At 34.7% G+C, this 57,671-nt stretch carries 58 protein-coding genes and 1 pseudogene (2 of these 59 cut by a window edge); 29 read left to right on the forward strand and 30 right to left on the reverse strand.

Features of this window, described 5'->3' with window-relative positions:
• Positions 1-2,829: the 5' portion of an N-6 DNA methylase gene (locus tag EG242_RS00545; RefSeq protein ID WP_124897977.1), read on the reverse strand. It extends 2,580 nt beyond the left edge of the window; 2,829 of the gene's 5,409 nt are visible here — the first part of the coding sequence; it begins with the start codon at positions 2,827-2,829; its stop codon lies beyond the left edge, outside the window.
• Positions 2,816-3,253 (reverse strand): DUF1896 domain-containing protein, encoded by a 438-nt coding sequence (locus EG242_RS00550; RefSeq protein WP_002978435.1) that lies wholly within the window; start codon positions 3,251-3,253, stop codon positions 2,816-2,818. Before EG242_RS00550 ends, EG242_RS00545 begins: the two co-directional genes overlap by 14 nt.
• Before the next feature lie 162 nt (positions 3,254-3,415).
• Here EG242_RS00550 and EG242_RS00555 point away from each other — a divergent pair, with 162 nt between their 5' ends.
• The 9 genes from EG242_RS00555 (at position 3,416) to EG242_RS00595 (ending at position 12,313) form a co-directional block, all read left to right on the forward strand.
• Positions 3,416-3,979, forward strand: coding sequence for a helix-turn-helix domain-containing protein (locus tag EG242_RS00555; protein ID WP_002978432.1), 564 nt, complete (start codon positions 3,416-3,418; stop codon positions 3,977-3,979).
• Positions 3,980-4,063: 84 nt separating this feature from the next.
• The gene (locus EG242_RS00560) at positions 4,064-6,478 is read left to right on the forward strand and encodes a heavy metal translocating P-type ATPase (protein WP_124897978.1); all 2,415 of its coding nucleotides are present in this window, start codon (positions 4,064-4,066) and stop codon (positions 6,476-6,478) included.
• A gap of 99 nt (positions 6,479-6,577) precedes the next feature.
• A complete protein-coding gene (locus EG242_RS00565; RefSeq protein ID WP_002978428.1) occupies positions 6,578-6,799 on the forward strand; it encodes a heavy-metal-associated domain-containing protein in 222 nt (73 codons plus the stop codon).
• A gap of 175 nt (positions 6,800-6,974) precedes the next feature.
• Positions 6,975-7,355 carry a hypothetical protein gene (locus tag EG242_RS14805; protein ID WP_158608836.1) on the forward strand — a complete coding sequence of 127 codons (381 nt, stop codon included), beginning with the start codon at positions 6,975-6,977 and terminating at the stop codon, positions 7,353-7,355.
• A gap of 95 nt (positions 7,356-7,450) precedes the next feature.
• On the forward strand, positions 7,451-8,335 hold the full coding sequence (locus tag EG242_RS00575; RefSeq protein ID WP_124897979.1) for a DUF3347 domain-containing protein: 885 nt from the start codon (positions 7,451-7,453) through the stop codon (positions 8,333-8,335).
• An 11-nt stretch (positions 8,336-8,346) separates the two neighbouring features.
• Entirely contained in the window at positions 8,347-8,868 is a 522-nt protein-coding gene (locus EG242_RS00580; RefSeq protein ID WP_124897980.1) for a DUF305 domain-containing protein, read from the forward strand.
• A gap of 39 nt (positions 8,869-8,907) precedes the next feature.
• Positions 8,908-9,570 carry a DUF3347 domain-containing protein gene (locus tag EG242_RS00585; protein WP_124897981.1) on the forward strand — a complete coding sequence of 221 codons (663 nt, stop codon included), beginning with the start codon at positions 8,908-8,910 and terminating at the stop codon, positions 9,568-9,570.
• A 1-nt stretch (position 9,571) separates the two neighbouring features.
• The gene (locus tag EG242_RS00590) at positions 9,572-10,021 is read left to right on the forward strand and encodes a heme-binding domain-containing protein (protein ID WP_013632651.1); all 450 of its coding nucleotides are present in this window, start codon (positions 9,572-9,574) and stop codon (positions 10,019-10,021) included.
• 21 nt (positions 10,022-10,042) lie between these two features.
• A complete protein-coding gene (locus tag EG242_RS00595; RefSeq protein WP_124897982.1) occupies positions 10,043-12,313 on the forward strand; it encodes a multicopper oxidase family protein in 2,271 nt (756 codons plus the stop codon).
• 43 nt (positions 12,314-12,356) lie between these two features.
• Here EG242_RS00595 and EG242_RS00600 read toward each other — a convergent pair whose 3' ends face one another.
• The 11 genes and pseudogenes from EG242_RS00600 to EG242_RS00650 form a co-directional block, all read right to left on the reverse strand.
• Positions 12,357-13,235 (reverse strand): ORF6N domain-containing protein, encoded by an 879-nt coding sequence (locus EG242_RS00600; protein ID WP_124897983.1) that lies wholly within the window; start codon positions 13,233-13,235, stop codon positions 12,357-12,359.
• A pseudogene (locus EG242_RS00605) lies at positions 13,225-15,318 on the reverse strand (DNA topoisomerase 3). Before EG242_RS00605 ends, EG242_RS00600 begins: the two are co-directional and overlap by 11 nt.
• A gap of 6 nt (positions 15,319-15,324) precedes the next feature.
• On the reverse strand, positions 15,325-16,776 hold the full coding sequence (locus EG242_RS00610) for a DUF3945 domain-containing protein (protein ID WP_124897984.1): 1,452 nt from the start codon (positions 16,774-16,776) through the stop codon (positions 15,325-15,327).
• Between the two features lie 85 nt (positions 16,777-16,861).
• A complete protein-coding gene (locus EG242_RS00615; protein ID WP_002978404.1) occupies positions 16,862-17,170 on the reverse strand; it encodes a helix-turn-helix domain-containing protein in 309 nt (102 codons plus the stop codon).
• A gap of 12 nt (positions 17,171-17,182) precedes the next feature.
• Complete coding sequence (locus EG242_RS00620) at positions 17,183-17,536, reverse strand: helix-turn-helix domain-containing protein (RefSeq protein ID WP_124897985.1); 354 nt, start codon at positions 17,534-17,536, stop codon at positions 17,183-17,185.
• A gap of 250 nt (positions 17,537-17,786) precedes the next feature.
• A complete protein-coding gene (locus tag EG242_RS00625; protein ID WP_124897986.1) occupies positions 17,787-18,632 on the reverse strand; it encodes an RteC domain-containing protein in 846 nt (281 codons plus the stop codon).
• Positions 18,633-19,240: 608 nt separating this feature from the next.
• Positions 19,241-20,434 carry an ADP-forming succinate--CoA ligase subunit beta gene (sucC, locus tag EG242_RS00630; protein WP_124897987.1) on the reverse strand — a complete coding sequence of 398 codons (1,194 nt, stop codon included), beginning with the start codon at positions 20,432-20,434 and terminating at the stop codon, positions 19,241-19,243.
• Positions 20,435-20,541: 107 nt separating this feature from the next.
• Positions 20,542-21,933, reverse strand: a complete 1,392-nt coding sequence (locus EG242_RS00635) for an AAA family ATPase (RefSeq protein ID WP_124897988.1) — start codon at positions 21,931-21,933, stop codon at positions 20,542-20,544.
• Between the two features lie 261 nt (positions 21,934-22,194).
• Entirely contained in the window at positions 22,195-23,253 is a 1,059-nt protein-coding gene (locus EG242_RS00640) for a glycosyltransferase family 9 protein (RefSeq protein ID WP_124897989.1), read from the reverse strand.
• 20 nt (positions 23,254-23,273) lie between these two features.
• Positions 23,274-23,663: a hypothetical protein gene (locus EG242_RS00645; protein ID WP_124897990.1), complete on the reverse strand. Its 390-nt coding sequence runs from the start codon at positions 23,661-23,663 to the stop codon at positions 23,274-23,276.
• A 5-nt stretch (positions 23,664-23,668) separates the two neighbouring features.
• Positions 23,669-24,094 carry an NUDIX domain-containing protein gene (locus EG242_RS00650; RefSeq protein ID WP_124897991.1) on the reverse strand — a complete coding sequence of 142 codons (426 nt, stop codon included), beginning with the start codon at positions 24,092-24,094 and terminating at the stop codon, positions 23,669-23,671.
• Between the two features lie 439 nt (positions 24,095-24,533).
• Between EG242_RS00650 and EG242_RS00655 the strand changes: the two genes are divergently transcribed.
• Genes EG242_RS00655 through EG242_RS00665 form a run of 3 tightly spaced genes read left to right on the forward strand, consistent with a single transcriptional unit; the run spans position 24,534 to position 26,210 of the window.
• A complete protein-coding gene (locus EG242_RS00655; protein WP_124897992.1) occupies positions 24,534-25,148 on the forward strand; it encodes a helix-turn-helix domain-containing protein in 615 nt (204 codons plus the stop codon).
• Positions 25,129-25,857 carry a DUF3307 domain-containing protein gene (locus EG242_RS00660; protein ID WP_124897993.1) on the forward strand — a complete coding sequence of 243 codons (729 nt, stop codon included), beginning with the start codon at positions 25,129-25,131 and terminating at the stop codon, positions 25,855-25,857. Before EG242_RS00655 ends, EG242_RS00660 begins: the two co-directional genes overlap by 20 nt.
• On the forward strand, positions 25,854-26,210 hold the full coding sequence (locus EG242_RS00665; RefSeq protein WP_124897994.1) for an MmcQ/YjbR family DNA-binding protein: 357 nt from the start codon (positions 25,854-25,856) through the stop codon (positions 26,208-26,210). The genes EG242_RS00660 and EG242_RS00665 overlap by 4 nt, the downstream gene beginning before the upstream one ends.
• A gap of 50 nt (positions 26,211-26,260) precedes the next feature.
• Here the strand turns inward: EG242_RS00665 and EG242_RS00670 are convergent, their stop codons facing one another.
• The 7 genes from EG242_RS00670 to EG242_RS00700 form a co-directional block, all read right to left on the reverse strand.
• Positions 26,261-27,124 (reverse strand): AbiJ-NTD4 domain-containing protein, encoded by an 864-nt coding sequence (locus tag EG242_RS00670; protein ID WP_124897995.1) that lies wholly within the window; start codon positions 27,122-27,124, stop codon positions 26,261-26,263.
• Positions 27,125-27,151: 27 nt separating this feature from the next.
• The gene (locus tag EG242_RS00675; RefSeq protein WP_124897996.1) at positions 27,152-27,829 is read right to left on the reverse strand and encodes a porin family protein; all 678 of its coding nucleotides are present in this window, start codon (positions 27,827-27,829) and stop codon (positions 27,152-27,154) included.
• 11 nt (positions 27,830-27,840) lie between these two features.
• Positions 27,841-28,524, reverse strand: coding sequence for a porin family protein (locus EG242_RS00680; protein WP_124897997.1), 684 nt, complete (start codon positions 28,522-28,524; stop codon positions 27,841-27,843).
• A 119-nt stretch (positions 28,525-28,643) separates the two neighbouring features.
• Positions 28,644-29,417: a hypothetical protein gene (locus EG242_RS00685; protein WP_124897998.1), complete on the reverse strand. Its 774-nt coding sequence runs from the start codon at positions 29,415-29,417 to the stop codon at positions 28,644-28,646.
• 55 nt (positions 29,418-29,472) lie between these two features.
• The gene (locus EG242_RS00690) at positions 29,473-30,279 is read right to left on the reverse strand and encodes an NAD(P)H-binding protein (protein WP_124897999.1); all 807 of its coding nucleotides are present in this window, start codon (positions 30,277-30,279) and stop codon (positions 29,473-29,475) included.
• Between the two features lie 6 nt (positions 30,280-30,285).
• Positions 30,286-31,104, reverse strand: coding sequence for a 3-deoxy-8-phosphooctulonate synthase (gene kdsA / locus EG242_RS00695; protein WP_124898000.1), 819 nt, complete (start codon positions 31,102-31,104; stop codon positions 30,286-30,288).
• A gap of 1 nt (position 31,105) precedes the next feature.
• On the reverse strand, positions 31,106-31,627 hold the full coding sequence (locus tag EG242_RS00700) for a DUF4199 domain-containing protein (protein ID WP_124898001.1): 522 nt from the start codon (positions 31,625-31,627) through the stop codon (positions 31,106-31,108).
• 126 nt (positions 31,628-31,753) lie between these two features.
• Between EG242_RS00700 and EG242_RS00705 the strand changes: the two genes are divergently transcribed.
• The 4 genes from EG242_RS00705 to EG242_RS00720 are packed head-to-tail and all read left to right on the forward strand — an operon-like array spanning position 31,754 to position 36,061.
• The gene (locus EG242_RS00705; RefSeq protein WP_124898002.1) at positions 31,754-32,248 is read left to right on the forward strand and encodes a SixA phosphatase family protein; all 495 of its coding nucleotides are present in this window, start codon (positions 31,754-31,756) and stop codon (positions 32,246-32,248) included.
• Positions 32,238-34,325, forward strand: coding sequence for a polyphosphate kinase 1 (gene ppk1 / locus EG242_RS00710; RefSeq protein ID WP_124898003.1), 2,088 nt, complete (start codon positions 32,238-32,240; stop codon positions 34,323-34,325). The genes EG242_RS00705 and ppk1 overlap by 11 nt, the downstream gene beginning before the upstream one ends.
• A gap of 2 nt (positions 34,326-34,327) precedes the next feature.
• Positions 34,328-35,242: a Ppx/GppA phosphatase family protein gene (locus tag EG242_RS00715; RefSeq protein ID WP_124898004.1), complete on the forward strand. Its 915-nt coding sequence runs from the start codon at positions 34,328-34,330 to the stop codon at positions 35,240-35,242.
• 54 nt (positions 35,243-35,296) lie between these two features.
• Positions 35,297-36,061: a TIGR02757 family protein gene (locus tag EG242_RS00720; RefSeq protein WP_124898005.1), complete on the forward strand. Its 765-nt coding sequence runs from the start codon at positions 35,297-35,299 to the stop codon at positions 36,059-36,061.
• A gap of 2 nt (positions 36,062-36,063) precedes the next feature.
• Here EG242_RS00720 and EG242_RS00725 read toward each other — a convergent pair whose 3' ends face one another.
• The 3 genes from EG242_RS00725 to EG242_RS00735 are packed head-to-tail and all read right to left on the reverse strand — an operon-like array spanning position 36,064 to position 38,408.
• Positions 36,064-37,056, reverse strand: a complete 993-nt coding sequence (locus EG242_RS00725) for a glycosyltransferase family 2 protein (protein ID WP_124898006.1) — start codon at positions 37,054-37,056, stop codon at positions 36,064-36,066.
• Positions 37,056-37,964, reverse strand: coding sequence for a hypothetical protein (locus EG242_RS00730; RefSeq protein WP_124898007.1), 909 nt, complete (start codon positions 37,962-37,964; stop codon positions 37,056-37,058). The genes EG242_RS00725 and EG242_RS00730 overlap by 1 nt, the downstream gene beginning before the upstream one ends.
• A 9-nt stretch (positions 37,965-37,973) precedes the next feature.
• A complete protein-coding gene (locus tag EG242_RS00735; RefSeq protein ID WP_124898008.1) occupies positions 37,974-38,408 on the reverse strand; it encodes a type I restriction enzyme HsdR N-terminal domain-containing protein in 435 nt (144 codons plus the stop codon).
• 53 nt (positions 38,409-38,461) lie between these two features.
• On the opposite strand from EG242_RS00735, the gene holA reads away from it, so the two are divergent.
• Genes holA through serC form a run of 3 tightly spaced genes read left to right on the forward strand, consistent with a single transcriptional unit; the run spans position 38,462 to position 40,807 of the window.
• The gene (holA, locus tag EG242_RS00740; protein ID WP_124898009.1) at positions 38,462-39,481 is read left to right on the forward strand and encodes a DNA polymerase III subunit delta; all 1,020 of its coding nucleotides are present in this window, start codon (positions 38,462-38,464) and stop codon (positions 39,479-39,481) included.
• A 16-nt stretch (positions 39,482-39,497) separates the two neighbouring features.
• Positions 39,498-39,680 (forward strand): CAL67264 family membrane protein, encoded by a 183-nt coding sequence (locus EG242_RS00745; protein ID WP_124898010.1) that lies wholly within the window; start codon positions 39,498-39,500, stop codon positions 39,678-39,680.
• Between the two features lie 56 nt (positions 39,681-39,736).
• On the forward strand, positions 39,737-40,807 hold the full coding sequence (gene serC, locus EG242_RS00750; RefSeq protein WP_124898011.1) for a 3-phosphoserine/phosphohydroxythreonine transaminase: 1,071 nt from the start codon (positions 39,737-39,739) through the stop codon (positions 40,805-40,807).
• A 34-nt stretch (positions 40,808-40,841) separates the two neighbouring features.
• Here serC and EG242_RS00755 read toward each other — a convergent pair whose 3' ends face one another.
• Both EG242_RS00755 and gyrA read right to left on the reverse strand, forming a co-directional pair.
• Entirely contained in the window at positions 40,842-42,083 is a 1,242-nt protein-coding gene (locus EG242_RS00755; RefSeq protein ID WP_124898012.1) for a tetratricopeptide repeat protein, read from the reverse strand.
• Positions 42,073-44,655, reverse strand: a complete 2,583-nt coding sequence (gyrA, locus tag EG242_RS00760; protein ID WP_124898066.1) for a DNA gyrase subunit A — start codon at positions 44,653-44,655, stop codon at positions 42,073-42,075. Before gyrA ends, EG242_RS00755 begins: the two co-directional genes overlap by 11 nt.
• 246 nt (positions 44,656-44,901) lie before the next feature.
• On the opposite strand from gyrA, the gene EG242_RS00765 reads away from it, so the two are divergent.
• The 3 genes from EG242_RS00765 to EG242_RS00775 are packed head-to-tail and all read left to right on the forward strand — an operon-like array spanning position 44,902 to position 47,143.
• Entirely contained in the window at positions 44,902-46,152 is a 1,251-nt protein-coding gene (locus EG242_RS00765; RefSeq protein ID WP_124898013.1) for a dihydroorotase, read from the forward strand.
• Entirely contained in the window at positions 46,152-46,493 is a 342-nt protein-coding gene (locus EG242_RS00770; protein ID WP_124898014.1) for a hypothetical protein, read from the forward strand. The genes EG242_RS00765 and EG242_RS00770 overlap by 1 nt, the downstream gene beginning before the upstream one ends.
• A gap of 2 nt (positions 46,494-46,495) precedes the next feature.
• Positions 46,496-47,143 (forward strand): alpha/beta hydrolase, encoded by a 648-nt coding sequence (locus tag EG242_RS00775; protein ID WP_124898015.1) that lies wholly within the window; start codon positions 46,496-46,498, stop codon positions 47,141-47,143.
• 25 nt (positions 47,144-47,168) lie between these two features.
• Here the strand turns inward: EG242_RS00775 and EG242_RS00780 are convergent, their stop codons facing one another.
• The 3 genes from EG242_RS00780 to EG242_RS00790 are packed head-to-tail and all read right to left on the reverse strand — an operon-like array spanning position 47,169 to position 48,571.
• Complete coding sequence (locus EG242_RS00780; protein WP_124898016.1) at positions 47,169-47,615, reverse strand: hydrolase; 447 nt, start codon at positions 47,613-47,615, stop codon at positions 47,169-47,171.
• A gap of 4 nt (positions 47,616-47,619) precedes the next feature.
• On the reverse strand, positions 47,620-47,802 hold the full coding sequence (locus EG242_RS00785) for a hypothetical protein (protein WP_124898017.1): 183 nt from the start codon (positions 47,800-47,802) through the stop codon (positions 47,620-47,622).
• A gap of 1 nt (position 47,803) precedes the next feature.
• Positions 47,804-48,571 (reverse strand): MBL fold metallo-hydrolase, encoded by a 768-nt coding sequence (locus EG242_RS00790; RefSeq protein WP_124898018.1) that lies wholly within the window; start codon positions 48,569-48,571, stop codon positions 47,804-47,806.
• Between the two features lie 73 nt (positions 48,572-48,644).
• Here EG242_RS00790 and EG242_RS00795 point away from each other — a divergent pair, with 73 nt between their 5' ends.
• On the forward strand, positions 48,645-50,102 hold the full coding sequence (locus EG242_RS00795) for a TonB-dependent receptor (protein WP_124898019.1): 1,458 nt from the start codon (positions 48,645-48,647) through the stop codon (positions 50,100-50,102).
• Between the two features lie 86 nt (positions 50,103-50,188).
• Complete coding sequence (locus EG242_RS00800) at positions 50,189-51,316, forward strand: hypothetical protein (protein ID WP_124898020.1); 1,128 nt, start codon at positions 50,189-50,191, stop codon at positions 51,314-51,316.
• 11 nt (positions 51,317-51,327) lie between these two features.
• Here the strand turns inward: EG242_RS00800 and EG242_RS00805 are convergent, their stop codons facing one another.
• The gene (locus EG242_RS00805) at positions 51,328-52,497 is read right to left on the reverse strand and encodes a carboxypeptidase-like regulatory domain-containing protein (RefSeq protein WP_124898021.1); all 1,170 of its coding nucleotides are present in this window, start codon (positions 52,495-52,497) and stop codon (positions 51,328-51,330) included.
• Positions 52,498-52,601: 104 nt separating this feature from the next.
• Complete coding sequence (glyA, locus tag EG242_RS00810) at positions 52,602-53,876, reverse strand: serine hydroxymethyltransferase (RefSeq protein WP_124898022.1); 1,275 nt, start codon at positions 53,874-53,876, stop codon at positions 52,602-52,604.
• Positions 53,877-53,968: 92 nt separating this feature from the next.
• Between glyA and fahA the strand changes: the two genes are divergently transcribed.
• From fahA to tgt, 5 genes are all read left to right on the forward strand, one after another.
• Positions 53,969-55,258, forward strand: coding sequence for a fumarylacetoacetase (fahA, locus tag EG242_RS00815; protein WP_124898023.1), 1,290 nt, complete (start codon positions 53,969-53,971; stop codon positions 55,256-55,258).
• 174 nt (positions 55,259-55,432) lie between these two features.
• Positions 55,433-55,990, forward strand: coding sequence for a DUF6646 family protein (locus tag EG242_RS00820; RefSeq protein ID WP_124898024.1), 558 nt, complete (start codon positions 55,433-55,435; stop codon positions 55,988-55,990).
• Positions 55,991-56,066: 76 nt separating this feature from the next.
• The gene (locus EG242_RS00825) at positions 56,067-56,789 is read left to right on the forward strand and encodes a hypothetical protein (RefSeq protein WP_124898025.1); all 723 of its coding nucleotides are present in this window, start codon (positions 56,067-56,069) and stop codon (positions 56,787-56,789) included.
• Positions 56,790-56,807: 18 nt separating this feature from the next.
• Positions 56,808-57,539 (forward strand): hypothetical protein, encoded by a 732-nt coding sequence (locus EG242_RS00830; protein ID WP_124898026.1) that lies wholly within the window; start codon positions 56,808-56,810, stop codon positions 57,537-57,539.
• A gap of 114 nt (positions 57,540-57,653) precedes the next feature.
• Positions 57,654-57,671, forward strand: partial view of a tRNA guanosine(34) transglycosylase Tgt gene (gene tgt / locus EG242_RS00835; protein ID WP_124898027.1) — the beginning only. 1,113 nt of this gene lie beyond the right edge of the window; the window shows 18 of its 1,131 coding nt (coding positions 1-18); its start codon is at positions 57,654-57,656; its stop codon lies beyond the right edge, outside the window.

Consider the following 57,671-nt stretch of genomic DNA (forward strand, 5'->3'; position numbering starts at 1 on the left):
CAGGTCTTCAATGCCTGCTCCCTTGCGGTCTAATCCCGGAAATTCCTGATGGCTTCCGTCATAGTTCGGGCGAACGAAACAGTTAAAGGTATCGTTGTACTGGTCTGTTAGGCGATTTTTAAACTCAACGTTCTGTGCGTGTAGCCAGTCGGTAAAGGCGGTACGGATTTCATCAATCTTGGTGTTCGCCATTTGTATGGCTTCCATATCCCGTACTTTGACCTCTTGGTCGCCAACCATTACCTTTTTGGTAATATCAGGCGTGGTATTGACAAGGGCGTGTTTGAGCAGGGCAATACCGTCGAACGTGCGGCTTTCCGCTTTGACGGCATGTTTTTCCCAAATGTGCATATTGCCCTGATGACACTTTACGGAAAAGTCGTCGGAGCTTTCCGAATAGTGAACCAGTACATCCGCATCAAACAGGTGCGAGGCGAAACGGGCATAAATTCCGGTAGGTATCCACCGTTCGCCGAGGTTAAAATCCAGTTCCTCAAACTCAATACGTTTTGGTCGGGCTTCCTCTAAAGCGGTAAGGCTTTCTTTGGCTTCGGTATCATCAGGATTGTTTTCGAGATAGGCTCTTACTTCATCGGCTTTATCAACCACGTTGCCTGCAATCCAACGTTCGGCTATTTCGTATTCCTGTTGTAATGGATTATAGAACAACCGCCCGTGCAGGGCTTCTTTCAGGGTATCGGCAGGCAGGCTGCTGATTTCGGACATAAAGTCCAAATCCACATTTCCGTATTTGTTCAGTGAGGCGGCTAAAGCCTCTTCGGGATTATCGGTTGCTAACGTGGTGGTAGAAAAACTAACAGGACGGCTGAAAATATCCGCTTTGTGAATTATGCCGCCAATGATACGCTCCAGATAAGGAATTTCTTTACCTGCGCTGTCCGTCTTTATCAGTTTGGCATTGTCGGCAGCATTGAGATTGCCATATTTTTTGACAAAGCCATCGTACAGGAGGTTCAGTGTTTCCCGTTCTTGCTTGTGTTCGGTCTGCCTTTCGGCTTCTTTTTGGTACAGGTTAATATAACTGTCCCTTACAGCTATGTAGGCTTCGGCTCTTGCTTTCTGTGCCGATGGTAATTGCAATGGATGAAAGATTGCTTTTGCATCTTCCTTTTCTACCTCTTGGAGATAACCCACCCAACCATTATCCACCACAAGACAATCGTTACGGTGGAATGATTGCAGTTCGCCACTATACGGGGCAGGTTCAGGAATAGCATTAATATTGATAGCGGTAATGGCTGTCTTATCAGACTGGCCATTTCCGTTTATTTGTGAAAACAGGTCGCTGATAGCTTCCTGTTTTTTGCCGTTAACCTGGTCGGTTCCGTTAATATCACCATTGGATTTTAGCGGTGTATAGGGCTGCTGCCTTGCACTGCTGAACAGGTCGGGCTGACGACCTATTGTACCTCTTCTTTTTTTAGTGCTTTGCCTTTTGGCTTGGGTAGTTCTTTTAGGTGGAGCAAGAACCATTACAGGTTCACCCGCACTTTCAAACAAGTCAAAAATGCTTAGTTGCTTTAATTCCTGCGGGCTTTCCTGACGGACTACCGGAGTAGGTACAGGTTGCGGCTTTTGCTGAATGATTACAGGGTCTATGACCGGAGGTGTAACTTTTGGTTCAATAGGAATTTGTATAACAGGCTCGTCGTTCTGTTCGCCCTTGTATAAACTCAAATTCAGGTGCTTTCCAAAATCTTCAGAAAGCATTTGCTTCAAATCTTTGGCAATGCCCTCAACACCGTCTTTATGCGTATAGATTAAGGCAGGTTGCCCGTATGGGTCGGTATCTAATTTTTGGTTGGTATGGACAATTCTTGTACTATCCTGAAAGAGCGCATTGCCCGGAGTATTGTATTCGGATGGCTTGCTTTGGCAAAACAGATCTTCCCTGTCGGTCAGATTTTGTTTTGCTGTATTTTTTTGCAGGATAATCAGGTCGCTGCCCACTTCCGTACCTGCATATTCGGCAAACAGGTTGTTGGGCAATCTTACAACCGAAACCAAATTATTATCCTGCATTAACGCCCTGCGTATCGGTTCGTTCTTAGGACTATTCAAAATGCCCTGTGAAGTAATGTAAGCCAGCAAACCACCATCACGAAGCATATCAGCACCTTTCAGGAAAAAGTAATTGTGTATGCTTCGGGCTGCCTGTACTTTTGCACTGTCCTTACTTCGGGAATAGGATAAATCAAAGACGGAAGTATCGCCGAACGGAATATTACTGGCAACTACATCATAGCTGTTTTGTTCCCTTTCGGGGATTTCCTCAAAGCCGTTTATACGGATATTGCTTTCGGGGTAAAGCTGCTTTAAAATCTTGCCTGTAAGCAAGTCCTTTTCATAAGCGGTAACACTGGCTTTCTGATTTTCCGAAAAGGATTGGATGAATGAACCGATACCTGCGGAGGGTTCGAGGAATTTATCAATGTGCAGACCATTATCCCGCAAGGCAGATGAAATGGCATCTATAACTTTTGGTGGGGTATAAAAAGCCGTCAGTACGGAACTTTTCATACTGTCCACATACCTCCGGTATTGCTTATCGTCTTCGGAATTTTCTTTGAGTAGTTGGTGGAGTTCCTGCGTGAGTGGAAAAAGGTCGTGTTCTGTTTTTCTCCAATGATTGATGTCTATTTCGTTTTCTACGGGGTTCAGAACGAATTTAAGACCGCCAAATCCGCTGTATCGCATCATTAGCAGTCTTTCGCCTACGGTGGCTTGCCGTTTCTCCTTTTCCAGTTTAAAAACAATTCGTAGGGCATCAATATTCTGTTGGAGATGGAACCGCTTACTGAAGCCCATTTTCCTCAATCCATATTGAGATGGTTCCGGTCAGTTCGGTATAGAGTACATCAAACTCATTTCCGTTGGCGAAATCATCGGTTAATTCATATCCTGCGAAAACAGGCTCACAAACGGGGAACATTTTAAGGGCGAACGGTCGCAGCTCCTCGTCTGCCATTATGGCATCAAACTCATTGCATACCACTTTGAAAACCGTGTTGAACTTGGAGAAGTGCAAGCCCTCAAAAAGTATGTAGTTGGCTATTTCGTCGCATTGCTCAATGGCGTTTCCCGAACGGAAAGCACCCTCATAAGCATTGGCAGCCCACGAAGACCGTTGGTCAATAAATTTTTGGTCGTGCGCCTTTTCAGGAAAGCTGCTGTTTAATAATTCTTGCAGTCGTAATCTGAAATACGACAGGTCTTTTTGCTGTACATCCATACTTATTTTGTTTAGAATTTTACTTAAATCCTAAAATTATAGCAGTACATAAGCCCCTTTGCAGAAGTGGCAGGGTTTGGCTTTGAAAGGCGGGATTTGGCGTAGAATGGTATGATGCCAAAGATTAATTTGTACCTTTGTTAAGGTCGTAAAAAGGTATATATGAGTACACTCTTTATTAAAAATATGGTTTGCAACCGCTGTATTATGGTGGTGCAAAATGAATTGGATAAGTTAGGTCTTAACGTAAAAAAAATCAAACTTGGAGAGGTAGTATTGGATAAAGAGATTACATCCGAAGAAAAAAATAATGTAGATAAGGTTTTAATTCCATTAGGCTTTGAACTTATTGACGATAAAAAAAGCCGCATAATTGAAAAGATAAAAAATATAATTATTGACCTTGTGCATCATCAGGACAACCACGCCAAAACCAATCTTTCGGATGTGCTAAGTAGTCAACTGCACCACGATTATAATTATTTATCCAATCTCTTTTCGGAGGTAGAGGGTACTACCATTGAAAAATACTTTATTGCCCAAAAAGTAGAAAAGGTAAAAGAGCTATTGGTATATGATGAGCTTTCTTTGAGTGAAATTGCCTTTCGTTTAAACTATTCGAGTGTGTCCTACCTAAGCAACCAGTTCAAAAAAGTTACAGGGCTGACACCGAGCTATTTCAAACAGATAAAAGAAGATAAAAGGAAGCCATTGGATAGTTTGTAAATCTTACACATAAATTCCAAAATTTCACAATAGCACCCACCCATATAATAGCCAATTTTGTACTGTTAATTAAATCAGGCAAATATGGCAACGAATAATAAAGAAACTATTTATCTTCCCTTAGAAGATGTAGAAAGCGAACATTGTGCGTTAATCGTTGAAAAAGGATTGGCACAGGTCAAAGGCATCGAAACCCACAAAGTAGAGCTAAACAACCGCAGGGCAGCTATCACGGTAGATAACAGCGCAGCGATAGGCGCAGCGGTAAAAGCAATCAAAGATTTAGGTTACGGCGTTTCTACTGTAAAACATACATTCCCTGTATTGGGAATGACCTGCGCATCCTGTGCAGGCAGTGTAGAAAGTATTGTAAAGCATCAGGAGGGCGTTATAGAAGCATCCGTAAACTTTGCTACGGGAAGTCTTACCGTGGAATACCTACTCAATATGACCGATGCCACCAAACTGCAAAAGGCGATACAGTCCATAGGTTACGATTTACTGGTAGAAGAAGAAAATAAGCAGCAGGAAACATTAGAAATTATCCACGCTGAAAAGTTCCAAAAGCTAAAGACTAAAACCGTATGGGCTATTGCGCTGTCATTGCCTGTTGTATTGATAGCAATGTTCTTTATGGATATGCCCTATGCAACTCCTATAATGTGGCTGTTCTCTACTCCTGTTGTATTGTGGTTAGGCAGGGATTTTTTCATCAATGCCTGGAAGCAGACAAAACATCGTTCAGCCAATATGGATACACTGGTAGCATTGAGTACAGGTATCGCTTATCTGTTCAGCGTATTCAATATGTTGTTTGCAGATTTTTGGCATCAGAGAGGACTACACGCCCACGTATATTTTGAAGCAGCAGCCGTAATTGTCGCATTTATCCTGTTAGGGAAACTATTGGAAGAAAAAGCCAAAGGCAATACCTCTTCAGCCATTAAAAAACTGATGGGCTTACAACCCAAGACCGTTATTGTTATACAAGCGAATGGAACCGAAAAACAAACCGCTATTGAAGAGGTAAACGCAGGCGATGTTATTCTTGTAAAGCCGGGCGAAAAGATTGCGGTGGACGGTATGGTTACTTCGGGCAGTTCCTACGTTGATGAAAGTATGTTGAGTGGCGAGCCTGTACCTGTACAGAAAAAAGAAAACGAAAAAGTATTTGCGGGAACGATTAACCAAAAAGGAAGTTTCCAATTCAAAGCGGTTAAAGTCGGAAAGGAAACAATGCTTGCCCATATCATCAAAATGGTTCAGGATGCGCAAGGCAGTAAAGCACCAGTACAAAAGTTGGTAGATAAGATTGCAGGAATTTTTGTTCCCGTTGTTATAGGGATTGCTATTCTCACATTTATCCTATGGTTTATTTTAGGCGGCAACAATGGCATAGTGCAGGGATTGTTAGCGGCTGTTACGGTATTGGTTATTGCCTGCCCTTGTGCTTTGGGATTGGCTACGCCTACCGCTATAATGGTTGGCGTTGGCAAAGGTGCTGAAAACGGTATTCTGATAAAGGATGCCGAAAGTTTGGAATTAGCCAAAAAAGTTGATACCATTATTTTAGATAAAACAGGAACGATAACAGAGGGTAGACCAGAGGTAACAGGTATCGAATGGCTAAACAATGATGATGCAACGAAAGATATTTTATTAAGCATCGAAAAGCAATCCGAACACCCATTGGCAGAAGCGGTAGTGAAACATTTAGACGGTGTACAAACCACTACTTTATCACTGTTCGATAGTATTACAGGAAAAGGTGCAAAAGCCAATCACAACAACGAGACCTATTTTGTAGGCAATAAAAAGCTATTGGCAGAAAACAACATTACCATTGCGGAGCAACTGCAAAAGCAAGCGGATGAATGGGGAAAACAATCCAAAACAGTTATTTGGTTTGCCGACAGCAAACAGGCGCTTTCCGTTATCGTCATTTCTGATAAAATCAAAGAAACATCGGTCGAAGCCATCCGGCAAATGCAGGATATGGGCATAGAATTGTATATGCTTACGGGCGATAATGAAGCCACTGCAAAAGCCATTGCAAAGCAAACTGGCATCGGGCATTACAAGGCAGAGGTATTGCCACAGCACAAAGCCGATTTTGTAAAGGAACTTCAAAGCAAAGGCAAAGTAGTGGCAATGGTTGGCGACGGTATTAATGACAGCACAGCTTTGGCAACAGCCGATGTAAGTATTGCAATGGGCAAAGGTTCCGACATTGCAATGGACGTTGCCAAGATGACCATTATTTCATCAGACCTTACCAAAATACCACAGGCAATAAAACTTTCAAAACAGACCGTAGCAACTATTAAGCAAAATCTGTTTTGGGCATTCATCTATAATTTAATCGGCATTCCTATTGCGGCAGGTATCTTATTCCCGATAAATGGCTTCCTGCTGAACCCGATGATTGCAGGTGCAGCAATGGCATTGAGCAGCGTGAGCGTGGTAACTAACAGCCTGCGGTTGAAGTGGAAAAAGTAAAACATTAAATATCACAAATCAAATAAGAAATTCCACAACAATACAGAACGGTATAGTGCTGAAATTTGTGGTATCAAACAACAATCAAAATTTAAGACAATGGAAAATAAAGAATTTCAATTTAAGACGAACATCAATTGTGGCGGTTGTATAGCATCTGTAAAGCCGCATTTGGACAATGCAGAGGGCATCTGCCATTGGGAAGTTGACACCGCCAATAAAGACAAGGTACTTACAATAAAATCAGAGGGTATTACCGAAGACCAGGTAATTGAAACAGTACAAAAAGCAGGCTTTAAAATCGAACCTTTAAACGCTTAATATATTGAATTTATAATGCCCTTTTTAGCAACCTGACCTGATAAAAAGGGCATTATATCTTTAAAAATGGAAAAAAAATGCGGCTTTATTAAACATTTGGTATCAAACACCAAAAAAAGAGGAAAAGCCATCAAAAAAAGATAATCTTATTTGTAACTTTGTAGTGTTGAAAAATTTGGGTAAACATATCAGCTTTGTTCTCATACTGTGTTTGGGATTTTTCCTTATGCCGAGCATAAGCTATGCCTGCGCCAAAAAAACAACTAAGACGGAACAAAAATCCTGCTCAAAAAAAAAATCTGAAAAATCGCAGCACAAAAACAGTTGCAAGGACAAGTCCTGTAAAAAATGTAAGGATGGTCACGACTGCGGAGGCAATTGCAAACACAGTTCTTGCAGATGCGGTGCTTCAACAACTTCTTTAAGTGTACCTGTTGTAATCGAATTGAAAGCAAAAAATCTGTTTGCAGAAGCAAAAAAGCAAAAATTCGGTTTCAAACAAGCCTATTATTCTTCAGGCTTTTTCTCCATTTGGCTACCGCCTAAAATAAGCTAAATCTGTTGCTTGACAGCCACAGGTATGTCTTGTCGAAAACCCAATCCAGTTTTCGCACCCCCTTTTGTATATCTTATTAAATTAAAATTTTCAAAATGAAATCATTATCAAAAATAGTGATGGTAATCGGCGTATTACTATCATCAATAAACAGTTTCGCACAAATCAAAAATGCGAAAACAGAAACCGTAAAAATTTACGGCAATTGCGGTATGTGTAAAGCCACTATCGAAAAAGCAGGCAATGTGAACAAGGTAGCCAGTGTGGAATGGAATAAAGACACTAAAATGGCTACGCTCACTTATGACAGCGATAAGACCAATCAGGATGAAATATTGAAACGTATCGCTTTGGCAGGTTACGACAGCGAAAAGTTTTTAGCACCGGATGATGTGTATGCAAAGCTGCCGGGATGTTGCCAATACGACAGAGAATTAAAGCCAGTCGCAAAATCTAATGATGCGGGTATGGATATGAAAAGCGAACACACCAACCATAACCACAACGAAATGGCAACAACAAAAACTGCCGATGACCAAAATGCACCACAACTGAAAGTCGTATTCGACAACTATTTTTCAGTTAAAGATGCTTTGGTAAAAACTGATGCTGATACTTCATCTATAAAAGCGGTTGAATTGGTAAAAGCTATCAAAGCTATAGAAATGGCAAAACTTTCTACCGAGGAGCATACCGTTTGGATGAAGGTAATGAAGGATTTAACCGCAAATGCAGAAAAAATTGCTGCTTCCAAAGATGTTGCAAAACAAAGAGAAACTTTCGCTTTGCTTTCTAAAAATATGTACGAACTGGCTAAGGCATCAAAAAAGGAAACACCTGTTTATTATCAGCATTGCCCTATGTACAATAACGGGAAAGGCGCAAATTGGTTAAGCAAGGAAGAAGCGGTTAAAAATCCTTATTACGGTTCTCAAATGCTAACCTGTGGTAGTGTACAAGAAACAATTAATAATAAATAAATTCTTCTGTTATGGGAAATATAGAAAACAAGCACGATATGCATCACCACACAGCAAATGAGGCGCATAACGCCAACCATTCTTTAGCAATGTACAAAAGGTTTGCAGTAATGGCTGTTGCGATGTTCGCAGCGATGTACTTTCTTATGTATGCTATGATTGACAGATTGGATAATCTTACCCCGAACATCAATAATTTGTATATGACACTGCTGATGGTTTCGGCAATGTTGGTTATTGAATTATGGATAATGAAAGGAATGTATCAAAACAAAAAAATCAACTGGGCAATCATTGCATTTTCCCTTGCAATTGGCATCTTCTCTTGGTTTGGAATTAGGGAGCAAATAAATGTGGGCGACAAACAATTTGTGAAAGGAATGATACCGCACCACGCAGCGGCAGTGCTGATGTCTGAAAAAGCAAAACTAACCGACCCCGAACTCATAAAGTTGCAAAAAAACATACTTGAAACACAGACAAAGGAAATCGAATTTATGAAGCGAAAGCTGAAAGAATTTGAAAACAAGTAAATCACAAAAATTTCTTTAACAACATTAAATAGCATTAAAATGAAAAATATTTTTTTCCCCATCATCGCACTGGTTACGGTTGTAGCAATAACCGTTTCCTGCAATCAGTCTTCCAATAAAAACAGCGACCAAAAAGCCAATGACAGTACGGTGGTGTCTGAAGCTCAAAATGTGCCATCATCAACACAAAATGATACGGCAACTTCTACTGCTCCAGTTGATACATTAGCTAAAGCGGCAGAAAAATCAGATATAAAAGAACAGTCGCAAAACTTCTCTATTGCACCTATTGTTAAGGATTATCTTGCTTTAAAAAACGCACTTGTTGCAGATAATAACAAAGCAGCAGCCAGTGCAGGCAAACAGTTGTTCAGCACCTTGAAAAATGTAGATATGAAATCCATACCAGCAAATAAGCATAAACAATATATGGATATAGCGGATGATGCAAAAGAGAATGCAGAACATATTGGCGACAATGCCGGAAAGATAGACCACCAAAGAGAGCATTTAGCATCATTAAGCAAAGATGTTTCCGACCTTATAGCATTGTTCGGAACTACCCAAAAATTGTATCAAGATTATTGCCCGATGTACAATGATGGCAAAGGTGCTATTTGGATTAGTGAAGCAAAGACAATCAAAAATCCTTACTATGGTAGTAAGATGCTTACCTGCGGTTCTGTAAAAAAAGAATTTTAGAATGAAGAAAGTATTAAAGATAATTTTAGCAACAGTGCTGTTTATTTTTATTGCAATCCAATTTTATCAGCCTGCCCTTAATGTAGATAAAGGGCAGGTTTACACAACCGATTTTACACAAGTCTATAAAATGCCTATTGAAATAAAAGCGATGTTTCAAACGTCTTGCTACGATTGTCATAGCAACAATACCAATTATGTTTGGTACGACTATGTACAGCCTGCAAGAACATTGGTAGGAACCCATATCAAAAATGCAAAAGAAGATTTGAATTTCAATGAATGGGGTACATACTCAAATAGAAAGCAGGAAAGATTACTAAACTCAATTAAAGAACAAATAGAAACGAAGCAAATGCCTCTGTCCTCATATACACTGATGCACAAAAATGCAAAATTGAATAATGAGCAAATCAAAACATTAATCAATTGGCTAAAAGAACAGGAATGAGTTTCAAAAAAAAATATCAAAATGAATATACCCATAAATAGTAAAATAAGGTTGCTGCAAGCAGTATTTATACTGTTATGTTCGCAATCCCTTTTCGCACAAAAAGTAGTTCGGTATGAGCTGTATGTAAAAGATACGCTTGTAAACTACGCAGGAAAAGAAAAAAGGGCTATTGCAGTAAACGGTCAGATACCGATGCCCACGCTCACATTTACAGAGGGCGACACTGCCGAGATTGTAGTGCATAACCAGTTAAAAGAAAGTACATCACTGCATTGGCACGGCGTATTTTTGCCCAACAAAGAGGACGGTGTGCCCTGGCTTACACAGAAACCTATTGAAGCCGGAGCAACATACACCTATCGTTTTCCAATTATCCAACACGGAACGCACTGGTATCATTCCCATTCAGGTTTGCAGGAGCAGATTGGAATGTATGGCAGTTTTGTAATGAAAAAGCGGGAAGACGACAAAACCTTTAGAAAGGGAATTGATGATTTGCCTACCGTACCCATCATTTTAAGTGAATGGACGAATTATAATCCCAACAACATTAACCGGATGTTGCACAACGCCAACGATTGGGCGGCGATTAAAAAGAACGCTACACAATCCTATGCGGAAGCCATCAGGGAGGGGCATTTTAAAACCAAATTGACCAACGAATGGAAACGTATGTTGGCAATGGACGTAAGCGATGTGTATTATGACAAAATATTAATTAACGGAAATCATACTACCGATTTAAAAACCGTTGACGGCAAAATACTAAAAGCAGGTGATAAAGTAAGGTTAAGAGTTTCAAATGGTGGCGCATCCTCTTACTTTTGGTTACGGTATGCCGGAGGTAAAATTACCGTAGTAGCCAATGATGGTAACGATGTAGAACCTGTTGAAGTAGATAGGTTAATTATAGGAGTTTCTGAAACATACGATGTCGTTGTAACAATCCCCGAAGAAGGTGTCTCTTATGAATTTTTAGCCACAACCGAAGACAGAACACAATCAGCCAGTTATTTTTTAGGTAATGGTATCAAACAATTAATTTCCCCACTGCCCAAATTAAAATATTTTGAAGGGATGAAGATGATGAACGATATGATGAAGATGAATGGTGATTTGGACGATATGGGAATGAAAATGAGCCTGAACCAAATGGATATGAACGTGGTAATGTATCCCGAAATTACAGGGGAAGCCAATCAAAAGCAAGACCATAGCCAACACAATATGAATATGGATAACGACCCCAATCGTTACAATGCAAATGCTTTAGGAGAAATTAAAACCCTAAACTATGCAATGTTGCAATCGCCCTACAATACTTCACTTCCCAAAGATGCACCCGTAAAAGAACTAAAATTTACACTTACCGGAAATATGAACCGCTATGTGTGGAGTATGGATAACAAAATTCTTTCAGAAGTTGATAAAATCCCTGTAAAGAAAGGAGAAATTTTACGCATCACCATTTACAATAACTCAATGATGCGACACCCAATGCACCTGCACGGTTTCGACTTTAGAGTAATTAATGGAAAAGGCGAAAAATCACCACTAAAAAATGTGTTAGATATAATGCCAATGGAAACAGATACCATTGAATTTTTGGCAAACGAAGAAGGAGATTGGTTTTTCCACTGCCATATCCTATATCATATGATGTCGGGGATGAACAGGGTTTTTGCTGTGGATGACTATAAAAATCCAAACTTACCCAACAAAAAACAAGCATACAATAAATTACAGAGAGAGAGCAATATGCCACATTTTATGGCACAGAACGATTTTGCAACCAATGGTAATGATGGCGAGGCAATGTTTCAAAATGCAAGATGGAGTTTAGGCACAGAATGGCGTTTAGGTTACAATGATATGCACGGTTACGAAGTAGAAACACATTTAGGAAGATACATCGGAAAAATGCAGTGGTTTATGCCATTTATAGGCTTTGACTGGCGTTACCGTAAAATGGGAATAGATGAACACGAAACCAATTTATTCGGGCAGAAAAACGAAAAAGATACACGTAGAGCCTTTAGTTTAGGTTTTATGTACACCTTGCCAATGTTAGTCAATTTTCAGGCAGAAGTATATCACGATGGTATCGTTCGCCTGTCTTTAATGCGAGAAGATATACCAATTTCAAAAAGATTAAGAGCTGGTTTTATGGTCAATACCGATATGGAATATATGGCAGACTTGAAGTATATCATCAATAAGAATATAGGTATTCGTACACACTATGATAGTGATATGGGCTTGGGTATAGGGCTGTCACTAAATTATTAAGGATTATGCACCATTCCCCTCCGAAATATCGGAGGGGATTTTTTTACTTGTTTAAAATCTGCAAAACTCTACCAAGTTCAATATCCATTCTTGAAAAGGCAAACCATTTTTTGCCCAGGTCTTTGAGCGATGCCCCGATATGGTAGAGTTCTGAATGGTCAATAATCAAAAAACGGTCGTGGGCATCGGAGAAAATCTCAATTTCAATCGGTGGATATTGGCTATTGTAGCGTTGTAAATCTAATCGTAGCTGATTACTGATGCTTTTGGTAAGAATTGTAGCGGTTACAGTAGTCTTACGCTTACCCAACAAAGTAAGCACCGTATCATCCACATAATTATCAAGCAAGATAATTGAGCTTTTGGCACTTCGGATAATATCGGAAACAAAGGCGTAGGCATCAAATACCTGCCCGTTGTAGAAAATACCTTTCTCGCTGTACAGCTTGTCGCTTTCCAAAGCCTTAAAAATCTCTTCAAATTTTTGGTCGGCTTCCAGTTGCTTTAATTCGATATTATCCATTCGATGAAATAAAGAAGCATTGCTGATAAGCATACGTCGCATTTCTACAAAGGCTTCCATTATTTCCACACTCATTTTAACGGCTATATCAGAACGGAGTATGGCAGATGCCATTGCAACGCCCTGTTCGGTAAAAACATAGGGCAAATAACGTCTGCCGCCGTAGTTTAAACTTGAGGTTCCAATTTGGAACCTCAAGTTTTCAATTTCCTCTTCGGTCAGTTGAAAACAGAATGATACTGGAAAACGCTCAATATTTCTTTTTACGGCTTTGTTCAGGTTCTTTGTTTCTACCTGATATAAGGCAGCGAGGTCGCTATCCAACATTACCTGTTTGCCCCGGATAGTATAAATCAGGTTTCTGATTTCTTTGGGTATGATTGACGGTTTATTTTCCATTGCGTTTACTGCTTTTGTTTTTCTCAAACTCAAAAGAACTTTCCGCATTCTCTTTCAGAATGATGTAAGCATCGAATTTCTTTCCAGCTTTGCTTGTCATTCCTTTGATAAGAGAGGTTTTGCCTTTATTGACAAGGCTTGTTATGTTTTCGATACTGATTTGTACACCGCAGACGGTGCGGAACTGTACCCAGTTACAAGCCTCATCAGGGCATTTCACAATCTTGTCACGGATAATAAGCTGCTGACTTTTGCATTTCGGGCAGGTCAGCTTGGGTTGGTTGGTGCTTGCAATAGAAGTTTGCAGCAATTCATCAGTAATAGACTTGGCATAGGTTTCCATTTCCTTTTGGAACGTTCCGGCATCCGCTTCATTATTTTCGATTTTCTGTAATGCCAATTCCCATTCGGCGGTCATTGCTACATCCGCAATTTTCCGGTCTTTGACAAGCCCATACACCTGCAATCCTTTCTCCGTAGGGATTAAGGAACGTTTATCACGTTTGATATAATTGCGGGTAAACAGGGTTTCGATAATGGCGGCTCTTGTTGCAGGCGTTCCGATACCAATATGTTTGAGGGCTTTGCGCTCTTCCTCATTCTCAATTTCTTTTCCTGCGGTTTCCATAGCCGACAAAAGTCCGGCTTCAGTGTAAAGCACTGGCGGTTTGGTCTGCTTTTCCAAAACGGCGGCTTCCTTTATGGCAAGTTCGTCGCCTTTATGCAGTTCGGGTAGTTCCTGCACTGGCTCTTCGCCGTCATCGGTAAAACTTCCTTTAATGGAACGCCAACCTGCTTCCTGAATTTTACAGCCTTTTGCGGTAAAGTCGTAATGCAACACCTGTAATGATACATTGGTTATTTCCTTAACACAGGCTTGTGATATGGCTTCGAGCAATCGAAGCGCAATCATATTGTAAATCTTGTTTTCGTCTGCATTGAGTACGGACGGCACTTTATCCGTAATCAACAAACCGTGATGGTCCGTTACACGGAGGTCATTCACGAAACGTTTGTTGAACCGTCCCCATTTGATTTTGGTAAGGGCTTGCTTGCAATCCTCACGGTTATGCAATGCCCGCACGAGGTTGGGAATTTCCGCTCACAAATCTTCAGGAATATATTTGCTTCCGGTACGTGGGTACGTGATAAATTTCTTTTCGTACAGGCTTTGTGCGATATTTAGCGTTGCTTCAGCAGATAATTTCAGCCTTTTGTTGGCTTCTTTTTGTAAGCCTGTCAGGTCGAAAAGCAAGGGCGCTTGTTCTGTAACGCTTTTGTATTCTACCGAGGTAACGGTTGCCGTTGCGCCACGCTGAATAGCTTTAAGGGTATCATCAGCAAGTTGCTTTTCGTCCCATTTGGTAGCGGAAATACTTTTGAAATCAACCTGTGCTTTATTGTGCGATAATTGTATCTGCCAGTATTTCTTTACCGTGAAATTCTTATTGTCGAGGTAGCGTTTACATATCAAAGCCAGTGTGGGCGTTTGTACTCTTCCGAGCGAATAGATACCGTTGCCTGCGGCAATGCTCAATGCCTGTGTAGCATTGATGCCCACAAGCCAGTCAGCACGGCTTCTGCCTTGCGCTGCCTGGTACAATCCGTCAAATGCTGCCCCGTCTTTCAGGTTGTCGAAACCCTGCTTTATTGCCTTTTCGGTCAGCGAACTTATCCAAAGGCGTTCAAAAGGCTTGTTGCATTTCAGGTATTCATAAATGTACCTGAAAATGAGTTCGCCCTCACGACCTGCATCGGTAGCAACAATAATGCTGTTGCTCTTATTAAAAAGCTGCTCAATGACTTTCAGTTGCTTTAATGCGCCAGTATCGGCAGTGTACTCTTTGTCTTTTTTGACCTTGCGGACGGTCAATAAAAAAGGGTTGGGCAATATCGGCAGGGATGCTTTATCAAATCCCGAAATGCCGTAGTCGTCGGGCATTCCCAGTCCTATTAAATGACCGAATGCCCACGTAACAAAATAGCCGTTACCTGTCAGGTAGCCGTCCTTTTTATCGGATGCTCCCAACAAGCCGGCTATTTCCCTTGCTACGCTTGGTTTTTCTGCAATAATTGTTTTCATACTGTATTACATTTTTCTGCCTTTGGATTTTGCAGGCTTATTGTCCTGTTGTTCCTGCTGCTTTTCATTTTTCGGTCTTTGCTGCCCGGACTTTAAAGGCTCTTGGACGTTCTTGGTTGCTTCGTTGGTTTTGCCCTCTGAATTGACAGCAGTCTGTGTTTTATGGGCTTCGGTGGGTTTTACCCTTTCCTTATAGTGGTTAGGAAACTCAAAATTGGTCTTTCCTGTATCCTTATTGAAAGTGATATAGCCCTGATAAGGTTGCCCTTTTTTATCTTTTAATCCATCAATGTAGATAGTTTGACCTGCTTTGAAATCCTTATGTTGCTCATCGGTTAGTTCTTTACCACGGAATGTTTTCGGGGCTTCCTGTGGTTGGCTTTGTTGGGTGTTCTGTTGGTTCGTTTGCGCTTGCTGATTGTTATTGCTTCTGTCAAACAGGAACTCAACGTATCTTTTGTCAGCATTGAATTGTACCGTTGCCGAAAACTCCGTTCCTTTCGAGGAAATCATACCCTCTAAATAGAGTGGTTTGCCCTCCATTAGCGTTTGCTTTTGTTCCTCATTCAGTTTTATACCCTTAATTTCATCGGGAATTTTTATGAACTCCGTGCGTAGTGCAATCACATCATTTGTCAGCCTGTCAATACTGATAATGGACGGCATCAGGTCGCCTGTTTTGGAATTTACGAGATTGACCACACGTCCCATATTGCCCGTTTCGAGCAGGTTTTTCTTGTCTTCATCCGTAAACTTGTGACCGAAAAACTCAAAGTGCAGGTTAGGTTCTCTTTTGATACCGTGTATTGCCACGATAACATTGCCGTCTTCGCCTTGCTGTAAAGACAGCCGCGCATCCGTGCGGAGGATAGAACCACCGAGGTTAATACCTATCGGTAACAGTTCATTGGTTTTGTAACCTCGTAACAAAGGGTCGAGCAGGTTTCTTTTTTCAAGATATTCTTTGCTTAATCCGAGGTTTTTCATTGTGTCCCAATCAATCTGCTCCGGCTTGTAGCGGTATTCGCTTGTTTCCGTTGTTGTTTGTGCTGTTGCCATATTATTTTGATTTTCTTGTTTTTTATCCGGTTGGGGTTCTGCTTTCACTTCGTGTTCTTTCAGCACTTTTTCGCCTTCCGGTGTGGGATTATCTACGTGCTTTTGCAGTTCCTCTGCTTTTTCAGCAGCAACAGGGGCAGGCACTTTGAAGAAAGTAAAGTTTGTAGGGTTCTTTAACTGGCTGAAAAAATTGGAAAAGAAGTTGGAAAAGAAATCGCCGCTTTTGTCCACACGCATAAACTGGTTTTGGTTTTTCTTGGTGGGTTCCACGGTTTCCATTTTTCCGTTTTCGTCTATACTCTTTACCGCCTGGATTTTCATTTTTTCTTTATCCAGTACGAGTAATATGTCCGAAAGCTGTTCGGGCATTTCCTGTTTATTTGTTGTTTCTTCGCTCATAGTCTGAAAATTTTAAAAACTCACGGTCGAATGTAAAGGAAGCCTTCACTGATTTGCGCTATGTGGCACTCAAAGGCAGTGTTTGTCATTTATTGGCATCCAGTTTGGGCAAGGGTGGGTTAAAACTTTCCCTAATGAACTGATGCACATCGGACAGTTTGTAATACAATTTCCCGCTAATGGTATAATAAGGGAGCTTGCCTATGGAGCGATACCGTTGCAGGGAACGATTACTTATTTTCAGCATTTGCAATAAATCCTGATTATCCAGTAATTCCTCGCCGTCTATGCTGTTGCGCTTCTTTTGTAAGTCGTCTATGTGGTTGCCGAGAATGTCAAGCCTGTCCATTATGCGTTCCATCCACGCCACAAATTCCATTTTGTCGATATTCATAAGGGTACGCTTTTAATGATTACCTGATTTCAGTTTTCTGCCTTTCTCGATATAGCTTTTGCCTTTCGCCATAAGCTGCTCCACATATTCATCGGTGGTCTGCACGGCGTTGGCATTGAGCATTTCCTTAATCGCACCAATCGTATAGAAATACTGCCCGTACATTTTTGAAAAAGCAATCTGCCCGTTGGTGCGCATACGCCACAATGTTTTTTCGCTGATGTGGAGATACTGGCAGACTTCGTGGTTGTTGAGCCACAAACTATCGTAGCTTGTATCTTTCAGTTTGAGGATATATTCGCTAATGGCTTTCAACCTTTCATTGAGGTGCTTCCACACTTCTTCGTCAACTGTTATAATATTCATTGCACTGCTGTTTAATGTTCACAGGACAAAATTCAGAAGTGTGGTAGTGTTTGTCTGCCAATACTTACCCATTGGTTTGGCACTTTTTTGAAAATTTTTGCAATGAGAAAAACCCTTGTTTAATAAGGGTTTTAGTAGGGTTGGGATATTTTGTGGTAGCCTTTTACCAACATTTGCCAATTGGCAGATATGGGCAAACAAAAAGCAGTACATTTTGTGTACTGCTTTGCATTTACTGGCTAACCTTTAGCTAAAGGTCTTTATCCATATACTCTTCGAGGGAAATTTTGAGTTGGTCTAAAAACGCCGTTCGGGAACCTGCCCTTGTTTTCATCCGGTGGAAAGAATGATGTATATCGTTCAAGGGTGTTTGGAATAGCACCTGAAAAATCAAAGCTAATTTTCGAATATTTATTTTTCCATAGGTAATAGAATTTGAAGCATATAGGGCGTATATCAGTTCAATAAGTGCATTTTGAGAATTTGTCCAAGAAATATCCTTGTTTGTATCCCCGCTCATTAAAATGGTATCAGGGTTTTTTTCGGGGTTAATTTTAGTAAGCATATAGGTGTAAAGTAATTCATTCGCTATAATGTGGGCTATTTTGTTATCAAAGTATGTGGAGAAACTTAGGTCGATTTCAAACACGCCACTCTTTAACCCATCGTGGTAATTGATTTGTCCGAGCCTGAAATAAATATGGTCACGGTCTGTTCTGTCAGCACGGTAGTATCTGTAAAAATCCTCATTGCAAATGCTTTCCTTATATTCTGATTTGAGGGCTTTTAATTGGTTCTCATAATAGCTTTGATGTATTTTGCCATTGCTGACAGGGCAGGTAGTTTCTATACGGAATACTTTGTTATAGTAAATGAGCTTCCCTAATATTTGCGGTTTAATATTCTTGAAAAAGTCAATCTCACGGTGTTCGTCTTTAAACCCATCTTGTAAGACGTTGGTCTTTATGGTACACAACATCTCCTTTAGGAATAAAGTCATTTGGTAAGCCTCATCCGCAGTTTGCATCATTTGAGAAGATAACTTGTCTTCTTGATGTCTAATTTCTGATAATATTTTACTCAACACGATTTCCATAGCATAGTCTTTTAGAGGGCATCACTACTTGTTTCGGAGTTGCGACAGTTGTTGTTATGCCAAAATTTGGAATTAATATTGAAACCAATCTCACAGTTTCCCCCATATTGGGAAAGATTTTTTTAAAGGAAGTATATAAATTGAAAAGGTAAAAACAAAAAAAGGGCTAAGTACAATAAGACTTTACCCTTTATTTATTAAATTTGCTTCAATGATTTACAAGGTAATCAGATGAAAGCGAGTGCAGTAAGCACCATTACTAAATCGTTACCGATAGCACTTCCGGTTCTTGTAAACTACTCTTTATTAGCCACTTTGGTCTATATTAATCTTTTTTGTCAAAAATAAAAAATCATTTTTGTACAACAATTGTTTTTATTGACTATCTGAAATTTTGTATCACAAATATTTAAACTATTTATTTTTGGATATGCCGTCACTTCGAGTAGCGTAACAAAGTGAAGCGTATCGAGAAGCTTTTAAAAGATAAGTTCTCGACAGGCTCGAACTGACGAAAACTTGAGATAACTGCCTATTAAAATTAGCACAAAAAATAAGCCCGATAAAAATATCGGGCTTATATATATTTATTGGAAAAATTATCTGTTTTAAGATAATGCTTCTTTAACGCGATCTGATGCTTCTTGGAATTCGATAGCCGATAAAATTGGCATACCAGATTCGTCGATAATTTGTTTAGCTAAATCTGCGTTAGTTCCTTGTAAACGTACAATGATAGGCACTTTAATTTCGTCACCCATGTTTTTGTAAGCATCAACAATACCTTGAGCTACACGGTCGCAACGAACGATTCCACCAAAAATATTGATTAAGATTGCTTTTACGTTTGGATCTTTTAAAATGATACGGAAAGCGATTTCAACACGTTTTGCATCTGCAGTACCACCTACGTCTAAGAAGTTAGCTGGTTCAAAACCTGCATACTTAATTAAATCCATAGTAGCCATTGCCAAACCTGCACCGTTAACCATACAACCTACAGTTCCATCTAAATCAACATAGTTTAAACCTGCTGCTTTAGCTTCAACTTCGATTGGACGCTCTTCTGATTCATCACGCATTTCAGCATAATCTGCATGACGGTATAATGCGTTATCGTCTAAAGTTACTTTAGCATCAACTGCAATAATTTTATCGTCAGATGTTTTTAAAACCGGATTAATTTCAAACATTGAAGCATCACAGCCAACATAAGCGTTGTATAATGAATCAACAAACTTAACCATTTCTTTGAACGCACCACCTGATAAACCTAAGTTAAAAGCAATTTTACGTGCTTGGAAACCTTGTAAACCAACAGATGGATCAATTTCTTCTGTAAAGATTAAGTGTGGTGTATGTTCTGCAACTTCCTCAATATCCATTCCACCTTCGGTAGAATACATAATCATGTTTCTTCCTGTTGCTCTGTTTAACAATACAGACATATAAAATTCTGAAATTTCACCGTCTCCAGGATAGTAAACGTCTTCAGCAATTAATACTTTGTTTACTCTTTTACCAGTTGGTGGAGTTTGTGGAGTAATTAAATCCATACCAATAATTTGACCAGCGATTTCGCTAACTTGATCTAAATTTTTAGCTAATTTAACACCGCCGCCTTTACCACGACCACCTGCATGAATTTGAGCTTTAATTACATGCCAACCTGTACCTGTTTCTTCGGTTAATTGTTTTGCTACTGTTACTGCTTCTTCTGCTGTATTAGCTACATGACCGCGTTGAACACGTACACCATAACTAGAAAGTATCTGTTTTCCTTGAAATTCGTGTAAATTCATTGAATTATATGTTTTTTAGATTTACAAAAATATAAAACTTGTTTCACATTGCCTAAAAAAAATGAAATATTGTTGTTTTGATAATATTATTGATTTATTATATTCTTTTAGATCATTAAATCTAACGGGTCTGATTCATAGTCTTCGTCAACTTTAACAGGTTTTTCTTCATTAACGTGTTTAAAGCCAATTTTGTTAATTGGTGGCTTTTTAGCTTGATACGATTCTAAATCTGCTTCTAATTCTAAAATTCTGTGAGGAAAATCTTGCCCAACGTTTTGTTTTGCTTCAACCAAAAATATGGCACATCGCTTAATATAATCGGCATTTAGTTTTGCTTTAGCTTCGTTGAATGATGCGATTAGCACTTTTTCGGTTAGTTCTATATTCTTAGTTTCGTCTTTTCTGTATAGTGCGTATAATCGCTTTTTTAATGATTGTGTAAAATCGATTACCATGGTGTTCGAAAACAATCTCATTTCGTTTGCAATTGGTTCCCAAAACGTTTTACAAATTGCATTATGCTTTTTAAGAATATTTAAAAGTGGTGAATCGTCTGCCAAATTTTGAACCAAATGATAAATTATTAGTTGGGCACGCTCATCTGAATTTGGTGGAAAAATCGGTATCTGCATATCAAATCTGCCCGGAGCCAAAACTTCGTCATTAAACAAATTTAATATTTCTGCTGACCCAACCATTAATAATTCCTGATGAATATCTTTTTGAGTGTGACGTAAAATGGTGTTAATCAATTCAATATTTTCTGAAAAGAAATTCTGCTCACCGTTTTTACTCAACAATTCATCTAATGAATCAATAAACAGCATGGTTTTAGGATGTTGCATTTTTGAATTCAAAAAATGTGTAAACGAATTTTTGGTTGTTTTTAAATTTCCTGCCAAATAATCTTTATAAACATGAACGAACTCATAACCAATCATTTGTGCCATTTTACGTGCCCAGAAAATTTTTCCACTTCCCGGCGGACCGTATAAAACAATCCCTGTTGGTTTTGAAATTCCCCAGGTTTTTGACTGATCCTTGTTCATAAACGGATCCAGCATATCGCTTAAATAGAAATACAGATCGGTGTAACCAACCAAGCGTTTTGCAGCGTAATTTTCTGTTTCAGGAAAAGCTTCGTCTATAAACGGATATTCGCCGCCAATGTACAAATGTATCAGGTAGCTGGAAAGGTTGGTTTTAATATTTTTGGCAGCTTCTTCGGGAATTCCGTTTGATACAAAGAAATTTAAAACTTTTTCTTCGCTTTCATTTATCGCTTTGGCAATATCAGACAATGTTTTTTCTTTAGAATGATCTTCTGCATATTTTTTTAGAAAATCGATATTCTTTAAGGTAAACTGCTTAAAATTTTCGGTTACATTGAACTGTTCGTCAATACAGATACCTAAATCTATATTAAAATCGTATATGAAATTTTGTAAGCTTTCTAACGATATTCCTAACTGGTCGGATAAATCTTTTAATCTCATTTTTTTATTTTAAATGTAATCCGTTTGGGTGTAATTATTTCCACCACATAGAAACATGGATTTTTTTTATTTTTTTAAAAGATTGTGATAAACGTTTTACTTTTCATAGCAAACTATGTGAAAAATAATATAATTTTCTATCCCATCTTTACCAATTAGTCATAATTCTATGCGTCTATGTGGTTAATCTTTTATTTATTTTGAATTACACCCAACGGGTTAAATATACTAAATTGTTAAACAAAAAAGGGTTTGTTTTATTTAATCGTTTAGTAAAATTTTATCTATGGCTTTAATAATATCATTTTGCGACTGTTTTTCGGTATCTACAAACGTACTGCCATTGCCGTATGGTGCATAAACTTCGGTTCGTGTAACAGAAAATAAACCAATGGTTGGTGTTAATGCAGCACTGCTTAAGTGCATCATTCCTGAATCTGCGGCAACTACCAATTCGCAATTTGCCATTAACGATGCTATTTCACGAACGTCTTTGCTGTAATAAGTGGGCAGTTTTCGTTCTAACTGCGAAATATCTTCAACCGGTAAAATTTCAATCAAATTATATTCTTTTGAATATTTTGGATAGAATTTTTCGTAAAAATCGTTCCACCATTCAACCGAATAACATTTTGCGCCTGTTGCAAACGTAAAAAATGCAATGGTTTTACGAGAATCATTTTTAGTTACTTTTAATAAATCTTGTTTGCCTTGATTTAATTCTGTTGGTGATAATTTTAAATCTAAAACAGAAACATTTCCTTCTAAAGGTTTTTGATTTAAAACTTCTAAAAATCGACGAAAATTATAAACTGGATATTTTGCAATATGTTCAATATCGTTGTATTTGTCTTTTAGTTCTTCGAAATCATCGCCATAAAATTTAAAATCTGCCGACGGAATTATTGTTGATATTCTGCCCGAAGATGAGCCTTTTTCTACATTAATAACCAAATCGTATTTTGTACGTTTCAATGAAAACCAAACTTTTAAATATTCCGAAAGATCTTTCAACGGTTTTTTAGGAAGTTCGATAATGTTTTTAACCTGCGGATAATTTTGAAAGATAATCGGCGTTATTTTTCCTTTTACAAATAGATCTATGGTACAGTTGGGAAATGTGTTGGCTATTTCCTGAACCAGCGGTGTTATTAAAAGCATATTGCCTAAACGATGGTTAGGGCGGCTAATTAACACGCGGTTTACTTTAAAGTTATGTGATTTTTTCTGCATTTCGCCAACAGATTTTTTCCCAATGTTATGGGTTAAAGAATGCATTAGCTTTCTGCGAACAACGTTTGCTTTAGATTTTAAGCTCATTATTACGTTACGTAAATTAGTTATTGTTTGTTTTTAGAATTAAATTCGCTTTCGCGATGTGTAGTGTACAGATAAATATTGGTCATGAAAAAGAATATAAATCCAAATAAAAACCAATGTAAAACATTTGTTGTGCGTACAATTGCTTTGTTATAATCTTGTAAAAGTCTTAAAACCTGACTGTTGTTTTGTATGTCACTTATTGTTTCAGGGTAACCAAACGTTTCTAAAGCTGGCGTTGTTGGTAAACATAACCACAATACAACTGAGTAAATGCCAAATAAAATCATTGACAATTTCATTTTATCAAAAGCATCAACATTTTTGTTTCTAAACCTTACAAAATAAGCAATAAGGTACATTAAAAACAATGCGGCAACAACGTATATTATTGGTGTATCTGTAAACATAAGCATCAACTTAATTTTAATTGCAATTTATTAAAAACTGTTTGATCTACCGGCAACGTAAACGGATTATTCGCTGATAACGGAATCCAATTTATTTCCTGAATATTTTTATCAATGATTTCTAAATTGTGTAAATCTTTAATCGTTGCGAAAAAATACAGCGTTAAAAGCTGTCTACCATCTTTTGCTAACGATGACACAAAATCTTCTTGAATGTAAAAAGCGTCGTTAATCGTAAGTTCCAAATTCAGTTCTTCTTTAAATTCACGCTTTAAGCAATCGGCAGTTCCTTCGCCAAACTCCAATCCGCCACCGGGCAGTTTCACTACCATATTTCCAGCAAAAGGTTCTTTTAAAGTTAAAAGTTTGTTGTTCACAATGCACAAAGCATACACCCGAATGTTGAAACCTTTAAAGTTTTGTGTTTCCATTTTTCAAAAATATTCATATTTAACCAATTATTTTTAAGATTTTACTTTTAATTTAATGATTCTCGGAAAGTTTGTACCGTTTCTCAAACTTTCGTCAGTTCGAACTTGTCGAGAACTTTTAATACCAAACTTCTCGATACGATTTTTCTTCATTTCATTACTAAAAACCTACTCGAAGTAACGGCTATCTGTATATAAATCAAGTATATTTTGGTATATTGTATACCGAATTAGTCAATTTTTAATTTAGACAGATCATACAATAAAAACCAATATCAGTTTCAATCACATAATTCTAATTATCGGTCAATTGGCAGATATTCTAAATTATAGGCTAAATGAACGATATTTTAAATTATAGGTTAAATAAACGATATTTTTAATTATCGGTTAATTGAACGATAATTTTTTATATCTTTAAACATTCAATAACTATAAAATGGTTGCAATTATAACAGGCGATATTGTATCATCGCGCACTTTAAAACCGGCAGTTTGGTTAAAACATCTTAAAGAAGGTTTGCAGATGTTTGGTTCGTCGCCATTAAATTGGGAATTATACCGTGGCGACAGTTTTCAGTTTAAAACAACTATAGAAGATGCATTATTACATGCTATTTTATTAAAAACATGGATAAAGCAGTTAAAGGAAATCGATGTTCGTTTAAGCATTGGTATTGGCGAACAAACGTTTGAAGGAACGAAAATTACCGAAGGAAACGGTACTGCTTTTGAACTTTCCGGCGAAGGTTTTGATGCGTTAGATAAGAAGAATTTAACCATTAATACCCAAGATAAATTATTGAACGACACTTTTAGGGTAATGACTGATTTAGCTTTGTTGATTATGGATAAATGGACAGATAAATCGGCTGAAATTATTTTTTTAAAGTTGAAAAATCCAGAATTAAATCAAACACAGATTGCCGAAAAATTGAACAAAAAACAAAGTACCATCAGCGAAGCCTTAAAACGTGGCGGTTTTGATGAAATTGAGCAGTTTATAAATTATTACAACCAAACAATGAAACAGTATGTGGCTACTTCTTCTTAAATTTTTAGCGGCTCATTTTCTGGGCGATTTTGTTTTTCAGACCAAAAAAATGGTTCAGAACAAACACAAACCGGTTTATTTTGCAAGTCATATTGCCATTCACGCCGTTTTAATGTGTCTGTTTTTAGCGAACGATACTATGTGGTGGGCAATTATTTTGGTGACTATTTTTCATGCTTTGTTTGATTGGATCAAATTGAAATTAGCATCAAAAATAAAAGCTCCAGTACTTTTCATTGCAGATCAAGTTGTACATATTGCTACAATTATCGTGGTTTTAATGATCTTTTCAAGCTTAGAAATTTCTATCGATTTTATAAACAAACCTCATATCTGGCTGGTTTTGGTCGCGGTTGTACTAGTTACGCAGGTAACTGCCGTTTTAATCAGAATTTTATTGTCGCCTTACCAGCAATATAAAAAAGTGCAGGAACATTCGGTACAAATTACGGGTGAAAAAGTACTGTTTAATGCCGGAAAATACATTGGAATTTTAGAACGATTGTTTATTTTTGGTTTTGTAATTGCCAATTTTTGGGCAGGAATAGGCTTTTTACTGGCAGCAAAATCTATTTTCAGGTTTGGAGATTTAAACAATGCAAAAGAACGTCATTTAACCGAATACGTTTTAATTGGAACTTTTTTAAGTTTTGGATGCGCCATTGTGGTCGGTTTGATTTTTAATTACGTTTTACACCATTTAATATGAACAATATAGAAGATTTTCGCGATTACTGTTTATCGTTTAAAGGAGCTACAGAGAAATTTCCGTTCGATAAAACAACATTGGTATTTTATGTAATGAACAAAATGTTCTGTCTGGTTGATATTGAAGAGTTTGAATACTGCAATTTAAAGTGCGACCCAGATGAATCCGAAGAATTACGTGCCCAATACAACGGCATAAAACCGGGTTACCACATGAGCAAGAGACATTGGAACAGCGTATATTTTAACAGCGATGTTTCTACGAAACTACTTAAAGAATTAATTGTAAATTCTTACGATTTAGTGGTTAAAGGATTGACAAAGAAAGATCAAGCTGCTTTAAATGAGATGTAGATTAAAATAGTTAAACATAAAAAATCCCGCCAATTGGTGGGATTTTATTTTTAATTAGTGGCTGTCTCCTTTAAATAATTAATAAATGCGCTGCATGTTACAAGCATATATTTAGCTTCTGCTAATGTAATTTTGTCTGAAGTCTCTCCTGGTTTTAACGCGTGGCGTATTGCTCCAACATTATTAGAAAACGCATATATTTTATTAATAGATTCCTTTATTTGCTTATCTAACGCATGTTTATGTTCTAAATTATTTAATGCATCACCAAATTTTATATTCGGATTATTAAAAAATACTTTAAAATATGATTCTATTGCTGATATAGATTCTTTTATAGAATTACTAAAATCTGGCGTTTTTTTATCGGACAAGAGTTCTAATGCCTTATTAAAGTGTGCTGAAACTGTTTTGTATTCTGTGTTGTTTTTTGAAGCTTCATTTATTGATGCTATTTCCTGATCGTTGGTTATTGGAACGAATTGTGTATTTATAAATCTGTAACCAGATAAATTTTTTTCTAAAATACTATTTAATTGTGATTCTATTTGATGATTAAAATAGCTTTTGTCACCAATTGTGCGAAAATCGAAAGTGTTAAAGGTGTATTCTATTAAATCGTATATAAAGTACCATGCCTTCGTGTTGTCAAAAAAATCTGTTTCTACTAATTTTATGAAGGTGTAAGCTTGTTCTGGAATTTCGTTTATCTTTTTTTTAAGGAAATCAGTCCATAATTTTTTAAAGTATGTCTTGAAATCCTCAGGCAATAAGTATATGTCTTGGTATTCTGCTGCTTCTAAATAATTCCCGTAATACAAATTCCATAGATCGTTTTTTAAATCATCATCAATGGATTCATACTGTATAATATCTTTGGGTTTTGTATAACCCATTCGTTCTGAAAATTTCATAATATTTTTTTAAGGGTTAGTGCTTTATTAATTAAACTTATAAGCCAAACCAATTTGAATCGACTGGTTTTTAGCATTTGCCGTAGCTACAGCACCGTCCATCTTAGGTAATTTGCCTTCGTTGTAAATATTACTTATACCAAAATAGTAACGCGCTTCAACACTAAAGTTTTTAAGAAAAGTGTAAGAAGCACCTGCAGTAAGACCATAACCTGTTTTTTTGAAGAATTCCGAATTTTTTCCTTCAGTAGTTTCAGTAATCTCCTCTTCCGTAAAAGGTATGGTGCTTACAATTTCTTCTTTTGATTTAGACTGTATAAGTTGATTTATTTGCAAACCTAAACCAAGTCTTAAATTATCAATTAATTTATACTCAAAAAAGGCAGGTAACGAAAGGTAATCTTGCTGAACCGTACTTTTCTGGTTTTGTACCATTATACCGTTTGCACCCATTTGGTTGTAAATAAGCTCGGGTGTTACGCTAAAATTGTCTGTAATAAAAAGTTCATATCCCAAACCTGCATAAAAACCGGTTTTTGATTTTGTTCTTTCGTTAAAATCAAACGTATAATTTATGTTTGGGGAAACACTAACATTTGTAGATCCGGTAATTGATGAAATGTTTGTTCCGGCTTTAACTTTTAATTGTGCAGTAGCAATGTTTGCGCCTAAAATAGCTGTAAGTAATAAGAGTGTTTTTTTCATAAGGTTAGTTTTTAATTAAATTTATAAGCCAAACCAATTTGTATTGCTTGGTTTTTCATTTCGGTATCAGTAGCTATTGCATTGTCAAAAATAGGTTCTTTATCATTATTATAAATATTGCTTAAACCCAAATAATAACGTGCTTCAATATTTAAATTATCATAAAAATTATAAGCAATACCTGCATTTATACCAAAACTTAATTTGTTGTGTATTTTGGTGATGTCAACTTCAGAAATAGTGTATTGACGTGCCCATTCAGGTAGGTGTTCATTATTTGATTTTCGCACAGCCTTTAGTAAACAGTCTACCTGCGGACCTAAACCTACCCGCAAACCTTTAATTAGTTCATATTCAATGAATATAGGTAATGAAAGATAGTTTTGTGAATAACTATTAATGTTGACTGTATTTGTGTTTTTGGCATTTGCACCAAATTGACTATAAATAAGTTCGGGTGTTACATATATTTTGTCAATTAAGTTTATTTCATATCCTGCACCGGCATAAAATCCTATTTTAGATTTTGTTTGTTCTTTATAGTTTGGTAAAGTATATATAGTTTCACCGTCACTTAATGTTGCTCTTAATGATCCGGTTATAGATGAAATGTTAGTTCCGGCTTTAACTTTTAATTGTGCAGTAGCAATGTTTGCGCCTAAAATAGCTGTAAGTAATAAGAGTGTTTTTTTCATAAGGTTATAATTCTTTTTAGTTTTAATGAGCTTTTATAAAATAAGCATATGCTACTATATACAAAACAAAAATCCTGAAGTGAGAACTTCAGGATTGTAAATATTAATTGGTTATAAAATTATTCTTCAGAAGATAATTTAGTATATTCTGCAATTAAAAAGCTTAACTGTTCCCATTTTATAGATTTATAAGGGTAACTTTTCATGAATTCTTCGTTATCGCCAAACATAAAAGCATAATGATCTTCAAAATCTCCTTTTTTAAGCCATAAAACTTCATCGCCTTTTTTAATATAGTACGATTTTGTTACACCACCACCAAAAGAAGGACTTCCACCAACACTGAACGAAGATGTTTCAGATGCATTTGGATCGGCATACACTTCAATAATACTGCTAAAGCTAGGATTAATTAGCTGCATTAAAAATTCTTTTTCTTCTTTTTTGTTTTTCAATGAAGCTTTTACGTTTTTTACATAAACCTCATCAGGGTTTGTAGTTTTATTTAAACTTTTACGACCCCAGTTTTTAGAATTTCCAAAATAGCTGTTTACTTTAGAAGCCTTTGCCATACCCGAAATAGGTAAATACATTTCAGCAATATCTTCTGCCTTGTATTCTGTTTTTTTACCAGAACCATCTTTAATGTCAATAGAATAAATTTGTCCTTTTTTACGATCGATGCCTGATGCAGAACCTTCAATTTTTCTACCATCTTTTAAGATTACAGTCGAAGTTTTCTTTGATGATACTCCTGTAAACATTTCATCGAACAAATCATCATCCATCATTTTAAGTTGTTCTTTGGTAAATTTTACTTTGTCTTGCGCATTTACTTGAATAGTTCCTAGCGTAGTTGCGGCAATTAAGCCAAGAAATAATATTTTTTTCATAAGATTAAAAATTTTGGTTAAAGTAATAATAATAAATTAAAAAGCAAGAAAAGAATTAATCTAACAGATATAAATAATTTAAACCATATTTCTTGGTTATTTTTTCACCAATTACTTTTCGTTGATCGGCATTGGGATTGTCTGTAAAATTGGGTAGGGGAGTAAGTCCTAATTTAGAAGCTTCTTTAGTATAAAAATCTCTACGATTCAAATTAATCGGCGCCACGATATTAAAAATGTCATTAGGAATTTCGTTTTCGATAATCTTTTCAAAAAATCGAATAATATCCTTTCTATGAATCATGTTCACGGGATTGTTTGCATCAGTAACAACATCCTTTTTAACAATGAAATGAACCGGATGACGATCTTCGCCGATTAATCCACCCAAACGAAGAATGGTAGCATTAAAATTTTTGTTATTTAGAAGCAGATTTTCTATTTCAATTATTTGCTGATCCATTTCAGAAATTGGTACAATAGGCGTTTCTTCCGTTACATCTCCTTTTTGTGATAAATACACGGTTGTAGAACTTGTATAAATAACTTCTTTTATACCGTGTTGTTCAATAAAAGGAATGATTTTTTTTATTTTTTCTACATAATTTTCTTCTACTTGTTGCGATCTGCCAGGCGGAATGGTAATTATAAGAATATCAGTATCAGTTAATAACTTCGGCAGATTATCTGTATTATTAGAAGATCCAATGCGTATAACATAACTTTCAATTTGGTTGGCATCAAAAAAAGAAATCTTTTCAGATGAAGTTGTAGAAACTTTTAATTCGTGTCCGTTTGATTTCAATTGTAATGCCAGCGGACTTCCCAACCAACCTGCACCAAGAATACTGATCTTTTTCATGCAATTTTAAAATTTAATAACTGTTTGGCGTATTGCAACCAGTTTTTGCATCAACGATTCAAAATGATCTAAATGTAACATATTGGCACCGTCGCTTTTTGCATTTGCTGGATCAAAATGTGTTTCAATAAAAATTCCGTCTACACCAACTGCAATTCCTGCTTTGGCAACCGTTTCAATTAAATCGGGTCTTCCGCCAGTTACACCGCTTGCCTGATTTGGCTGTTGAAGGGAATGTGTAATATCTAAAACCGTAGTTGCATAATTTTGCATTGCTGGAATACCGCGGTAATCAACAATCATGTCTTGATAACCAAACATGGTTCCGCGATCGGTAACCATAATGTTTTCATTATTGCAATCTAATACTTTTTGCACAGCGTGTTTCATACTTTCAGGACTCATAAATTGTCCTTTTTTTAAGTTTACCGTTTTACCGGTTTTTGCAGCAGCTACAACCAAATCGGTCTGGCGCACCAAAAATGCAGGAATCTGTAAAACATCAACATAAGCAGCAGCCATTTCGGCATCTGTACTTTCGTGAATATCTGTAACCGTTGGTACATTAAATTCTTTAGATATTTTTTTAAGAATTTTTAGTGCTTTTTCATCGCCAATTCCTGTAAAAGAATCAATGCGTGAGCGATTAGCCTTTTTAAAAGAGCCTTTAAAAACCAACGGAATCTGTAAACGATCTGTGATAGTTATAAGGCGTTCGGCAATTTTAAAAGCCATTTCTTCACCTTCAATAGCACATGGACCGGCTAAAACAAAAAAGTTATTACTATCTAAATGTTTTATATTAGGTATGTTTTGTAAGTTCATCTTATTTTTTCTTTTTGGTATTAATAACAGTTGGTGCTATGGTATTTGGCTTTGTTTTAAATACCCAAGCATAAAGTGCAGAATATATTACACCTAACGATAAAGCATTCATTACACCTTGGCGAAGGGTAAAATTCATGTTGTGTATTAACTCTAAACTTTCACGTGTTTGTTTACCTTTAGCAAACTGATATTCTATAATATTATTAAAATAATCTGGTGATATAGTTTCGTAAATAATGTACTGTGCAATTGGACTTAACAAAGTGGTTAAACCTGTTAAAAATAAACCAAATTTAAAGGCGGTTTTAAATTCCCAAGCGGCATTTTTTCCTAATGATTTTTTTTTATCGATAAAAGCAAAAGCCCATAAAAAAGTCAGAATTATATAGTAGATAAAAGCAGTTACCATGATGTTGCTAAAATCTTTATGATACCCTAAAGTACTTTCTAAAGCAGCCCATAAACATGTAAATGCAGTAATTATTGCCGCCCACTTTAGTTCAATTCCTATGTTACTCATTGTAAGTTTTAAATTTTAACAAAAATAATGAAACTTTTACCGCAAAAAAAATGATTAATCTTAAATAATACTTAATGATTTTTTTTATATTTAGTAAAAATAAAGATTTTAAAAAAATTGATGGTTATGAAAAAATTGATATTAATCCGCCATGGAAAATCTTCTTGGGAAATGCCTATTGAAGATCATGAAAGACCGTTAACAAATAAAGGAATAAAAAACTCTAATTTTATATTTGATAAAATTCAAGAAAACTTACCCGAACGTTTTTTAATATGGTCTAGTACTGCTAAAAGAGCGCACGATACCGCAAAAATATTTAACGAGGTGTTGAATATCCCTCAAGAATTAACTGTTTTAAAATCTGATTTATATACTTTTGATTCTTTAAATTTAGCCAAGTCTATCCAAAAGTGTGATGATAGTGTACCTAGCTTAATTATTTTTGGACATAACAGCGCAATTACCGATTTTGTTAATAAATTTGGGGACAAATACATTGAAAATGTTCCTACTTCTGGAGTTGTTATATTAGAGTTCGAGGAAGAAAGTTGGAACGTTATCAAAAATGGTAAAATTGTTAATATCCTTTTTCCTAAAGATTTAATAAATGCAAATTAATCAACCAAAATATATTGACAGAGAAAAAAGTTGGCTGGCTTTTAACGAACGGGTATTGCAAGAAGCCGCAGACCATACCGTTCCTCTTTTAAACCGCTTACGCTTTTTAGGTATTTTTTCGAATAATTTAGACGAATTTTTTAGAGTTCGATACGCCACTGTTCGTAGAATTTCTATATCTAAAGATCACAATAAAAAATTAATGAGTGGTATTCATGCTAAAACTTTGTTACAAGAAATTACAGAAATTGTAATTAAACAACAAGCAAAAAGTTTAGCTATTCTACACGAAATTGAAAATGAACTTGAAAACGAAGGTATTTTTATTGTTGATGAGCACCAAATTACCGAAGAACAAAAAAGTTTTATACACGATTTCTTTATACATAAAGTAAGTCCCGTTTTAGTTACCATTATATTAAACGATTTAGCCGAATTTCCTTTAGTTAGGGATTCTTATGGTTATTTAGCCATTAAATTGGTTAAAAAATCTAACAACAATACCATTAAATCAGTAAAAAAACGTACCCGCTACGCTTTAATCGAAATTCCTGCAAACATAAACCGCTTTGTAGAATTACCTTCAGTTGATGGTAAGCAGTACATAATTATGTTAGATGATGTTATTAGAATTAATTTAGACACCATCTTTTCTATTTTTGATTACGAAAACATTTCGGCTCACATGATTAAAATTACGCGTGATGCCGAATTAGATTTCGATTCGGATTTACATAAATCTTTTCTAGAAAAAATATCCAATTCTGTACGCGAACGTAGAGTAGGTGAGGTGGTTCGCTTTGTTTATGATAGTGAGATTGATAAAGACACTCTTGATTTCTTTTTAGATAAAATGGATATTGAAGCCGTAGACAGTATCATTCCAGGAGGTAGATATCACAACCGCCGTGATTATATGAATTTTCCTACTTTAGGAAGAAATGATTTAATTAAAGATAAATTACACCCTTTGCCTGTTAACGGTCTTAGTTTAGAAGGCAGTATGATTCAACAAATAAAACACAAAGATTTTTTGTTACATACTCCCTTTCAATCGTTTAATTACGTTGTTAAATTTTTACGTGAAGCCGCATTAGATCCTAAAGTAACAAGCATAAAAATTACATTATACAGGTTAGCCAAAAATTCGCAAATTATATCGTCTTTAATCAACGCAGCTAAAAACGGCAAATTAGTAACCGTTCAAATAGAATTACAAGCGCGGTTTGACGAAACCAGTAATATAAATTATGCCGAAATAATGCAAGCCGAAGGTATAAAACTGATTTTTGGTGTAAAAGGGTTAAAAGTTCACAGCAAAATTTGTGTGGTAGAACGTATGGAAGCCAAAAAAATAAAACGTTATGGTTTTCTATCAACAGGAAATTTCAACGAAAGCACGTCCAATTTTTATACCGATGTTACCCTTTTAACATCAGATAATCGTATAATGAAAGAAGTAAACAAGGTGTTTGAGTTTTTTGAAGTGAATTATAAAATCTACCGATATAAAGATTTAATAGTATCGCCACATTACACACGGTCTAAATTCACCAAATTAATTGAAGACGAAATTGAAAAAGCTTTAAACGATAAACCAGCAATGATTCGTTTAAAAATGAACAGCCTTTCAGACTATAAAATGATTGATAAGTTGTACGAAGCCAGCCGTGCCGGTGTAAAAATACAACTTATAGTTCGTGGTATTTGTTGTTTAATTCCGGGCGTACCTGGTTTAAGCGATAATATTGAAGCCATAAGTATTGTTGATAATTTATTAGAACATTCACGCATTTACATTTTTGGTACAAATGAAGAGGCTAAAATTTATATTTCGTCTGCCGATTTTATGACCAGAAATATTGATGAAAGAGTAGAGGTAACCTGCCCAATTCATGACGAAGCCATTAAAACAGAACTTATTGATACCTTTAAAATTTATTGGCAAGGAAATGTAAAAGTACGTTTACATTCTGAACGATTAGAAAACAGATACCGCCGATTAGGTGAAGAACGCTTTAAAGCACAAGATGAAATTTATAATTATTACCAAAATAAAATTGATGTTGTTTTATAATAATGATAAAAATTAAAAAATACGCCGCCATTGATATTGGTTCTAACGCCATGCGATTATTAATATCAAACGTTATTGAAGAAGAAAACAAACCTACACAGTTTAATAAAAGTCATTTAATTCGTGTGCCCATTCGGTTGGGACAAGATGCTTTTACCGTTGGCGAAATATCAGAAGAAAGCGCAGAACGTATGGTAAAAGCCATGAAAGCATTTAAATTACTTTTAGATGTTTATCAGGTTGAAAAATATGCAGCGTGCGCAACATCGGCAATGCGCGAAGCATATAACGGAAATGAATTAGTTCAGGAAATTGCAAAAAAAACAGGAATTAAAATAGATATTATTGAAGGCAAAACCGAAGCTGCCATTATAGCAAATTCCGATTTGACATCATTCATTAAAAACGATGGTCATTATTTATATGTTGATGTTGGTGGTGGTAGTACAGAATTCACGCTTTTTTCAAACGGAAAACAAATTGTTTCCAAATCATTTAAAAACGGAACCGTGCGCTTGCTGAACAATATGGTAACCGAAGGTGTTTGGCTTGAAATTGAAAAGTGGATTAAAACACATACCGAGCATTTACAAAATGTAGAAATAATAGGTTCGGGCGGAAACATTAATAAAATATTTAAAATGTCGGGCAAAACGAACGATAAACCCTTAACTCAAGCATATTTAATGCAACGGTATAAATATTTAAATTCGCTTTCGTACGAAGAACGTATTTATACTTTAGGATTGAATACCGACCGTGCCGATGTTATTATTCCTGCCATAAAAATTTATGCAAATGCAATGAAATGGAGCAATGCAAAACATATTTACGTTCCAAAAATCGGACTTTCAGACGGGATTGTGAAGGCAATGTACTACAAAAACACCAAAATAAAAATTAACGAAATCCTTTAAATTTTTAAAGGATTTATTTTTTTGGTCATGTAAAATCTTTCTTAATTTTACCAAATGAATTTCGAAGAACTAAAAGATTATCTTGATTTTAAAGCTGATCAATACAATAATCCTAATTTTATTGAAACTGATCCTATACAGATTCCACATAGATACAAAATTAAAGAAGATATTGAAATAAGTGGTTTTTTAGCAGCGACTATTGCTTGGGGTAATCGAAAAATGATTATTAACAGCGCTACTAAAATGATGGATGCTATGGGAAATAATCCTTATGATTTTGTCATGAATGCCTCAAATAATCAAATTGATGCCATTGATACTATTGTTCACCGAACGTTTAATTCTGAAGATTTTAGGTATTTTATCAAATCACTTCGCAATATTTATGAACAACATGACGGATTGGAAAATGTGTTTTCAGCAAACAATTCCACAAATCTGCAAAACAGAATATCTGAATTTAAACAAATCTTTTTTGAAATCGATCATCCACTGCGAACAACCAAACATATTTCTGATCCGTTGAAAGGATCTTCTTCCAAAAGAATAAATATGTTTTTGCGCTGGGTTTCGCGTAAAGATACAAACGGAGTCGATTTTGGCATTTGGAACACGGTTTCACCGAGCGAATTATCTTGCCCGTTGGATGTTCATTCTGGAAATGTAGCTCGAGCTTTGGGTATTTTAAACCGAAAACAAAACGATCAAAAGGCATTAATGGAATTAGACGAAGCCTTACGAAAATTCGATCCGACAGATCCCGTAAAATATGATTTTGCTTTGTTTGGTTTAGGTGTTTTTGAAGGAATAAAATAAACTTATTTAAGTTGATTAAACTTTTTCTTTCCTTTTAAAAAATAGTCAAAAACAATATTATCTGTATAGAAATAATTCGATTTAGGATTTTGAACCTGTTTATTTTTTAGTTTTGAAAGATTGCCGTAATAAGCAAAATGAGCTTTAATAATTGCAAAAGTGTGCAATGGCTGTAAACTTAAAAACAACTTTACACCAGCTAAACCGTCCAAACACAAACGTTTAAAAATTATACCAAACCGATCATCTTTTGGTAGGTTTTTATACAGCATAAACAACGAATTCCGAAAGTTTAAAAACGTTTTCTGTGGGTTCGATTTCTTTAAAGTAGCACCACCAATATGGTAAACGGAACTTTCACTACAATAGTACACTTTTACGTTTTGGTTGAATGCGCGCCAGCATAAATCAATTTCTTCCTGATGTGCAAAAAAGCTGTCATCAAAACCTTTTAACTGTTTAAAAACGCTGTTTCTAATAAAAAAACAAGCTCCCGATGCCCAGAAAATTTCCTGTGTTTGGTACTGGTTTTCATCTTTTTCTAAAGTGTCAAAAATTCTGCCTCGACAAAATGGAAAACCATATTTATCAATAAATCCGCCTGCTCCACCAGCATATTCAAAAAATTCCTTGTTCTTGAAATCTAATATTTTTGGCTGGATAATTCCGATTGAATCATCTTTTTGAAATAAATCTAAAACCGGCTTTAACCAGTTTTCTGTTACTTCAATATCGGTATTCAGCAAACAAATATATTCTTCGTTTATTTGTTTTAAAGCTTCGTTATAACCTTTTGCGTAACCGAAATTATCAGAAAGCTGTATCCATTTTACCGCCGAAAAATGATCGTTCACAAACTGTTTAGATCCATCGGTAGAATTATTGTCGGCAATGTAAATTACAGCTTCGGCAGAAAACTTCTCAACTATTGGCAAAAACTGTGTTAAAAGTTCTAATCCGTTCCAATTTAATAAAACAACCGCAATGTTTTTCATTATTTCAGGCGTTCAGAAATTTCTTTTTTAGTGAAATCTTTCAAATCCATATAAAATACTTCCGCAGTAAAATTCTTATCGTTTGCATAAAAATGTTTTAAGAACGATTTAGTGATTTCAGCCGAAATTAATTTAGGATTTTTCTTTACAAACGTAATGTATTCCTGTTCGTTTTCAACATAAAGTTTCTTATTTGAAACCTCAAAAGCAGGTTTGGTTGATGTACCAAACAAGTACATCATTACATTTTCTGTGTACGATTTTTTAGCGTAATCTATAAATTTGAAATTTTTATTCTTTACGATGAATTTTTCCCAACTAATAATCAGATTTCGTTGTTGTTCTAACGAAATTTTTTCGTTGTTGAATTGTGAATCATACAAAAGTTTATGTTCTGCAAATCGTAATTTTAAATATTCTTCGTATTCTCTAGTGATTTTCTTATGAAATAAATTGTAAAAATATCCCGGCTTTATTTTAAAATCGTAAGTAGAAGAATCGATCTTTCTAAAGTACAAACCAACCTTATCATACGTGTTTTCTTTACGCAAAATGGTATCATGTTTTTCAGCTCCCAATTTGTGATACGTCTTTAAAGTATTGGTTTCTGCCATGTTTATAGAATCTACAATCACGGTTAAACGCTTGTAATAATCAATAAAAAGCGCCTCGGCTTCCTTCTTGTTTGCTTTTTTTAATTTGCGTTTAAGATCCTTTTGCTCGCTTTCCAAATGCTCAACCAATTCTTGTGCATTTTTGTTCGATAAAACATAATCGGGATCGCTGGAATAAAGAATTTCTGTAATAGTATCGGAGTTTGAATCGTTTGGTACCGATGTTTTTTCTTTGTTGCAAGAAACAAAAACAGATGCTACCAACAATCCTATATATATGAAATTTTTACTCATATTTAATTTTTAAGGTAAATCAGTTAAAAACTGATATTTTTTATTTACATAATCTAATTTACAATAATAATGATTTAAACCGTTGGTAACCATTAAAAACTGAGCATTTAAGCTCATATTGTAACGCGCAATTTGATCAAAAACCGATTGAGTTATCTTTACCGATGGTTCTTTGCATTCAACCAGCAAAAAAATAGATCCTTTCGGCGTAAAAACAACCACATCATAACGTTTGTTCATGTCGTTGATTTTAACAACCTTCTCAACGTTCATATGCGATTGCGGATACATTTTCACTTTAATCAAAAACTGAACCACATGTTGTCGCACCCATTCTTCGGGCGTTAACAAAACGTATTTTTTCCTGATGTCATCGAAAATGAACCGTTTATTTTCATTATTTTTGAAACGAAATTGAAAATCGGGAAAATTTAAATCACGCATATTGCAAATTTATTCATTCTCTTTAAAAAATCTTTATAAATCTGTGAAAGTTTATGAGTGAGCTAAAAAAAATGATTACTTCCTTTAAGAAAGACGGCTACAAACCGGTGTATTTTTTAATGGGCGAAGAACCTTATTTTATTGATTTTTTAAGTGATCATTTTACCAATAACGTAATTTCTGAAGAAGAAAAATCGTTTAATCAGGTTGTTTTATACGGAAAAGATGTTTCTGTGAACGATATTATGTCGCAGGCACGACAATATCCTTTTATGGGCGATAAAATGTTGGTTGTGATTAAAGAAGCGCAGGAATTGGTTAAAACTATTGATCAGTTTTCGTCGTACTTTAAAAGTGTACAGCCTTCAACCATTTTGGTTTTTTGTTACAAATATAAAACGTTGGATAAACGTAAAGAACTTTACAAAACACTTTCAAAATCGGAATTTGCTGAAATTTTCGAAAGCAATAAATTAAAAGATTATCAGGTTGAAGGTTGGATAAAAACGTTGATCAGTGATGAAAAATTAGAAATTGAACCAAAAGCAGTTGCTATGTTGGTTGAATTTTTAGGGAACGATTTAAGTAAGATTTCTAACGAAATTGATAAACTAAAGATCATTTTAAAGAATGATACATTGATTACTGCCGATTTGGTTGAAGAAAATATCGGGATAAGTAAAGAATACAATAATTTTGAACTGATTAACGCAGTTGCCTATAAAAATGAAGCAAAAGCATTCGGAATTGCAAAATATTTTGCACTTAATACAAAGAACAATCCGTTTGTTGTAACAACATCTTTGCTTTATAATTTCTTTTCGAAACTATTGCAGTATCACGGAATGATTTATAAAAACGCAGGTGCAAATCCGGCTGATATTGCCAAACAATTGGGAATTAATCAATATGGATTAAAAGATTATCAGGTGGCAAGCAAGATTTATCCCATGAAAAAAGTAAGTCAGTCAATCGCCGTAATTCGCGAAATCGACTTAAAAGGAAAAGGCGTCAACGGAAGCTTAACGCACGACGATTTATTGAAAGAACTTTTAATTAAAGTACTTCGTTAATTTAAAAACTAGAATTATGTCATTAAATAAAAATAAAATATTAGGCTGGGCAACATTTATCATGGTTCTTATGGGATGCATTTTAGTTGGTTTGGCAATTTACCGCTATGCCGATGTTGCCGGTTGGGGATTTGGTGCAGTTGGCGTAGGCTTTTTTGCAATTGCGTGGGTTTTTAACGCGCTAAAAGGTAGGGTGTAAGTATTTTGATTGATAAAAACTTCAGTTTAAAAAAATAATTTTCTAAAAATTTATAAATGGAAATGCATAATTTTAGTTCCGGACCAAGTATTTTGCCACCAGAAGTTTTACAAAAAGCTTCAGAAGCAGTGTTGAACTTCAATAATTCGGGATTATCTTTAATAGAAATTTCTCACAGAGATCCTTCATTTGTTGAAATTATGAATTCGGCTCGAAATTTAGCTTTGGAATTATTGAATTTAGAAAATAAAGGATATTCTGCTTTGTTTTTGCAAGGCGGAGCCAGTTTAGAATTTGTACGTGTAGCTAATAATCTACTGAAAGTTGATGGAAAAGCTGGTTACATTAACACCGGAAATTGGGCAAACAATGCCCAGAACGAAGCTGCTTATTTTGGTGCAGTGGTTGAAATAGCATCATCAAAAGATAAAAATTACAGTTATATTCCTAAAAATATCGTAGTACCGAATAATTTAGATTATTTGCACATTACAACAAACAATACCATTTACGGGACGCAGTTTAAAGATTTTCCAGAAACGGATGTTCCGTTGGTTTGTGATATGAGTTCTGATATCTTCTCTCGAAATTTAGACTTTTCAAAGTTCGATTTAATCTATGCTTGCGCTCAAAAAAATGCAGGAACATCTGGAATAAATTTAATCGTTGTAAAAGATGAATTGTTGAATAAAACTAGAAGTATTCCAAATATAATGAACTACAAAAAACATATCGAAAGAGAAAGTATGTACAATACGCCTTCAGTTTTTTCGGTTTATGTAAGTTATCTAACATTGAAATGGCTTAAAGATTTAGGCGGAATTGCTGCTGTTGATCGTAGAAATCTGGCAAAAGCAAATTTAATGTATTCTGAAATTGATAGAAATAGTTTGTTTTATGGAACCGCAGCTGTTGAAGATCGATCAACAATGAATGTCACTTTTTTCCTTAAAGATGAAAAGCTAACAACTACATTTGATGAATTATGCTTAAGTGAAGGAATTTATGGTGTAAAAGGACACAGAACAGCAGGCGGTTATCGCGCATCAATGTACAACGCCTTACCAATGACAAGTGTTCAAAAGCTAGTTGAAGTAATGCAGCGTTTTGAAACAAGATTTTTATAAAAGAGAAAGGCTTCCAATTTTGGAAGCCTTTGTTTTAATTATTTTTCAAAAAATCTTGAATTTGTGTTATTAACTCGTTCAAGCTTTCATCTTTAGCGTTTGCCGCTTTTGCTTTTTGGTAATAATCTAAAGAATTAGTGTAAACCTGCTTTTTCTCCTGCATTAATTCGTTACGTCTTTTGTTTGACGCTGTTGTATTAGGCAATGCATTGATTTTGTTGGTTATATCGGCATCTTTCTGTAATTCCAGATTACCTAACGATTTTAAAGCATCAAAATGGTTTTTATTTAGCAACAAAATCTTATTTAAATATTCTGTAGCCTGCTCATTTTGGTTGTTTTGCATGTTAATAACCGCTAAATTGTAAAGCAGAATTTCGTTTTGTGGAAAACGTTCAATACCTTTTTTTGCATATTCTTCAAACCTGTCCAAACGGTTGGTGTTGTAGTACAAAAACAAAACATTCAAGAGGCTGTTTACATTGTCTTTATCTAAATTGTAAGCCGTTAAAGCATAGTTTTCCGCTTCGGAATAATTCTGTTTGTTTAAAAGAATGTGCGTTAAGTTGTTGTAAATATCTGCTTTAGCACTTTTACTAAATATGGTTTCAGCTTTTGTATGTGTTCCACTTTTAACAGCCAAATCACGCGCCTTTCTATCAAAACCGAACGATTCAACTTTACCTGAAATTTGTGAAGTTGCTACATAAGTTTGCGATTCTCCGTTGTACTTCAGCTTAATTAAATCTTTCAGCTTGCTTTCAGCGTAGTCAAAATCTTTTGCGTTTACAGCATCGCTTGCAGCATAATACAGATAAACAGTATCAACCGCGTTTAAATTATAAGCCTGCTCAAACAAACGGCTCGATTTTTTATAATCTTTATTTCTGTTACTGTCAATGGCTTCATCAACCAATTCTGCTAATAAGGTGTTCTTTAAAACAGTAATTTCGGTAGTGTATTTTTTACTTTTCGTTTCGTTTTCAAACTTAATCAACTGATTGATCGATTCGATAGCTTTTGAACGATTTTCATTAAAATCAACTCCACTATTTGCCAGGTTAATCAAATTTTTAGTTTTAAAGAAATAATACGTCGCTTTTTGATCATCTGTAGCTTGCGGAAGCATTTTTTCTATGCTAGAAAGCAAAGCAGTTGTTTCTGTTGTATTGTTTCTTTTTACCAGTTTTTCTAATTCTTTCAACTCATTTTTTTGAGCAAAAGAAGAAGAGCATGTTATTAAAAACATGCTCATCATCATTAATTTATTCTTCATTTGTATCTTCTTCGTCTTCTACAATATCATCATCTTCCTCTTCGATATCATCAACAACATCTTCTAAAATGTCGTTTTCATCAACCGCTAAAAGATCTTTTTTCAATTCGTCATCCATTTCATCTTCTTCATCCTCATCACGCATAACCTTAGCAACTGCTGCAATAGAATCGTTTCCTTTAATGTTGATTAAACGAACACCCTGCGTATTACGACCCATTACACGTAAATCTGAAACGCGTAAACGAATGGTTAATCCAGATTTGTTAATGATCATTAAATCATCGTTATCAGTCACAGAATTTATCGAAATCAACGCACCGGTTTTATCGGTAATGTTCATTGCTTTAACACCTTTACCACCACGATTGGTTTCACGGTAAGCATCTAATGAAGAACGTTTTCCGTAACCGTTTTCTGAAACTACTAAAATTTCTGATTCTAAATCGGATACTGTTACCAAACCAATAACTTCATCTTTTTCATCGGCTAGTTTAATACCGCGAACTCCAGATGCCGTTCTACCCATTGGGCGGGTTTTAGATTCATCAAAACGAACCATTTTACCGTTTTTGGCAGCAATAAGTACTTTAGAATTTCCGTCGGTTAATTTAGCTTCTAACAGTTCATCACCATCTTTGATAGTAATAGCGTTAATACCATTTTGGCGCGGACGAGAATACTGCTCTAAAGACGTTTTCTTAACCTGACCTTGTTTGGTACACATTACAATGTAGTTATTGCTTGTGTATTCTGGGTCACGTAAATCTTGCGTACAGATAAATGCTTTTACTTTATCGTCGTTTTCAATGTTGATTAAGTTCTGAATTGCACGACCTTTTGCTTGTTTGCTTCCTTCAGGAATTTCGTAAACGCGCAACCAGAAACATTTTCCTTTTTGTGTTAAAAACAACATGTACTGGTGGTTTGTTGCCACATACATGTGTTCTAAGAAATCTTGATCGCGTGTTCCTGCTGATTTTTGACCAACACCACCGCGGTTTTGTGTTTTATATTCGCTTAATGGCGTACGTTTAATGTAACCTGCGTGCGAAATTGTAATAACAACCTGCTCATCGGCAATTAAATCTTCAATATTCATTTCGCCACCTGCATATTCAATATGAGATCTGCGGGCATCACCGTATTTATCACGAATTTCTGTTAACTCATCTTTAATCAGGTTCATTCGCAATTCTTTGCTTGCCAATAATTCCTGTAAGTGCGTAATTAACTTCATGATCTCATCAAATTCTGCACGTAATTTTTCCTGCTCAAGACCTGTTAACTGACGCAAACGCATTTCAACAATGGCACGAGCCTGGATTTCCGATAAAGAAAAACGTTCAATTAAACGCTCACGCGCTTCATCGGCATTTTTAGAACTACGGATGATTTGAATTACTTCGTCGATATTATCAGAAGCAATAATCAATCCTTCTAAAATATGTGCACGTTCTTGTGCTTTTCTTAATTCGTATTCTGCACGACGCGTTACCACTTCATGACGGTGTTCTACGAAATAATGAATTAATTCTTTTAGATTTAATAACTGCGGACGACCGTTTACCAACGCAATATTGTTGATACTGAAAGACGATTGCAACTGCGTAAACTTGTACAACATGTTCAAGACAATGTTTGGTACAGCTTCGCGTTTTAATACATAAACGATACGCATTCCTTTACGGTCTGATTCGTCACGTATTGTTGAAATTCCTTCAATTTTTTTGTCGTTAACAAGTTCAGCCGTTTTCTTGATCATTTCGGCTTTGTTCACCTGATAAGGAATTTCTGAAACAATGATACATTCTTTACCATCGATTTCTTCGAAATTCGCTTTTGCACGCATTACTACACGCCCACGACCAGTTTTATAAGCTTCTTTTACACCTTCGTAACCATAAATGATTCCTCCTGTTGGAAAATCGGGTGCTTTGATATGTTGCAATAATTCATCAATCTCAACATCGTTGTTGTTAATGTAAGCCAACGTACCATTAATAACTTCGGTTAAGTTATGCGGTGCCATATTTGTTGCCATACCAACTGCAATACCTGATGCCCCGTTAATTAATAAGGTAGGAATTTTTGTTGGCATTACTTTAGGTTCTTCTAAAGTATCATCGAAGTTTAACTGAAAATCAACCGTTTCTTTATCTAAATCGGCTAAAATTTCTTCCGAAATCTTTCTCATTCTTACTTCAGTATAACGCATAGCCGCTGGGCTATCACCATCAACCGAACCAAAATTCCCTTGTCCGTCAACTAACATATAACGTAAGCTCCATTCCTGTGCCATACGAACCATGGCATCGTAAACAGATAAATCGCCGTGAGGGTGGTATTTACCTAAAACTTCCCCAACAATACGGGCAGATTTTTTATGAGCTTTGCTTGCAGTAACACCTAATTCGTACATACCGAATAATACGCGGCGGTGAACAGGTTTTAATCCATCTCGAACATCTGGTAATGCTCTGGAAACGATAACGGACATTGAATAGTCAATGTATGCCGATTTCATTTCATCTTCGATGTTAATAGGAATTAACTTTTCTCCGTCAGAGATCATATTTTATACTTTTATTATTTCTAAGTTTAACGTGCTAATATACTATTTTTTTGTGGGATAATCTAATCCAAAACATTGAAATGGGTTAGGTGTTTGTTATCAATTGATAATTAATAGATTATAAATTATTAGACATTTTAATTTTCATAAATTTATTGATTAAAAATTAATTTAAATAATCGGTTTTCAATCATAATATCATTAATTTTGTAAGATTTTTAAAACAACACAACCATTCATAAAATGAATATCGTTATAAAAAATGCTACAATTGTAGATTCTTCAAGTGAATTCAATCAGAAAAAAGTCGATATTAAAATCGAAAACGGTATAATTTCTGAAATTGCATCAGAAATAAACGCAACAGATTTCAAAATTCTTTCTTTAGAAAACTTACATGTTTCAAGCGGATGGATGGATTCATCGGTTTCGTTTGGAGAACCTGGTTTTGAAGACCGCGAAACAATTGCAAACGGCTTAACAGTTGCGGCAAAAAGTGGATTTACACATATTGCGTATCAACCGAATACTTCGCCGGTTATAGACAATCAGTCAATAGTTAGTTTTGTAAAAACAAAAGCTACAAATTATGCTACAACCTTACATCCAATTGGAGCATTTACAAAAAACCAAGAAGGTACAGATTTAGCCGAAATGTACGATATGCAAAATGCCGGAGCCGTTGCTTTTGGCGATTATAAAAAAAGTACAGCAAACGCTAATTTGCTTAAAATTGGCTTGCAATACACGCAAGATTTTAACGCTACCGTTATAGCTTTCTGCAACGATTCTTTAATTAAAGGTAAAGGCGTTGTGCACGAAGGCATTAAATCTACACTATTAGGTTTAAAGGGAATTCCGCCATTGGCAGAAGAAATTGTTTTGGCAAGAAATTTATTTTTGTTAGAATATACGGGCGGAAAAATGCACGTACCAACAATTTCTACAGCAAAATCGGTAGAAATGATTAAAGAAGCTAAAGCAAAAGGCTTAAATGTTACTTGTAGCGTGGCAGTACACAATTTGGTTTTGACAGATGCTATTTTAACCGATTTTGATACACGTTTTAAAGTAAATCCACCAATTCGCGACGATTTCCACCAACAATCATTAATAAATGGAATTTTAGACGGAACGATTGACATGATTACGTCTGACCATTGTGCAATGGATATTGAACACAAAAAAATGGAGTTTGATATGGCGAAAGATGGAACGATTGGATTAGAATCGGCTTTTGGGGCATTGTTAGAAATTCTTCCTTTAAATGTTGTTATTGAAAAACTTCAAGCAGCAAAATCAATATTCTTGAATAATTCAAACGGAATCAACGTTGGATCAACAGCAGATTTAACGTTGTTTGATCCTTCAAAAGAATGGACTTTTACCAAAAATGATATCTTATCAAAATCTAAAAATTCGGCATTTTTAAATCATAAAATGAAAGGTTTTGTTTACGGAATTTACAATAATGGTAAATTAATTATTAAGTAATGGAAGCAAATAATATTTCAAAAGACGGTAAACTGGCGGCAATTATTGCACATTTAACTTTTTTAGGACCCGTTATTGCATGGTTTATTAATCAAGAGGAAAAAGATAAATTTGGTAGTTTTTACATTAAACAATCTGTGGGAATTTTTCTGCTTTTTTTACTAATCAGTGCTATTTTACCAATTGTTCCAGAAATTATGTTTATGCCTACTTTGATTGGCTTTTACGTATTCATTTTTATTTTATGGATTTATAGTTTTTCCGGAGCAGTTTCTAACGAATACAAACTAATTCCTTTTATTGGTGGTTTTATTCAAAAAATATTTACAAAGAAAAATTAATTATGCAGACAGGAATTTTAAATTATTTAATAAAAGAACCAAAGGTTGTTAAAGAACAAAATCCGCTGATTATTTTAATTCACGGTTATGGCAGCAACGAAGAAGATTTGTTTTCGTTTGCTCCAGAATTACCTGATGATTATTATGTAGTGTCGGTTCAAGCGCCTTACCAAGTACCACCTTACGGATTTGCTTGGTATGCTATTACTTTTGATGCCGATATGAATAAATTTAGCGATGATGATCAAGCAATGGAATCAAGAGATTTATTGGTTGAATTTATTGATGAATTAGCAGCAAAATACCCTATTGATACTAATAATATAAATTTGATAGGATTTAGCCAAGGTGCTATTTTAAGTTATGCCATTGCGGTTACTTATCCTGAAAAAATAAATAAAGTTGCGGCTTTAAGTGGTTATTTTAATCCGGATATAATGACTGTTAAAGAAGACTTATCGACTTACAATCATTTAAAAATATTTGGTTCGCACGGATCGGTTGATCAGGTAATTCCTGTGGAATGGGCAAGAAAATCATCGGCTTTTTTAGAACCTTTACAAATTCCTTTTGAATATAAAGAATATCCGGTAGGACATGGAGTTGCACCACAAAACTTTTACGATTTAAAAGCGTTTCTAGAAAAATAAAAAGTTTCCAAATTTGGAAACTTTTTTAGTATAATACGGTATCTAAAACCTTAAATTCTGTGGTAGCGTCTGTATTGTATTCGTACTTAATTAGCAATTCACCTACAATACCTTCACCATAAAAATCAATAATTAACCATTGGTGGTTAATAACAGACATTTTATTAACTTTTGTTTTATTACCCGTATTATCAACAGGTAATAAAGGATTTCCGCCTTCTTGCTGATTTAATGTAGTAAAGTCTTGGACCACTTTAGCCATAACAATTTCTACTTCTTGAGGAGCGAATTTTTTCTGAGCGTTTTCATTTTTATCTATAGAAAAATAAGCTGCCTCGTCATACATTTTTTTGTACAATTGTAATGAATCTTTAACCATTACATTATTAACGGCATCAAGCGCATTTTTTTCTTTATTACATGAAAATACAAGAAAACTTAATAATAAAATACTTAATGTTTTTACTTTCATATTTTTAAGATTGTGTAAGTTCTATCCTTTTTTTTATTGTTGCTAAAGAGTCTTCGGTGCGCTTTAATTTTTTCTCTAAAAGTTCTATATGCTGATCTTTAGCTTCTAATACTTTTGTATCATTAACAATTAAAAATACATTAATTATTAGTGAAAATATAAACAAATATAAATAAATACGTTTCATTTTAAATTTCTATGGTTAGGTTATCGTAAGCTAAAAACACATTTTCGGGCAAAGTTGCTTGAATTTCGTCATGAAAACCCAATTGAAAACCTATATGTGTTAAATAGGCTTTTTTTGGTTTTATTTTACGAATGTGTTCTAAAGCTTCGTCTAAATTATTATGGGTAGGATGTTCTTGAATTCGTAAAGCGTTAATTACCAAAACATCTAAATTATGTAATTGTTCATAAGTAGCTTCATTCAATGTTTTAACATCGGTTAAATAGGCAAAATCTTTAAATCTGTATCCTAAAATGGGTAAAGATCCATGATTTACTAATAATGGTTTTATGGTTTTATTGTCAACAGTAAAATCAGAATAAGCTTCAATTTCATGTATTTCGATAGATGGAGCTCCGGGATATCTATTTGTAGTTTCAAAAATATAATCAAATCTACGTTTTAAACTTTCAACCACGCGGTTTTGAGCGAAAACGGGCATAGCTTTACTCTCCATAAAACAATACGGACGAATATCGTCTAAGCCAGCAGTATGGTCGGCATGTTCATGGGTAAATAAAATGGCATCTAATGAATCGTTATCAATTCGCAACATTTGTTGTCTGAAATCTGGACCACAATCAATTAAAATTTTGCTACCTTTCCACTCAATTAATATCGATGATCTTAAACGTTTATCTTTTAAATTAGTACTTAAACAAACAGGATGTTTATTCCCAATAACGGGAATGCCCTGCGAAGTACCTGTACCTAAAAAATATATTTTCACTTAGATTCTTTTTTACAAAAATAGCACATTAAAAATGAATTTAGTAATTTTATAAGCAAACAAAAATAGAAATATGAGCAACTTTTTTGCAGACGATTTAATCTTGCAAGGCGATAGGATTACTGACCAAAAACAAGCCCTATCTGACAAAACTTTAAAAATTAATTTAAACAAAAATATTTACGGATCTTTCTCTGAAATTGGTGCCGGGCAAGAAACAGCTCGTCATTTTTTTAGAGCAGGTGCGGCTTCACGAACCATTGCAAAAGCAATGAGTGCTTACGACAAGCAATTTAGTGATGCTATTTATACGGTAGAAACAGATGGGCGTTATGTAACTGAAAACCGTTTGCACAAAATGTTAGATCATGAAGTTCAGTTGTTAGAAGAACGTTTAGATCATACCGAAAACCCTAACAGAATTTACTTTAGTTACGCAAACACCGTTGCAACTATTGATTTTGCTAAGAAATTTAAAGGTCATGGTTGGGTTGGTATACGTTTTCAGAACGAACCGCAAGGTGAATTTAACGAGATTGTTTTGCACATTCAGTTTAAAGAAAACGATGTTTTACTGCAACAACGAACGTTAGGAACTTTAGGTGTGAATTTAATTTACGGTGCGTTCTATCAATACCATGATCCAAAAAAACTGATTTATAATTTATACGATCATTTAGATAAAGACCAGTTAGAAATTGATACCATTAATTTTTCGGGTCCGGCATTTAAAAATGTCGACAACCGTTTAATGAGCTTGTTTTTGGTGAAAAACGGAATGGCAGATGCGGTTATGTTTGGACCAAACGGACAAAATATCCTGCCTGCAAATACTTTGTTCAGAAAAAACGTGTTGTTGTTACGCGGTAGTTTTCGTCCGGTGACTATTGTGAACATTAATATGTATCAAAAATCGCTGAACCAGTTTTTAAGTAAAAATCAGTTATCTATTGATAAAACGGCGGTTATTTTTGAAATTACCTTGAACAACCTTTTAGCTTTGGGTGAAGTTGATGAGCAGGATTTTCTTGATCGTGCAGAATTACTTTGCGCTTTGGGGCATACGGTAATGATATCAAACTTTAAAGAATATTTTAAGGCGGTAGATTATATTTGGAATTATTCGCAGGAAAAAATTGCTTTGACAATTGGAATTCCGAGTTTAATTGAAATTTTTGATGCCAAACATTACACCAATTTACCAGGCGGATTGTTTGAAGGTTTGGGCAGATTATTTAAACACGGATTGGAAATTTATGCGTATCCGTTTTTAAACGAAAAAGAAGAAGTGATTACTGCCGAAAATATTGAATTGCATGACGAAACGTTGAAACCTATTTACAATTATTTCAAACAACGTGATCAGATTATTGATATTGAAAATTTTGAATTGAAAAATTTAAAGATATTCTCACACAAAGTACTTAAAAAAATACAAGAAAACGATGACAGTTGGGAAAGCGACGTACCGGAAACGGTTGCAACGCTTCTTAAAGAAAATCAATTATTTAGAAAAAAAGAGAGTTTGTAAAAACTCTCTTTTTTTATTTGTAAATTAAGGCTCTAAATATAAAAAATACCAATACGAACCTTATTTGATATTGTAAAAGACTAAAAATGTTAAAAGAAATTAAATACATATTATTAATGCTGTTGTTTGGGCAGATTGCCTACACACAGGTAGTCCATGAAAGCGCTGTTGTAGATACTAAAAAATCTAATTGGTACATGAATAATTATAAAGGACCTGTTAAATCTTCGTTCTGGTATTATACATTTATTATAGATCCAATTCCTTTTGCCGTTTCAAATAGCAGTAACATTCAATCTTATGCAAGACATAGTATTATGTTACAAAACAGAACAGCTTTAGGTGGAGGTGTCTATGAAGAGTTTGATTCGAAAGGTAGATTAACGAAGAGTATCGCAATGGACAAGGATGGATCCCACTTTGAAAAGTCGGAACTTGATAATAAAACAGCATCAATTTATATGTATAATGAAATGGATGTGGATAAAAAAAATAAAATAAAATTAAAAAAACGTCAGATTTATCCAGTCTATGATCACAATATTTTAGTGAAGCCAAACTATAAAAGACCATATGATCGGGGCTACGGTTCTGATACTCTTAATTACAGATACGATTACATTCTTGATAAGAAAGGTCGAATAGTAAAAGAAATTAATTATGGAAGATCAACTTTACCATTTACCGAATCAGAATATATATATGATGATCACGATAACGTCAGTATACTTAAAATTATAACCAAACAAAAAGAACCAACACCTTTCCATTTTTTAGATACAGAGACAGGTTTTTGTCCTGATCTTCATGTTGCTTATGAATACGACAATAAAGATCGTATGACACAAGTAACATACTATGGTTGTAAAGATACTTTAGCGTTTGAAAAATATGTTTATCATCCCGAAAAGGAGTATATAACTGAACGCACCCGCTTTATAAAATCTTCCATGCGCGGTGTGGAACACGTTACGCCAACCATGATTTTTTATCATAACGAGAATGGTGACATTATCGAAAAAAAGTTTGTAAGAAGTTATCCTAACCAGTATTTAGGCGCAAGCTCCATTGCTTTACGGGAGTCTATTTTTTACAAGTACGAATACGATAAATACAGTAACTGGATAAAGTGCTATATCTATATGGTAGGTAAACCAGAAGACAGTGAACCAACAGCGATTGCCCAGAGAGATTTAGAATATTACGATAGTTAAAATATAAGATTTTATTTATTAATCTCTTTAAGCATTTGTTCTTCTTTAAAAGTCAATGGTACTACATTGAATTTTTCCCAATATTTTGTTTTGTAGTTTTTGCCTAATCGGGTAAGTTTACTTTCAGTATAAAAATTTTCACTTTTTGGTTTTGCTGGATTTTCATCAACCGAATCTACCAAAAGTTCAACAAAACCGCCAATTTGATTTATTTGATTAAAAATCTCTGAATCTCCATATACTCTATATGAAACATATGTTAACGCATATTTGTTATTGTATAGATTAAAAAGAGTTGTTCGATTATAGAAGGTTCTTTTGCGCCAATGTCCATTATTATTAGGTAAATATTCACTATTTGTAACGAATTTTAAATCTAAATCTACTTTTATTTCCCTAATTAAATAATCTTTTGCACCATAAATCATTTTGCCAGAAAGCGTTGCTTTTTTTGCATTATCAATAGGGTTAAAATTTAAAACATACAATTCTGTACCGTCGGCAGTAGTTTTGGCAGTAATATATAAATCGTATTCTTTATCAGAAATAATATTTTTTATCAATTTAAAATCAAATTCATTAGAAACTCGTTCTTTTAAATCACCCCAATAATAAGAAACTTTTGATAAAGAATCGAATTTTTGAGCTTCTTTATTAGAAAATTTCACACTTCTACTTTCTTTTATAATTACATTGCTTTTATTGATCGATTGTAAATAATAATCAATTTCTGCATCTTCATATAAATACATGCCGCCATTTACATAGCTTAACTCTCTGTAAAAAGTATTGAGTTTTAAATTTTTTGCGAATTTTTCTTGTGATGTTTTAATCGCTTTTTCAATTTCTGATTTTATCGATGTTTTAAAAATCACGATTTCTTCTAAAGATTCGGTAGAAGACTGCATTTGCACATTAAACGATTTGGTGTTTTTTGCTGATAATTCCTGTGTGAAATAATCTAAATGTTTAATGATTAGTTTAGAATCTTGTGCAGGGAGATTAAATTGAAAACGACCTTCGCTGTTTGTAACCGTAGTTTTTCCGGATACATTTCCTATAATCATTACATGTTGAATAGGTTTGTTGGTTTCGATATCTTTAATAATTCCCTGAACCAATTCTTGTGCCTGAACCGAGATGTTTAAAAAGAGTAGGAGTGCAATTAAAATGTTTTTCATAAATTGATTTTTAGTGTTTGTAGCAAAAAGTATAATTTTGTTACACAACTAACAAAAAAAGAGCCACATTTAGTGACTCTTTAACTTTTTATAAAAATAATTTGTTAAAAAACAAACATAGCACGTTCGCTCATCATTTCGTTAACTTCTTCTGCAATTTGTTCGATCATTTCGTCGTTTGTATGATTCATTAATACACGATCAATTAAATCTACAATCGTTTCCATATCGCTTTCAATTAATCCACGCGTTGTGATTGCTGCAGTTCCCACACGAATACCCGATGTAACAAACGGAGATTTATCATCAAAAGGAACCATATTTTTATTCACGGTAATTTCGGCTTTAACCAAAGCATTTTCTGCTTCTTTACCCGAAATGTTTTTATTGCGTAAATCAATTAACATCATGTGGTTATCAGTTCCGCCCGAAATAATTTTGTAGCCGCGCTTAACAAATGCATTCGCCATAGCTTGTGCATTTTTTTGAACCTGAACAATGTAATGCATAAATTCGTCTTGTAAAGCTTCGCCAAATGCAACCGCTTTTGCTGCGATTATATGCATTAACGGACCACCTTGATTTCCTGGGAAAACAGCAGAATCTAACAAAGCAGACATCATACGCGTTTCGCCTTTAGGCGTTTTTAATCCGAACGGATTTTCAAAATCTTTACCCATCATAATCATTCCACCACGAGGACCACGCAAAGTTTTGTGCGTTGTTGTAGTTACAATATGGCAGTGTGGAATTGGATCAGACAATAAACCTTTAGCAATTAAACCAGCAGGATGAGATATATCTGCCATTAACAAAGCGCCAACAGAATCTGCAATTTCGCGGAAACGTTTAAAATCCATATCACGAGAGTAAGCCGATGCCCCTGCAATAATTAATTGTGGTTTTTCACGTTCTGCAACTTCCTGAATTTTATCATAATTAATTAATCCGGTAGCTTCATCAACCCCATAAAAAACAGGATTGTATAATTTACCAGAGAAATTTACCGGAGAACCATGTGTTAAGTGTCCACCGTGAGATAAATCGAAACCTAAAATTTTGTCACCTGGTTTTAAAACCGCTGCATATACTGCTGTATTAGCTTGCGAACCAGAGTGTGGTTGTACGTTTACATATTCTGCATTAAATAAAGTTTTTGCTCTATCAATAGCAATTTGTTCAACAATATCTACAACTTCGCAGCCACCGTAATATCTTTTATTAGGATATCCTTCTGCATATTTATTTGTTAAAACCGATCCGGCAGCTTCCATAACTTGGTCGCTTACAAAATTTTCCGAAGCAATTAATTCCAAACCATTTACTTGTCTGTCTTGCTCGTCTAAAATTAAATCAAAGATTTGTTCGTCGCGTTGCATTTTTATTAATTCTTTAAGTTGAACTCAAATTTATGAAAAATCATTGTTATATTCGCATAAGTAATTTAATTTAAACAAAAATTATTAAAACTATGAATATACCTGCTAACAATCCTAGCTTAAAATCGTGGTTAGAAGTTGCTGCAAACAGTGATTTTCCTATACAAAATATACCTTTTGGTGTTTTTTCGGTAGAAGAAGACGATTTAGTGATTGGAACCAGAATTGGCGATTATGCCATTAGTATTACCGCTTTAAATGACCTAGGTTTTTTTAAAGATATCGATTTTGACGATAATGTATTGTACGATGAAACATTAAATGCCTTTATTAGTGAAGGAAAAGAAGTTTGGAGAGCCATTCGTAACAGAATTTCTGAAATATTTGAAGCAAACAACCCAAAGTTACGTGACGATGCAAAAGCACGTGAACTAACTATCTTTAATGTAAACGAAGTTAATGTAGAATTACCTGTTTTTATTGGTGATTATACCGATTTTTATTCAAGCCGCGAGCACGCAACCAATGTAGGTATGATGTTTCGCGATCCGGCAAATGCCTTGTTACCAAACTGGTTACATTTACCTGTAGGTTATCATGGTAGAAGTTCAACAATTGTACCATCAGGTGTTCCGGTTAACCGTCCAATGGGGCAATCAATGCCAAAAGGAGAAACACAACCTGTTTTTGGTCCATCAAAAAGAGTAGATTTTGAATTAGAAACGGCTTTTATTACTGCCGATGCTAATTTAATGGGCGATAGAGTTTCGGTTGATGATGCAGAAAACCATATTTTTGGAATGGTGTTGTTAAACGATTGGTCTGCCCGCGATATTCAAGCTTGGGAATACGTTCCACTTGGACCATTTTTGGCTAAAAACTTTGGTTCATCAATTTCGTGTTGGGTAGTTACAATGGATGCTTTAGAACCTTTCCGTTGTGCAAGTCCAAGTCAAGAAGATCCAAAACCGTTACCTTATTTACAGCAAAAGGGTAATCACGCATTTGATATTAATTTAGAAGTAATTATTCAGCCAGAAGATAAAGAAGGAAAAACAGTTTGTAAATCGAACTTAAAATATATGTACTGGACCATGGCGCAGCAATTAGCGCACCACACGGTGAATGGTTGTTTGGTAACTTCAGGAGATTTAATGGGATCGGGAACAATTTCAGGACCTACCAAAGATAGTTTTGGTTCTATGTTAGAATTATCTTGGGGCGGACAAAACCCAATTGATATGCCTGATGGATCTACCCGTACTTTTATAGAAGATTACGATACGGTTATTATGAAAGGTTATTGTGAAAAAGATGGCTTGCGCATTGGTTTTGGCGAAGTTTCATCGCAATTATTACCAGCAGTTCCTTTTGAAAATTAAATATTGATAATTAATTTGTTAAAAATCCATTCTTTTGAATGGATTTTTTTTATTTCGAAAAGCTAAATAAGTTGTTAAATAAAATTTTGATTTCAGCATAAAAAAAATATATTTGCGCAATTATATTTATAATTTATTAACAAAAATTAATTTTATTTACCCAAAAACATATTTATGAAAAAAACAATTACTTTAACAATTGCATTTATAGGTTTTCAATTTGTATCACACGCGCAGGCGCAGGCTTATGACGGATACAATGACATAAAAATGTTTTTAGGTTATACTAATATTGGGGGTAATTCTGGTGTTGAATATCAAACCGACAAAGGTGTTAATGATTTGTACTCGTGGGGTGTACAAGCAGTTTATTTGTTTGATACAAAAGTTGATAATGAAGGTGTAGGATATGAAAAAGTGTTTAAATTCTTAGATAGTTTTGATGGAGGTATATTTATACGTTTTCACTTTTTACAAGCCTTGCAATTGCCTGAAAATTTTGATCTGTATTTGGGCGGTGATCTAACAATTAAATCTTTAGGAGCGCACACAGGTGTAAAATACAACATTAGTAAAACAATTGGTTTTTATGCCATGTATAAACAAAGTTTTGCACCATTATTAAAAGGTGATATTACACTTTCTGAAGATAGAAATGGTGAACCAATTCCAAGTTTTTTTGCAAAAAAGGCAGCTTTATCTGTTGGAATTACTTTTAATTTTACAAGATAGTTGTTCTAATTAAACTGTTAAGGATCCATTATTATGAATGTTTTTTATTATCTTTAACATTTAAATTTAAGTACTTATGAAAAAATTAACACTCTTATTGTCAGTTTTTGGTATAATGGCATGTGCAGATGATGACTTTCTAAGGAATGATTTTGAAAGGCAACTTAACAATGAAATTGCCGAAACACCACCTGAAGGTCTAAAACTTAAATATAAATATGGTTTAATATCTCAGCAATTCTTTTATAATCAAAATGGATTTGTAGACTCTATTTATAATTCTCATAGTTGGGGAGTTGATTTTTCGCAAAAGTACATCTATAATAAGTTAAACCAAATTGTTGAAGTTCGTTATAACGAAGTAGTTCCTCAGCGACCTGAATACAATATAAAAGATATTACTTTTTATACTTATAATTCTGTGAATCAAATTATATCATCTTTAACGTACGATAAAAATAACGTTGCAATACAATATCTTACTTACAACTACAATAGAGATGGTAGTTTATTTGATGCAAATAAAAAGGTTGTAAATGGTAATGTTGTTAAAGATAATTGGTCGAGTTATAAATTTGATACTTTACGAAATCCATATTATAATATATACCCCAAAGCCTATCGGATACTTAAATTTATTAATAAGAATAATATATTATTGACTGAAAGAGACTACACTAATGAGGTTCATATAAATGTTCATACTCTAAAATACAATAGTGAAGATTATCTTATTGAGGAACATATTTCCAATATGCCTTTAGATACAGATGATCGTCGCCAATTTAGTTATCATTAATTCTAATAAAATGTTATTATGAAAAAAATAATACTTATTTGTTTAGGTTTTGCTTTGTTAGCATGTAATGATGATATATCAATGGAAGATACCGAAGAAAAACAAATTGCTGAAATTCCTGTAGAAGGCTTGAAAATCAGATTAAAAGAATCTGAAAATACTGCTAAAAAATTTACTACTGAATTTTTTTACAATAAAAATGGATTTATCGATTCTATTCATACCATTAAACATAATATAGTTTCCGAAAAATTTATTTACAATGATTTAAATCAGATAGTCGAAGTAAGAACTTTTAGCAAAAATACAAATGATAGTGATTATAGCGTTAAAAATAGAACGCACTACAAGTATAATAAAATAAATCAGATCATAAATTTAGAAACGTTTAATAAAAATAATACTTTATCTAACATTCAAAATTATACATATAATGATGATGGCACTTTGTATAATCCCGTAAAAATAGTAGAAAATGAAAACCTGATTAAAGATAACTCATCTAGTGGGTATACTACCTATACATTTGATTCTTACAGAAATCCTTATTACAATATTTATCCCAAAGCCTACAAAGTACTAAACTATATTAATAAGAATAATATCAAATTAATCGAATTAAAAACAGCTTACCAAAATTTGCAATGGTCTTATAATTTAAGTTACAATGATGATAAATATGTTTGGTATGAAATTATTCAGAATTACCAGAATGGATACGAATACAATAAGTTTCATTATTACCCATAAGTATTTTATTCAAAATGTGTAGCTAATATTTAATTGATCATTGCAAAATCTACAAAACATAACCAAAAAACTAAATACCAAAAAGTGTATATTTGCAGCTTGTAAACAACAAGTATGAAATTCGATTTATTA

The organism is Paenimyroides viscosum, from assembly GCF_003858535.1.
Classification (GTDB): domain Bacteria; phylum Bacteroidota; class Bacteroidia; order Flavobacteriales; family Flavobacteriaceae; genus Flavobacterium; species Flavobacterium viscosum.

Coding starts and splice junctions, on each gene's coding strand:
- EG242_RS00575 (WP_124897979.1), top strand. CDS start 7,451: ATGAAATCATTATCAAAAATAGTGATGGTAATCGGCGTATTACTATCA.
- fahA (WP_124898023.1), top strand. CDS start 53,969: ATGAATATACCTGCTAACAATCCTAGCTTAAAATCGTGGTTAGAAGTT.
- EG242_RS00635 (WP_124897988.1), bottom strand. CDS start 21,933: ATGAGATTAAAAGATTTATCCGACCAGTTAGGAATATCGTTAGAAAGC.
- EG242_RS00560 (WP_124897978.1), top strand. CDS start 4,064: ATGGCAACGAATAATAAAGAAACTATTTATCTTCCCTTAGAAGATGTA.
- EG242_RS00620 (WP_124897985.1), bottom strand. CDS start 17,536: ATGAATATTATAACAGTTGACGAAGAAGTGTGGAAGCACCTCAATGAA.
- EG242_RS00660 (WP_124897993.1), top strand. CDS start 25,129: ATGTGGCTACTTCTTCTTAAATTTTTAGCGGCTCATTTTCTGGGCGAT.
- EG242_RS00610 (WP_124897984.1), bottom strand. CDS start 16,776: ATGAGCGAAGAAACAACAAATAAACAGGAAATGCCCGAACAGCTTTCG.
- EG242_RS00550 (WP_002978435.1), bottom strand. CDS start 3,253: ATGGATGTACAGCAAAAAGACCTGTCGTATTTCAGATTACGACTGCAA.
- EG242_RS00745 (WP_124898010.1), top strand. CDS start 39,498: ATGTCATTAAATAAAAATAAAATATTAGGCTGGGCAACATTTATCATG.
- EG242_RS00765 (WP_124898013.1), top strand. CDS start 44,902: ATGAATATCGTTATAAAAAATGCTACAATTGTAGATTCTTCAAGTGAA.
- EG242_RS00825 (WP_124898025.1), top strand. CDS start 56,067: ATGAAAAAATTAACACTCTTATTGTCAGTTTTTGGTATAATGGCATGT.
- EG242_RS00595 (WP_124897982.1), top strand. CDS start 10,043: ATGAATATACCCATAAATAGTAAAATAAGGTTGCTGCAAGCAGTATTT.
- EG242_RS00800 (WP_124898020.1), top strand. CDS start 50,189: ATGTTAAAAGAAATTAAATACATATTATTAATGCTGTTGTTTGGGCAG.
- EG242_RS00715 (WP_124898004.1), top strand. CDS start 34,328: ATGATAAAAATTAAAAAATACGCCGCCATTGATATTGGTTCTAACGCC.
- EG242_RS00580 (WP_124897980.1), top strand. CDS start 8,347: ATGGGAAATATAGAAAACAAGCACGATATGCATCACCACACAGCAAAT.
- EG242_RS00565 (WP_002978428.1), top strand. CDS start 6,578: ATGGAAAATAAAGAATTTCAATTTAAGACGAACATCAATTGTGGCGGT.
- EG242_RS00690 (WP_124897999.1), bottom strand. CDS start 30,279: ATGAAAAAGATCAGTATTCTTGGTGCAGGTTGGTTGGGAAGTCCGCTG.
- ppk1 (WP_124898003.1), top strand. CDS start 32,238: ATGCAAATTAATCAACCAAAATATATTGACAGAGAAAAAAGTTGGCTG.
- EG242_RS00755 (WP_124898012.1), bottom strand. CDS start 42,083: ATGAAGAATAAATTAATGATGATGAGCATGTTTTTAATAACATGCTCT.
- EG242_RS00700 (WP_124898001.1), bottom strand. CDS start 31,627: ATGAGTAACATAGGAATTGAACTAAAGTGGGCGGCAATAATTACTGCA.
- EG242_RS00820 (WP_124898024.1), top strand. CDS start 55,433: ATGAAAAAAACAATTACTTTAACAATTGCATTTATAGGTTTTCAATTT.
- EG242_RS00600 (WP_124897983.1), bottom strand. CDS start 13,235: ATGGAAAATAAACCGTCAATCATACCCAAAGAAATCAGAAACCTGATT.
- EG242_RS00705 (WP_124898002.1), top strand. CDS start 31,754: ATGAAAAAATTGATATTAATCCGCCATGGAAAATCTTCTTGGGAAATG.
- sucC (WP_124897987.1), bottom strand. CDS start 20,434: ATGAATTTACACGAATTTCAAGGAAAACAGATACTTTCTAGTTATGGT.
- EG242_RS00720 (WP_124898005.1), top strand. CDS start 35,297: ATGAATTTCGAAGAACTAAAAGATTATCTTGATTTTAAAGCTGATCAA.
- EG242_RS00775 (WP_124898015.1), top strand. CDS start 46,496: ATGCAGACAGGAATTTTAAATTATTTAATAAAAGAACCAAAGGTTGTT.
- EG242_RS00795 (WP_124898019.1), top strand. CDS start 48,645: ATGAGCAACTTTTTTGCAGACGATTTAATCTTGCAAGGCGATAGGATT.
- EG242_RS00590 (WP_013632651.1), top strand. CDS start 9,572: ATGAAGAAAGTATTAAAGATAATTTTAGCAACAGTGCTGTTTATTTTT.
- kdsA (WP_124898000.1), bottom strand. CDS start 31,104: ATGAACTTACAAAACATACCTAATATAAAACATTTAGATAGTAATAAC.
- EG242_RS00770 (WP_124898014.1), top strand. CDS start 46,152: ATGGAAGCAAATAATATTTCAAAAGACGGTAAACTGGCGGCAATTATT.
- EG242_RS00640 (WP_124897989.1), bottom strand. CDS start 23,253: ATGAGCTTAAAATCTAAAGCAAACGTTGTTCGCAGAAAGCTAATGCAT.
- EG242_RS00655 (WP_124897992.1), top strand. CDS start 24,534: ATGGTTGCAATTATAACAGGCGATATTGTATCATCGCGCACTTTAAAA.
- serC (WP_124898011.1), top strand. CDS start 39,737: ATGGAAATGCATAATTTTAGTTCCGGACCAAGTATTTTGCCACCAGAA.
- EG242_RS00670 (WP_124897995.1), bottom strand. CDS start 27,124: ATGAAATTTTCAGAACGAATGGGTTATACAAAACCCAAAGATATTATA.
- EG242_RS00585 (WP_124897981.1), top strand. CDS start 8,908: ATGAAAAATATTTTTTTCCCCATCATCGCACTGGTTACGGTTGTAGCA.
- holA (WP_124898009.1), top strand. CDS start 38,462: ATGAGTGAGCTAAAAAAAATGATTACTTCCTTTAAGAAAGACGGCTAC.
- EG242_RS00625 (WP_124897986.1), bottom strand. CDS start 18,632: ATGGAAATCGTGTTGAGTAAAATATTATCAGAAATTAGACATCAAGAA.
- EG242_RS00555 (WP_002978432.1), top strand. CDS start 3,416: ATGAGTACACTCTTTATTAAAAATATGGTTTGCAACCGCTGTATTATG.
- EG242_RS00675 (WP_124897996.1), bottom strand. CDS start 27,829: ATGAAAAAAACACTCTTATTACTTACAGCTATTTTAGGCGCAAACATT.
- EG242_RS00615 (WP_002978404.1), bottom strand. CDS start 17,170: ATGAATATCGACAAAATGGAATTTGTGGCGTGGATGGAACGCATAATG.
- EG242_RS00735 (WP_124898008.1), bottom strand. CDS start 38,408: ATGCGTGATTTAAATTTTCCCGATTTTCAATTTCGTTTCAAAAATAAT.
- EG242_RS00665 (WP_124897994.1), top strand. CDS start 25,854: ATGAACAATATAGAAGATTTTCGCGATTACTGTTTATCGTTTAAAGGA.
- EG242_RS00785 (WP_124898017.1), bottom strand. CDS start 47,802: ATGAAACGTATTTATTTATATTTGTTTATATTTTCACTAATAATTAAT.
- glyA (WP_124898022.1), bottom strand. CDS start 53,876: ATGCAACGCGACGAACAAATCTTTGATTTAATTTTAGACGAGCAAGAC.
- EG242_RS00650 (WP_124897991.1), bottom strand. CDS start 24,094: ATGGAAACACAAAACTTTAAAGGTTTCAACATTCGGGTGTATGCTTTG.
- EG242_RS00725 (WP_124898006.1), bottom strand. CDS start 37,056: ATGAAAAACATTGCGGTTGTTTTATTAAATTGGAACGGATTAGAACTT.
- EG242_RS00830 (WP_124898026.1), top strand. CDS start 56,808: ATGAAAAAAATAATACTTATTTGTTTAGGTTTTGCTTTGTTAGCATGT.
- EG242_RS00780 (WP_124898016.1), bottom strand. CDS start 47,615: ATGAAAGTAAAAACATTAAGTATTTTATTATTAAGTTTTCTTGTATTT.
- EG242_RS00730 (WP_124898007.1), bottom strand. CDS start 37,964: ATGAGTAAAAATTTCATATATATAGGATTGTTGGTAGCATCTGTTTTT.
- EG242_RS00645 (WP_124897990.1), bottom strand. CDS start 23,663: ATGTTTACAGATACACCAATAATATACGTTGTTGCCGCATTGTTTTTA.
- EG242_RS00685 (WP_124897998.1), bottom strand. CDS start 29,417: ATGAAAAAAATATTATTTCTTGGCTTAATTGCCGCAACTACGCTAGGA.
- EG242_RS00680 (WP_124897997.1), bottom strand. CDS start 28,524: ATGAAAAAAACACTCTTATTACTTACAGCTATTTTAGGCGCAAACATT.
- EG242_RS00805 (WP_124898021.1), bottom strand. CDS start 52,497: ATGAAAAACATTTTAATTGCACTCCTACTCTTTTTAAACATCTCGGTT.